51 protein-coding genes, 1 other RNA gene and 1 pseudogene are annotated in these 45,440 nt (G+C 27.7%); 46 read left to right on the top strand and 7 right to left on the bottom strand.

The genetic code is table 11. From position 1 onward, the window contains the following. Nucleotides 1-457: crossover junction endodeoxyribonuclease RuvC (ruvC, locus tag AVBRAN12640_RS06870; protein ID WP_336612978.1), on the bottom strand; the 457-nt coding region annotated here is incomplete at its 3' end. Between the two features lie 346 nt (nt 458-803). Here ruvC and dnaA point away from each other — a divergent pair. The 6 genes and pseudogenes from dnaA to AVBRAN12640_RS06840 all read left to right on the top strand — a co-directional run. Then, on the top strand, nt 804-2,120 hold the full coding sequence (dnaA, locus tag AVBRAN12640_RS06865) for a chromosomal replication initiator protein DnaA (protein ID WP_214116173.1): 1,317 nt from the start codon (nt 804-806) through the stop codon (nt 2,118-2,120). 26 nt (nt 2,121-2,146) lie between these two features. Then, entirely contained in the window at nt 2,147-3,229 is a 1,083-nt protein-coding gene (gene dnaN / locus AVBRAN12640_RS06860) for a DNA polymerase III subunit beta (protein ID WP_214116171.1), read from the top strand. A 9-nt stretch (nt 3,230-3,238) separates the two neighbouring features. After that, complete coding sequence (gene gyrB / locus AVBRAN12640_RS06855; RefSeq protein ID WP_214116169.1) at nt 3,239-5,551, top strand: DNA topoisomerase (ATP-hydrolyzing) subunit B; 2,313 nt, start codon at nt 3,239-3,241, stop codon at nt 5,549-5,551. After that, nucleotides 5,548-6,876 carry an EAL domain-containing protein gene (locus tag AVBRAN12640_RS06850; RefSeq protein WP_239803231.1) on the top strand — a complete coding sequence of 443 codons (1,329 nt, stop codon included), beginning with the start codon at nt 5,548-5,550 and terminating at the stop codon, nt 6,874-6,876. The genes gyrB and AVBRAN12640_RS06850 overlap by 4 nt, the downstream gene beginning before the upstream one ends. After that, entirely contained in the window at nt 6,873-7,295 is a 423-nt protein-coding gene (gene queF / locus AVBRAN12640_RS06845) for a preQ(1) synthase (RefSeq protein WP_214119961.1), read from the top strand. Before AVBRAN12640_RS06850 ends, queF begins: the two co-directional genes overlap by 4 nt. Further along, nucleotides 7,295-8,485 (top strand): annotated as a pseudogene (locus AVBRAN12640_RS06840) (HD domain-containing protein); the annotation flags it as partial. The gene queF and the pseudogene AVBRAN12640_RS06840, both read left to right, overlap by 1 nt. On the opposite strand, the gene ffs reads toward AVBRAN12640_RS06840, so the two are convergent. Then, an RNA gene (ffs, locus tag AVBRAN12640_RS10040) (signal recognition particle sRNA small type) lies at nt 8,486-8,583 on the bottom strand. It abuts the pseudogene before it with no gap. Between the two features lie 43 nt (nt 8,584-8,626). Between ffs and AVBRAN12640_RS06835 the strand changes: the two genes are divergently transcribed. Genes AVBRAN12640_RS06835 through AVBRAN12640_RS06820 form a run of 4 tightly spaced genes read left to right on the top strand, consistent with a single transcriptional unit; the run spans nt 8,627 to nt 15,663 of the window. Next, on the top strand, nt 8,627-9,058 hold the full coding sequence (locus AVBRAN12640_RS06835; RefSeq protein ID WP_214116160.1) for a hypothetical protein: 432 nt from the start codon (nt 8,627-8,629) through the stop codon (nt 9,056-9,058). A gap of 47 nt (nt 9,059-9,105) precedes the next feature. Beyond that, nucleotides 9,106-10,707: a CTP synthase gene (locus AVBRAN12640_RS06830; RefSeq protein WP_214116158.1), complete on the top strand. Its 1,602-nt coding sequence runs from the start codon at nt 9,106-9,108 to the stop codon at nt 10,705-10,707. Beyond that, a complete protein-coding gene (gene recJ / locus AVBRAN12640_RS06825; RefSeq protein WP_214119959.1) occupies nt 10,695-12,272 on the top strand; it encodes a single-stranded-DNA-specific exonuclease RecJ in 1,578 nt (525 codons plus the stop codon). Before AVBRAN12640_RS06830 ends, recJ begins: the two co-directional genes overlap by 13 nt. A gap of 49 nt (nt 12,273-12,321) precedes the next feature. After that, a complete protein-coding gene (locus AVBRAN12640_RS06820; RefSeq protein ID WP_336608785.1) occupies nt 12,322-15,663 on the top strand; it encodes an autotransporter outer membrane beta-barrel domain-containing protein in 3,342 nt (1,113 codons plus the stop codon). Between the two features lie 151 nt (nt 15,664-15,814). Here AVBRAN12640_RS06820 and AVBRAN12640_RS06815 read toward each other — a convergent pair whose 3' ends face one another. The 3 genes from AVBRAN12640_RS06815 to AVBRAN12640_RS06805 all read right to left on the bottom strand — a co-directional run bounded on the left by AVBRAN12640_RS06815 (nt 15,815) and on the right by AVBRAN12640_RS06805 (nt 18,697). Next, complete coding sequence (locus AVBRAN12640_RS06815) at nt 15,815-16,840, bottom strand: GGDEF domain-containing protein (protein WP_214116147.1); 1,026 nt, start codon at nt 16,838-16,840, stop codon at nt 15,815-15,817. Between the two features lie 109 nt (nt 16,841-16,949). Then, nucleotides 16,950-17,537 (bottom strand): hypothetical protein, encoded by a 588-nt coding sequence (locus AVBRAN12640_RS06810; RefSeq protein ID WP_214116145.1) that lies wholly within the window; start codon nt 17,535-17,537, stop codon nt 16,950-16,952. A gap of 278 nt (nt 17,538-17,815) precedes the next feature. Continuing rightward, nucleotides 17,816-18,697: an RluA family pseudouridine synthase gene (locus tag AVBRAN12640_RS06805; RefSeq protein WP_214150569.1), complete on the bottom strand. Its 882-nt coding sequence runs from the start codon at nt 18,695-18,697 to the stop codon at nt 17,816-17,818. Between the two features lie 137 nt (nt 18,698-18,834). Between AVBRAN12640_RS06805 and AVBRAN12640_RS06800 the strand changes: the two genes are divergently transcribed. The 30 genes from AVBRAN12640_RS06800 (at nt 18,835) to AVBRAN12640_RS06655 (ending at nt 37,103) form a co-directional block, all read left to right on the top strand. Beyond that, nucleotides 18,835-21,210 (top strand): ribonucleoside-diphosphate reductase subunit alpha, encoded by a 2,376-nt coding sequence (locus tag AVBRAN12640_RS06800; protein WP_336608783.1) that lies wholly within the window; start codon nt 18,835-18,837, stop codon nt 21,208-21,210. Then, nucleotides 21,207-22,760: a glycosyltransferase family 2 protein gene (locus tag AVBRAN12640_RS06795; protein WP_442862252.1), complete on the top strand. Its 1,554-nt coding sequence runs from the start codon at nt 21,207-21,209 to the stop codon at nt 22,758-22,760. The genes AVBRAN12640_RS06800 and AVBRAN12640_RS06795 overlap by 4 nt, the downstream gene beginning before the upstream one ends. A 98-nt stretch (nt 22,761-22,858) precedes the next feature. Beyond that, nucleotides 22,859-23,635: an RsiV family protein gene (locus tag AVBRAN12640_RS06790; protein ID WP_336608782.1), complete on the top strand. Its 777-nt coding sequence runs from the start codon at nt 22,859-22,861 to the stop codon at nt 23,633-23,635. 503 nt (nt 23,636-24,138) lie between these two features. Next, a complete protein-coding gene (rpsJ, locus tag AVBRAN12640_RS06785) occupies nt 24,139-24,450 on the top strand; it encodes a 30S ribosomal protein S10 (RefSeq protein ID WP_214116107.1) in 312 nt (103 codons plus the stop codon). A 9-nt stretch (nt 24,451-24,459) separates the two neighbouring features. After that, a complete protein-coding gene (rplC, locus tag AVBRAN12640_RS06780) occupies nt 24,460-25,035 on the top strand; it encodes a 50S ribosomal protein L3 (protein ID WP_214116105.1) in 576 nt (191 codons plus the stop codon). Further along, complete coding sequence (rplD, locus tag AVBRAN12640_RS06775; protein ID WP_214116103.1) at nt 25,032-25,643, top strand: 50S ribosomal protein L4; 612 nt, start codon at nt 25,032-25,034, stop codon at nt 25,641-25,643. The genes rplC and rplD overlap by 4 nt, the downstream gene beginning before the upstream one ends. A 1-nt stretch (nt 25,644) precedes the next feature. Next, nucleotides 25,645-25,926: a 50S ribosomal protein L23 gene (locus AVBRAN12640_RS06770; protein WP_214116101.1), complete on the top strand. Its 282-nt coding sequence runs from the start codon at nt 25,645-25,647 to the stop codon at nt 25,924-25,926. 1 nt (nt 25,927) lies between these two features. After that, entirely contained in the window at nt 25,928-26,758 is an 831-nt protein-coding gene (gene rplB / locus AVBRAN12640_RS06765) for a 50S ribosomal protein L2 (protein ID WP_214116098.1), read from the top strand. A 1-nt stretch (nt 26,759) separates the two neighbouring features. Further along, nucleotides 26,760-27,041 carry a 30S ribosomal protein S19 gene (gene rpsS, locus AVBRAN12640_RS06760; protein WP_214116097.1) on the top strand — a complete coding sequence of 94 codons (282 nt, stop codon included), beginning with the start codon at nt 26,760-26,762 and terminating at the stop codon, nt 27,039-27,041. Between the two features lie 10 nt (nt 27,042-27,051). Further along, a complete protein-coding gene (rplV, locus tag AVBRAN12640_RS06755) occupies nt 27,052-27,390 on the top strand; it encodes a 50S ribosomal protein L22 (RefSeq protein ID WP_214116095.1) in 339 nt (112 codons plus the stop codon). 1 nt (nt 27,391) lies between these two features. Next, the gene (gene rpsC, locus AVBRAN12640_RS06750; protein WP_214116093.1) at nt 27,392-28,090 is read left to right on the top strand and encodes a 30S ribosomal protein S3; all 699 of its coding nucleotides are present in this window, start codon (nt 27,392-27,394) and stop codon (nt 28,088-28,090) included. A 2-nt stretch (nt 28,091-28,092) separates the two neighbouring features. Then, nucleotides 28,093-28,518, top strand: a complete 426-nt coding sequence (gene rplP / locus AVBRAN12640_RS06745) for a 50S ribosomal protein L16 (RefSeq protein ID WP_214116091.1) — start codon at nt 28,093-28,095, stop codon at nt 28,516-28,518. Beyond that, nucleotides 28,505-28,690 (top strand): 50S ribosomal protein L29, encoded by a 186-nt coding sequence (rpmC, locus tag AVBRAN12640_RS06740; protein ID WP_214116089.1) that lies wholly within the window; start codon nt 28,505-28,507, stop codon nt 28,688-28,690. Before rplP ends, rpmC begins: the two co-directional genes overlap by 14 nt. A gap of 10 nt (nt 28,691-28,700) precedes the next feature. Continuing rightward, nucleotides 28,701-28,952 (top strand): 30S ribosomal protein S17, encoded by a 252-nt coding sequence (rpsQ, locus tag AVBRAN12640_RS06735; RefSeq protein ID WP_214116088.1) that lies wholly within the window; start codon nt 28,701-28,703, stop codon nt 28,950-28,952. Then, nucleotides 28,952-29,320 (top strand): 50S ribosomal protein L14, encoded by a 369-nt coding sequence (rplN, locus tag AVBRAN12640_RS06730; RefSeq protein WP_214116086.1) that lies wholly within the window; start codon nt 28,952-28,954, stop codon nt 29,318-29,320. The genes rpsQ and rplN overlap by 1 nt, the downstream gene beginning before the upstream one ends. Beyond that, nucleotides 29,320-29,553 carry a 50S ribosomal protein L24 gene (rplX, locus tag AVBRAN12640_RS06725; protein WP_214116077.1) on the top strand — a complete coding sequence of 78 codons (234 nt, stop codon included), beginning with the start codon at nt 29,320-29,322 and terminating at the stop codon, nt 29,551-29,553. Before rplN ends, rplX begins: the two co-directional genes overlap by 1 nt. Before the next feature lies 1 nt (nt 29,554). Continuing rightward, the gene (gene rplE / locus AVBRAN12640_RS06720) at nt 29,555-30,100 is read left to right on the top strand and encodes a 50S ribosomal protein L5 (protein ID WP_214116075.1); all 546 of its coding nucleotides are present in this window, start codon (nt 29,555-29,557) and stop codon (nt 30,098-30,100) included. Nucleotide 30,101: 1 nt separating this feature from the next. After that, nucleotides 30,102-30,287, top strand: a complete 186-nt coding sequence (locus AVBRAN12640_RS06715) for a type Z 30S ribosomal protein S14 (RefSeq protein ID WP_172234194.1) — start codon at nt 30,102-30,104, stop codon at nt 30,285-30,287. A 9-nt stretch (nt 30,288-30,296) separates the two neighbouring features. Then, nucleotides 30,297-30,692 (top strand): 30S ribosomal protein S8, encoded by a 396-nt coding sequence (gene rpsH, locus AVBRAN12640_RS06710; RefSeq protein WP_214116073.1) that lies wholly within the window; start codon nt 30,297-30,299, stop codon nt 30,690-30,692. A gap of 62 nt (nt 30,693-30,754) precedes the next feature. After that, nucleotides 30,755-31,291, top strand: a complete 537-nt coding sequence (gene rplF, locus AVBRAN12640_RS06705) for a 50S ribosomal protein L6 (RefSeq protein WP_214116071.1) — start codon at nt 30,755-30,757, stop codon at nt 31,289-31,291. Nucleotides 31,292-31,301: 10 nt separating this feature from the next. Then, nucleotides 31,302-31,658, top strand: coding sequence for a 50S ribosomal protein L18 (rplR, locus tag AVBRAN12640_RS06700; protein WP_214116069.1), 357 nt, complete (start codon nt 31,302-31,304; stop codon nt 31,656-31,658). 9 nt (nt 31,659-31,667) lie between these two features. Continuing rightward, nucleotides 31,668-32,111 carry a 30S ribosomal protein S5 gene (gene rpsE, locus AVBRAN12640_RS06695; RefSeq protein WP_214116067.1) on the top strand — a complete coding sequence of 148 codons (444 nt, stop codon included), beginning with the start codon at nt 31,668-31,670 and terminating at the stop codon, nt 32,109-32,111. Nucleotides 32,112-32,114: 3 nt separating this feature from the next. Then, nucleotides 32,115-32,516 (top strand): 50S ribosomal protein L15, encoded by a 402-nt coding sequence (rplO, locus tag AVBRAN12640_RS06690; RefSeq protein WP_214116065.1) that lies wholly within the window; start codon nt 32,115-32,117, stop codon nt 32,514-32,516. Then, the gene (gene secY, locus AVBRAN12640_RS06685; protein WP_214116056.1) at nt 32,516-33,778 is read left to right on the top strand and encodes a preprotein translocase subunit SecY; all 1,263 of its coding nucleotides are present in this window, start codon (nt 32,516-32,518) and stop codon (nt 33,776-33,778) included. Before rplO ends, secY begins: the two co-directional genes overlap by 1 nt. Further along, entirely contained in the window at nt 33,775-34,374 is a 600-nt protein-coding gene (locus tag AVBRAN12640_RS06680) for an NlpC/P60 family protein (protein ID WP_214150166.1), read from the top strand. The genes secY and AVBRAN12640_RS06680 overlap by 4 nt, the downstream gene beginning before the upstream one ends. Beyond that, nucleotides 34,364-35,083: a glutamate racemase gene (locus tag AVBRAN12640_RS06675; RefSeq protein WP_336608781.1), complete on the top strand. Its 720-nt coding sequence runs from the start codon at nt 34,364-34,366 to the stop codon at nt 35,081-35,083. The genes AVBRAN12640_RS06680 and AVBRAN12640_RS06675 overlap by 11 nt, the downstream gene beginning before the upstream one ends. Next, on the top strand, nt 35,076-35,678 hold the full coding sequence (locus tag AVBRAN12640_RS06670; protein WP_214116043.1) for an MBL fold metallo-hydrolase: 603 nt from the start codon (nt 35,076-35,078) through the stop codon (nt 35,676-35,678). Before AVBRAN12640_RS06675 ends, AVBRAN12640_RS06670 begins: the two co-directional genes overlap by 8 nt. Further along, nucleotides 35,672-35,971: a hypothetical protein gene (locus AVBRAN12640_RS06665; RefSeq protein WP_214120231.1), complete on the top strand. Its 300-nt coding sequence runs from the start codon at nt 35,672-35,674 to the stop codon at nt 35,969-35,971. The genes AVBRAN12640_RS06670 and AVBRAN12640_RS06665 overlap by 7 nt, the downstream gene beginning before the upstream one ends. Next, a complete protein-coding gene (gene map, locus AVBRAN12640_RS06660) occupies nt 35,958-36,719 on the top strand; it encodes a type I methionyl aminopeptidase (protein ID WP_214120232.1) in 762 nt (253 codons plus the stop codon). Before AVBRAN12640_RS06665 ends, map begins: the two co-directional genes overlap by 14 nt. A 3-nt stretch (nt 36,720-36,722) precedes the next feature. Beyond that, the gene (locus AVBRAN12640_RS06655; RefSeq protein WP_336608780.1) at nt 36,723-37,103 is read left to right on the top strand and encodes a hypothetical protein; all 381 of its coding nucleotides are present in this window, start codon (nt 36,723-36,725) and stop codon (nt 37,101-37,103) included. A gap of 43 nt (nt 37,104-37,146) precedes the next feature. Here the strand turns inward: AVBRAN12640_RS06655 and glmS are convergent, their stop codons facing one another. Then, nucleotides 37,147-38,925, bottom strand: a complete 1,779-nt coding sequence (glmS, locus tag AVBRAN12640_RS06650) for a glutamine--fructose-6-phosphate transaminase (isomerizing) (RefSeq protein ID WP_336608779.1) — start codon at nt 38,923-38,925, stop codon at nt 37,147-37,149. Nucleotides 38,926-39,017: 92 nt separating this feature from the next. On the opposite strand from glmS, the gene mqnE reads away from it, so the two are divergent. From mqnE to AVBRAN12640_RS06630, 4 genes are all read left to right on the top strand, one after another. Further along, entirely contained in the window at nt 39,018-40,082 is a 1,065-nt protein-coding gene (gene mqnE, locus AVBRAN12640_RS06645) for an aminofutalosine synthase MqnE (protein WP_214116032.1), read from the top strand. A gap of 214 nt (nt 40,083-40,296) precedes the next feature. Next, a complete protein-coding gene (locus tag AVBRAN12640_RS06640) occupies nt 40,297-41,646 on the top strand; it encodes an NCS2 family permease (protein ID WP_336608778.1) in 1,350 nt (449 codons plus the stop codon). A gap of 11 nt (nt 41,647-41,657) precedes the next feature. Further along, nucleotides 41,658-42,098: a phosphoribosyltransferase gene (locus AVBRAN12640_RS06635; protein WP_214116028.1), complete on the top strand. Its 441-nt coding sequence runs from the start codon at nt 41,658-41,660 to the stop codon at nt 42,096-42,098. Continuing rightward, entirely contained in the window at nt 42,095-42,460 is a 366-nt protein-coding gene (locus AVBRAN12640_RS06630) for an HIT family protein (protein WP_336608777.1), read from the top strand. The genes AVBRAN12640_RS06635 and AVBRAN12640_RS06630 overlap by 4 nt, the downstream gene beginning before the upstream one ends. Before the next feature lie 38 nt (nt 42,461-42,498). On the opposite strand, the gene AVBRAN12640_RS06625 is transcribed toward AVBRAN12640_RS06630, so the two are convergent. Continuing rightward, on the bottom strand, nt 42,499-43,158 hold the full coding sequence (locus AVBRAN12640_RS06625) for a DNA alkylation repair protein (protein ID WP_214116023.1): 660 nt from the start codon (nt 43,156-43,158) through the stop codon (nt 42,499-42,501). A gap of 260 nt (nt 43,159-43,418) precedes the next feature. On the opposite strand from AVBRAN12640_RS06625, the gene AVBRAN12640_RS06620 reads away from it, so the two are divergent. Beyond that, nucleotides 43,419-44,648 (top strand): major outer membrane protein, encoded by a 1,230-nt coding sequence (locus AVBRAN12640_RS06620; protein ID WP_336608776.1) that lies wholly within the window; start codon nt 43,419-43,421, stop codon nt 44,646-44,648. Between the two features lie 41 nt (nt 44,649-44,689). Next, nucleotides 44,690-45,109, top strand: a complete 420-nt coding sequence (locus tag AVBRAN12640_RS06615) for a c-type cytochrome (protein WP_336608775.1) — start codon at nt 44,690-44,692, stop codon at nt 45,107-45,109. The last annotated feature ends 331 nt before the right edge of the window (nt 45,110-45,440 follow it).

Here is a 45,440-nt window from a genome sequence, read left to right as displayed (position 1 = left end):
AAAAACTATGAGTTAATGCAACCGCCATTGCGTCGGTTATATCAAGTGGTTTTATTTCTTTATTGATTTTTAAAAGCTTTTTAACCATAAAAGCTACTTGTTCTTTTTCTGCTTTTGCTTTGCCTGTGATTGTTTTTTTAACTTGTAAAGCTGTATATTCACTAAAATTCCCATAAGTTTGTAAGATTTTAAGTAGCATTGCTCCACGAAATTGTGCGAGTTTTAAAACACTTTGCGGATTATAAGCAAAAAATATATTTTCAACTGCCACACTAGCATTTGGGACTTTTTTAAAAATCATTTCTAAAGCTTCGTTTAATTCTAAAATATTATCTATTAATTCTTTACTCTTAAATCTTATTAGACCTGCTTCTAAAAGAGTATTTGTGCTGCCATTTTTTTCTAAAAGGCAATATCCACAAAATCTAGTTCCTGGGTCAAATCCTAAAATTTTCATATGTGAAATCCTTGTGAAATTTAAAATTATTTTTTTATGAAATGCTTATTATTACGATAAATTTCTTAATGAAATAGAATTTCACATAAACTGATTTTTATAGAATTTCACGAAAATTTATAAGAATTTTAAAAATTACAATAAAAATTCATAAAAAAATTTCACTAAATTAAAGAATTTTTTAAAGAGCTTGTGAAATTTATGATGAAATATTGTAAATTGTTTGTATATTTTTGGTATATTTTTTCACTATTAAAAGCATTGATATATAGGTGTTTTAAATATTTTTAAACAAATATTACTAGATTTTCACATCATCAAAGGTAATAACAAAAAAGAGGAATAAATGTTAAATAAAATTCTAGAAGAATTAAAAGTATTAATTGGAGAAAATCAATATAAAAATTATTTTGAAATTTTACAAATTAATGAAAGCAAAAATAATGAAATAATTCTAAATGCACCTAATCAATTCATAGCTAAACATATTCAAACAAAATACCAAAGCATATTAGAAAAAATAGCAGAAAAAACAAATAGTAAAAAATATAAAATTACAATTCAAGTAAATAATGAAAAAATAAACAAACCACAAGAAACTCAACCAATAGTAGCTAAAAAACAAATTTCAATATTAAATCAAAGTCTTACTTTTGATAATTTCATAGTAGGACAAAGTAATGAGTTTGCTTATAGAATTTGTAAAGCAATAACAGATGAAAATAAATTTGGAAAAGACTTTAATCCAATTTTTATATATTCAAATACAGGTTTAGGAAAAACTCACTTATTACAAGCTAGTGGGCATGAATGTTTAGAACTTGGAAAAAAAGTAATATATAAAACTTCAAAAGGTTTTATGAAAGACTATCAAAATGCAATATTAGCAAATAAATTTGATAGTTTTAATAGTGAATATAAAGATTGTGATTTATTATTAATTGATGATATTCAGTTCTTAGGAACTACTGATAAAATACAAGAAGAATTCTTTCATATCTTTAATGATATAGTAGAAAGAAATGGTCAAATAATAATGACTTCAGATGTAGCTCCTATAAATTTAAATGGAATTGAAGATAGATTAAAATCAAGATTTAATAAAGGAGTTCTTGCAAATATTAGTGTCCCTGATATAGAAACCAAAAAAGCAATTATTAAGAAAAAAAGCCTTGTATATGATATAGAATTAAATGATGAAATGATTAATACTATTGCTAATTATATAGGTGAAAATGTAAGGGATTTAGAAGGAATTATAAATTATATTTACGCTTTTCAAAGTATAAGAAAACAAAAAATAACCTTAGATGATTTAAAAAATCAAATAAAAGAATACATTAAAGAAAATCAATCAAATATTGAAATTGAAGATATTTTTGATATAGTAAGTTCAGAATTAAATGTAAAAATAAGCGAAATAAAATCAAGTTCTAAAAAACAAGAAATAGTAAAAGCTAAAAGAATAGTTATATTTTTAACTAAAGAATTAATTTCAAATTCAGTAAGCCAAATAGCAACTCATTTTCAAATGAAAGACCATAGTGCTATTTCAAAACATATTAAAAAAATAAATGAAATGATATGTCTTGATGATGATTTTAGAAGCCTAGTAGAACATTTAAAAAATAAAATAATAAACTCAAAAAATAAAGATTATTAAATATAATAAAGCGAAAAAGGAAGAATATGGAAATACAAATAGACAAAAAGAGATTAGAAAATATAGCTTTAATAGTTAGCAATTATGTTGAGAAAAAAGATAATACAAGTTTAAATTCTAATATTTTATTATTAGCTTATAACAATGAATTAATTTTAAGAGCAAGTGATAGTGAAATAGGAATTGAATATAAAATCCAAGAATGTAATATCATAAATGAAGGGCAAATTTTTATCAATGCTAAAAAATTAATTGATATTTTAAAAAGCCTTGATAATAGCGATATTAAAATCAAAAAATTAGAAAAATCTATCAAAATTACCCAAAATAAAACTAATTTTTCATTGCCAATAAATAGTGAAAATAATTTTTCTTTCTTAGAAGATGAAAATAGCAAAACACCTATTTTAATAAGTGCAAAAGAACTAAATATCGGCTTTAAAATGATTTTACCTGCTGTTGATAATAATGGTATTTCTTTTCAATTTAATTGCTGTTATATAGATATTTTAAAGGATAGCATTGTTTTTGTAGGAAGCGATTCTAAAAGAATTCACAAATATTCATTCATAGCTCAAAATGAATACGAACAAAGATTAATAATTACAAAAAAATCAGCTCAAGAACTACAAAAATTATTAAATGAAGAAGTAAGAGTTTATAAAACAAATAATTATTTAATCATTGAAAATGATAATTTTAAATTCTTTACAAAATTAGCAACTATTGATTTTTTAAGATATGTTGAAGTAATGCCACATAAATTACCTACAAATGAAATTATCATTAAAAACGAAGACTTTTTAAATGAAATAAAAAAACTAAGTGCAGTTTGCACAAAATGTCAAATAGAATTTGAAACCGGTAAAATCACATTTAAAAATAATGCTTTAAGTGATGATTTTAACGAAACAAATGCTACAAGTGAGCTAGAAACAAATATTACTATAGAAGATAAATTTGAAATAAATCTTACAAACAAACATATGATGGATTTTTTACATTTAAATGAAAATGAATATTTCACATTTAAATTCTATTCATCAGCAGCTCCTGTTGTGTTAGAAAGTAAAAATTTCTTATCACTAATATCAGCAAATAAAAACTAAGGATAAATAATGCAAGAAAATTATGCAGAAAGTAAAATTAAAGTATTAAAAGGACTAGAAGCAGTTAGAAAACGCCCTGGAATGTATATTGGCGATACTAACTTTAATGGTCTTCATCATATGGTTTATGAAGTAGTTGATAACTCTATTGATGAAGCTATGGCTGGCTTTTGTAATACTATTGATATTGAAATTACCAAAGAAGGTTCTTGTATAGTTACTGATAATGGTCGTGGAATTCCTGTTGGAATTCACCCAACTGAAAATATCTCAACTCTAACCGTTGTTTTAACCGTTCTTCACGCTGGTGGAAAATTTGATAAAGATACTTATAAGGTTAGTGGTGGTTTGCACGGCGTTGGTGTATCGGTTGTAAATGCACTTTCATCTAAATTAATTGCAACTGTTAAAAGAGATGGAAATACTCATAGACAAGAATTTTCTAAAGGTATTCCAACAAGTGAGCTAGAAATAATCAAAACAACTAATCGCACAGGAACTAGCATAGAGTTTTTCCCTGACCCTGAGATATTTGAAGTAGTTGAATTTGATTATGATACTTTAGCTAAGAGATTTCGTGAATTAGCATATCTAAATCCACAAATTACTATTAATTTTAAAGACCAAAGAAATGGTAAAAGCGAAACTTATCATTATGATGGTGGTATTTCTCAATTTGTAACTGATTTAAATAAAAAAGAAGCTGTTACAAATGTAATTGCATTTAACGATGAAGCAGAAGATGTAGTTGTAGATATTGCACTAATGTATAATGATACTTATAGTGAGACTTTATTTTCATTCGTAAATAACATTAAAACTGCAGATGGTGGAACTCACGAAGCAGGCTTTAGAATGGGGCTTACAAAAGTAATTACAAGTTATATTGAAGCAAATGCAGCTGCTAGAGAAAAAGATATAAAAATAACAGGCGAAGATACTAAAGAAGGGCTTATTGCAATAGTTAGTGTAAAAGTTCCTGAACCACAATTTGAAGGACAAACTAAAGGTAAATTAGGTAGTTCTTATGTTCGTGGTATAGTAAATAAAATTACAAACGATGCTTTAACTAAATTCTTTGAAGAAAATCCAAACGATGCTCGTGCTATTATGAATAAAGCTTTAATGGCTGCAAGAGGTCGTGAAGCAGCAAAAAAAGCAAGAGAATTAACTCGTAAAAAAGAAAGCATAAGTGTAGGGACTTTACCTGGAAAATTAGCTGATTGTTCTTCAAAAGACCCTGAAATTAGAGAAATATATTTAGTAGAGGGCGATAGTGCTGGTGGTTCTGCTAAACAAGGAAGAAATAGGGAATTTCAAGCGATTTTACCTTTAAAAGGAAAAATCTTAAATGTTGAAAAATCACACCTTGATAAAATCTTAAAATCTGATGAAATTAAAAATATGATTACGGCATTTGGTTGTGGAATAGGCGATGATTTTGATATAGAAAAATTAAGATACCATAAAATTATCATTATGACAGATGCTGATGTTGATGGTTCTCATATTCAAACTCTAATTCTTACATTTTTCTTTAGATTTATGCAAGAATTAATTAGAAATGGACATGTATATTTAGCTCAACCACCATTATATCGCTATAAAAAAGGTCAAAGAAAAGAAATATATTTAAAAGATGAAAAAGCTTTAAATGATTATTTGATTGAAACTGGAGTTGAGAATTTAGAATTTAGTGGAATTGGGACAAATGATTTAAAAGATTTCTTAAAAGTTGTAGCAGCTTATAGAAGTATTTTAAATGAGCTTAAAAAACGCTTTAATGTGATTGAATTAATTAGACATTATGTTGAAAATCCTGATATTTTAGCTCTTAATATGCAAGAAATTTTTAAAGTATCAAAAGAATTTTTAGAAGCAAAAGGATTTAATATATTAAATCATTATCTTAGTGAAGATGAGATTAAAATCTATGTTCAAACTCAAAATGGTTTAGAAGAAATAGTTGTAAATAATGATTTATTTTATAGTCCATATTTTGAAGAAGCTTCTTATATTTATAAAAAAATTGAAGAAAGAAATATTTTTAATGATAAAGATTTCTTAGAAGTTCTTGATGAAGTTGAAAAAAATGCTAAAAAAGGAACTTATATTCAGCGTTATAAAGGTCTTGGTGAGATGAACCCAGAACAATTATGGGAAACTACAATGGACCCTGAAAATCGCCGTTTAATTCAAATTAGTGTTGATGATTTTGATAGGGCTAGTGGAGTGTTTAATTTATTTATGGGAGATGAAGTTGAGCCTCGCCGTGAATATATTCAAGCACACGCTAAAGATGTAAAACACTTAGATATATGACAATTAGTAAAAAAATTGAAAGAAAAAATAGGCAAGATGCAGCTATTAAGCTCATTATGCCTTTATTACTATTAGTTTTTGCTTTTGTATATTTGCAAGAATTTAACGAAATAGTTTTTAAACCATTAGATATATTAGTAATTTTATGTTTTATATTTTTGTATTTTTATTATTTTGTTTTTGTAATTTATAAATCAGTAAAGCATAATGTAATTGATGAAAAAACTGGGACTTTATTACAAAGTGAATTTACAAAATATCTAAATAATGATGATTTTATAGTGTTTTTTACAATTTCTAATATAAACGAAATTAAATTAATGCTAGGGTTTAATAAAAGTGATAGATTATTGAAAAAATTAATTGATAAATTCTATGCGTGGGATGAAAATCTAATAATAGGTAGGATTACTACTGCTGATTTTATGATTTTAAGTAGTTCAAAGCATAAAACCTTGCAACACGAAATTAAAAAAATATTTTTAGAAATTAAAAGAGAAAGAATAGATGGAGTTGATTTTAAGTGCTATTATTCTATTATAAAATCAAGTATTAATTTTAATAAACTTTATTTAGAAGCACAAAATAGATTAAAAGATGATGTAGATGTAGCTACTGAAAATATCATTACTAATAGTGTTGTAAGCTCTATAAATAAGAGTGATTTTTTCTTAAAAATCCAAAGGCTAGAAGGTGAAGAAGAAATATATTATTTAAATTATAGGATTAATTCAGATTATCCAGAGAAAATATCTCAAGCAAAATTAGAAGAAATAATTATTAAAAATAATTTAGAATTTAATTATTATAAAAATCTTTTAGAACTTTTAGCGAAAGAATATCATTTTGATAATAGGATTATTATTAAAATATCTCCTGATTTTTTAAGGAATTTAAATTTCTTATTTTATTTAGGAGAATATTTTATTAAGCACCCTAATACAAATGGGAAAATTATTTTTGAATTTTTTGAAAATGATGTTTATTATGATATGCCAAGATTTGAAGAAATAATAAAAGAATATAGAGAAATTAATATCAATTTTGCCCTAAATCGTATAGGTTCGCCTAGTTCTTTAGAATATTTAAAACGATTAGAATTTGAATTTGGTATTTTTGATATTGAGTTTAATAAAAATGTAAAAAATGAAAAATATTTTATAATTTATGAAAATTTATTTAATTTATGTAAAAGCCTAAATATCAAAACTATTATGAGATTTATTGATAATAAAAATCTACTTGATTTAACAAAAGATATTAAATTTGATTATTATCAAGGCTTTTTATTTTATAAGGACAAAAATCTTAAGGAGATGAAATGAAAGAAAAATTAAAATACGGACAAAAAGAAATAAAAAAAATTAAAGGTAAAAAATTAGAGCGTTGGGAAAATAAGCAAAAAAATGATTATGTTATTAAAATAACCCTACCTGAATTTGCTTGTCTTTGCCCAAGAAGTGGTTATCCTGATTTTGCAACATTATATTTAGAATATATACCTAATAAATGGGTAGTTGAACTTAAAGCAATTAAACTTTATGTTAATTCATTTTATAACAAAAACATAAGCCACGAAGATAGTATAAATAAGATTTATAATACTCTTAAAAAGCGTTTAAAACCAAAATATATTAAATTAGTTGGAGATTTTAATCCTCGTGGTAATGTTCATACGGTGATTGAGTGCTGCTCTGATACGGAAATTAAAAAAGAAAAGAAAAAAGATAAAAAGGATAAATAATGATTAGTCCAGAGCTTGTTTTACATATTTTTAAGGCTGCTTCAATTTCAAGATGGAATGATTTTCCTAGAATTTGTAATTTAGTTGAACTTGATAAACAAGCTCATAAGGCTATTATTGCTTATTTTTTAGCAAAAAGTGAAAAAGATATTGATATGAGATTTTTACTTGATGCTATTGTTGTTGAGTTTATTTCTCGTGTAATAGTTACTGATATTCGCCCTGATGTATTAAATGAAATCAAAAAAACAAAACAAAAAGAATTAGATGAATGGATACAAAAACAATTTAGTTTAATCAATAAAAACGATGATTTTTTAAAAATTTTTAATAATTATTATAATGATAAAACTCACGAAAAAGAAAAATTTATTTTAAAAGCAGCAGGGTATTTATCAACTAGATATGAGTTTTCATTCATATATCCAAATGTTAGTAATTATGAAGAAATTAAAGCTAAGTTAGATGAAGAATTAGAAGATTATTTAGAAATTTTAGCAGTTCAAAAAATATCATTAAATCAAAAATTAGCTAAGGTAATTGATTTAAGTGGTCGTTTAAGATTTCAAAAGCGTTGGGCTCAAACTCCTAGAATTCCTGAAACAAGTGTTTTAGGACATATGTTAGTAGTAGCTGTTTTAAGCTATTTTTATTGTCTTAAAATAAAAGCTTGTGATACTAGATTTATTAGCAACTTCTTTTGTGCGATTTTTCACGATTTACCAGAAAGTCTTACAAGAGATATTATTACACCTGTTAAATACGGAATTGATGGACTTAGTGAAATAATAAGTGATTATGAGCTTAAATTAATTGATGAAAAGATTTTACCTTTTGTGCCTAATAATATAAGAGCTGAATTTGCTTATCTTTTAGGAATTTATAATGAAGATGGTAAGATTAAAAAAGATGAATTTAAAAATAGAATAAATAAAGAAAATGTAAAAATTATTCAAAATCCTAACGATTATAATGAAGATTGTTTTAATACAATTGATGGAAAAATGCTTAAAGCTTGTGATAAAACTGGAGCTTTTTTAGAAGCAATTATTTCTAATTATTACGGCGTTAAATCTAAGGATTTAAAAAATGGTTATTCAAAGATTTTAAATGATTTTAAAGAAAATCCTAAAATTGGTGAAGTAAATTTTTATGAAATGTTAAAAGAATTTGAAGAGTTTTTTACAAACCCAAGCCAAGAGACTTGCGGCACACACTCATAAAAAGTGCTCTGCTATGTTCCCATCCTGAAGCTCTGCTTTTTACAAACATTGCACAAGGCTTGACTTGAGAAAACGCATTTTAAGATAAAATGACTTAATAGAGGGTAAATGAAATTAGATTTAATTTATATTTTTTTAGCGAATTTAAGAATTACTTTTATAGGAGTTAATAATTCTTTTGATTTAAGAGCTAAATTAATTTCTTGTATTGCAGGAGTTGTTAAAGATGAAAGACAAGATTTAAAGCGAAAAATAGAACAACTCTCAAAAGAAATCTATAAAAAAGAAATTAAAAGAAGAATATTTTTAGCGACCATTTATCAATATATAAAATATATTAAACAAGATACAATGGGAGTTGATAATATACTTAAAGGAATTAAAAAATTAACTAAACAAAATCCAAAACTAAAGCGAAAAATTAATTTCGTTCAACTTGATAGATTAGTATTGAAAAAATCAATCAAAGAAGGCGAAGAAGAAATTGAAGATTTCGCACAAATTAGGGTTTTAGAATTTTTAAAAAACGAAGTTATTTGATTGGTTATTAAAATTATATACAATAAAAAAAACTGATAGGAAAAAGTATGGCTAAATTTATATTTGTAACAGGTGGAGTTTTAAGCTCACTTGGTAAAGGAATTGCAGCAGCTAGCATTGCAAGTTTATTAAAACAAAGTGGATTAAAGGTAAGTATTTTAAAGGCTGACCCTTATATAAATATTGACCCAGGAACTATGAGCCCACTTGAGCATGGAGAAGTTTTTGTTACAAAAGATGGTGCAGAAACTGACCTTGATTTAGGACATTATGAAAGATTTTTAGATGAAGATTTAACTCATCTTAATAACTTTACTACAGGAAAAGTATATCAAAGCGTAATTGAAAAAGAACGCCGTGGAGAATATCTAGGTAAAACTATTCAAGTAATCCCACATATTGTAGGCGAAATTGCTAGTAGAATGGAAGCAGCGGCTTTAAATCAAGATGTTTTAGTAGTAGAAATTGGTGGAACGGTTGGGGATATTGAAGGCTTACCATTCCTTGAAGCAATTCGTTCTTTAGGACTTAAATACGGAAAAAATAATGTATTTTATGCACATTTAACTCTTGTTCCTTTTATAAAAGTAGCAGGAGAATTAAAAACTAAACCAACCCAACATTCAGTTGGAGAATTAAGAAGAATAGGTATTAGTCCTGATATGATAATAGCTCGTAGTGAAATCCCACTAGGCGATGAAATAAAAGAAAAAATTGCAAAGAGTTGTGGTGTAGAAATTGATTGTGTAATAGAAAGTATTGATGCAAAAAGCATATATCAAATTCCACTTAAATTTTTAGAGCAAAATATACTTTTACCTATTGCAAAACACTTAAATCTAAAGCTAAAAACTCCTAATTTAAAAGAGTATGAAGCATTAACAGAAAAAATAATTAATCCAAGCAAAAAAGTTAAAATTGCTTTCGTAGGAAAATATATAGATTTAAAAGAAAGTTATAAATCTTTAACAGAAGCACTAATTCACGCAGGTGCAAATCTTGATACAAAAGTAGAGATTAATTGGATAGATAGCGAAGAATTAAAAGATGAAAATGATTTAGCTGGAAATGATGGAATACTTGTAGCTGGTGGATTTGGACAGCGTGGTGTTGAAGGTAAAATCAAGGCTATTAAATACGCTCGTGAAAATAATATTCCATTTTTAGGAATTTGTCTTGGAATGCAGCTTAGTTTAATTGAATTTGCTAGAAATGTTATAAAACTTGATGATGCTAACTCAACTGAATTTGATGAGAATACTAAAAATCCTATTGTTTATTTAATTGATGAATTTATTAATCAATCAGGTTCAAAAGAAATCAGAACAATAAAAACTCCATTAGGTGGGACTTTAAGACTTGGCGAATATGTTTGTAATATAAAAGAAGGCACACTTTTAAGTAAATTATATAATTCTAAAGTAGCTTATGAAAGACATCGCCATCGCTATGAAGCTAACTCAAAATATCGTGATTTATACGAGCAAAATGGACTTATTATTAGTGGGGAATCAAATGGACTTATTGAAGCTATTGAAAATACAAATAATGATTTCTTCGTAGCCGTTCAATATCATCCTGAATTTACTTCAAGGCTAACTAAAGCAAATCCTGTCATCTTAGGCTTTATTAGACAATGCTTGCACTAAATAAAACTAAAATTAAGCAGGTTTTAGAAGATAGATTTAAAAACGATTTTCATAAAAGCCTTAGCACTATTCCAAAACCTCATACCTTTAAGGATATGAATAAAGCAGCAATTAGAATAGCTAAGGCAATAAAAAATAAAGAAAAAATAGCAGTAGTAGGAGATTATGATGTAGATGGCATAGTATCTTCTACTATTATGAGTGAATTTTTTGCTAATTTAGGTGTAGAAATAATTGTTAAAATTCCAAATCGTTTTAGCGATGGATACGGAATTAGCGAAGATATAGTGAGTAATTTAGACGCTAGTTTAATAATCACGGTTGATAATGGAATAGTAGCGTATGAAGCTGCAAATAAATGTAAAGAATTAGGTATAGATTTAATAATAAGCGATCATCACACCCCAGGAGATACTTTACCAAATGCTTATGCTGTAATTAATCCAAAAAGAGATGATTGTGATTTTTCTAAGCATATTAATTGTGAGATTTGCGGGGCACAAGTAGCTTGGTGGCTATGTGGGGCTATTAAAAAAGAATTAGATATAGAATACAATATGGCTAGTTTTTTAGATTTATTGTGTATTGCAATTGTTGCTGATATGATGAATTTAAATGATTTAAATCATATATTAGTTCGTTATGGCTTAAAAGAGTTAAATAAATTAAATCGTCCTGCTTTTGTAGTTTTAAAAGAAAAATATAAAAAGAAATTCTTTGATTATGAGAGTATTCCGTTTTTAATAGCACCATTATTAAATGCTAGTGGAAGAATGGATGATGCTAGTATTTCTTATAAATTTTTAAGAGCAAAAAGCCTTAATGAAGCTAAGAATTTATTAGAAATAATAGAAAAATTAAACCAAGATAGAAAAGAACAAGAAAAGCAAAGTTTTTTAGAAAGCATAGAATTTGCAAACGAAAATGATAAAGTAATCATAGCTTATTCTAAGAATTGGCATAAGGGTATTTTAGGCATAGTTGCAGGTCGTTTAGCTAAACAATTTAATAAACCTAGTTTTGTTTTTAATATTGAAGATGACTTAGCAAAAGGAAGTGCTAGAAGCGTAGCAGAGCTTGATATTTTAGAGCTTTTATCAAATGTTAGCGATATTTTGACTAATTACGGCGGACATAAAGGAGCTGCTGGACTTGCTTTAAAGGTTGAACATTTAAAAGAATTTAAAACAAGGCTAAATAATTTAGAACTTAATTATAATGATATTGATTTTTGTGATACTACTAATACTTTAGGCGAGTTAGAATTTAGCGAAATTGATATGGAATTATTAGATATTTTAAGTGATTTTGAGCCCTTTGGACAAGGTAATGAAAAGCCATTTTTTATAAGTAAAGGCGTAATTATTAAAAATCTAGTTTTATTAAACGAAAAGCACTTAAAATGCACTTTTACTCAAAATAATTTAACTTTTGAAGCGATTTGTTTTAATTGTGATTTTATCCCATTTGAAAATGAATGTGTCAATATTCATTATAGTTTGCAAAAAAATTATTTCAAACCTAGCCCTACAATTCAGCTAAATATTTCTAATATTTATATTTAATATTTTAAAATAACTAAATTTTATTTTATTGTTTTAAAAAAGGTTTAAAATGAAAAAATCAATAATTTTAATAAATATATTATTTTTACCAGCTTTTGCTGATGGTTTTATAAACTTACCAAAAGGAGAAGATATTAGTAATAATAATGCTGATATTACAGGAACTAGTGAAGCTTTAAATAAGTCTAGAGCTTTAATAATTAATAATAATTTAAATATAACATTGAAAAATAATGCAAAAAATAATGCAATTGTTTATACCCCAATTACTTTTAATAATGCTACATTTATAACAAATAGTTTCTTAAATAAAGATTATCACTTACATTTTTATGACAAAATAACTTTAAATAGTGGTAATTTTATAGATTATGGTTCTACTTTTATTGGAAAAGGTGGAATAATCATTAAACCTTTTCAAGAGATTGATAACGAATATGCTATTGAATTACAAGGTGGAAAAGCAAAATTATATAATTCATATTTAGAAAATGGTCAAGCAACTCCAGGTGGTTATGGAGGATATAAAGCAGCTTCGGCTATTAATATTAAAAAAGGAGAATTACATTTAATTAGTAGTACTATTAAGGCTAATAAACAAGGAGATAGTTTTTCTGCTCCACTTACTAGTGTTACTTTTGGATATGATAAGTCAAAAATTACTCTTACTTCAACAAATATAATCAGCAATTCTAGTGCAGGTGCGATTTCATCAAATGATGAAGTTATAATTGATGATACTATTTTTGATACGGAATGGGCTAATATTTCTAATAAACCAATTAATAATGGAACACATATTATAGGGACAATTAATTCAAAAAATTTAACAATTAAAGGAATTACTAATAAAGATTTTATAGCCTTAAATAATATAAATTTATTAAAAAATACTTATAATGATCCAAATACTAAAAATGATACACCTTTTAAAACTTGGATATATACTACTGCTTCAAATATTGAAAATAGTGAAAATATTAATATAGATAAAGTTTATTTAATAGGTAATTTATCTTCAAATATAAAAGCTTTAGGAAATAAGAAATTTGATATAAATAATTCTTTTATTACAGGTAATATTATAAATGGTAAAGAAATTGATATATTAAATTCTAAAGGTGTTACAGATATTAAAATAAATAATTCTTTAATAGGTGGAAAAGTTACTAATGAGTATGGTGGTATATATACTACTAAGTCATATTTGAATAATTATTTAGAAGCAAAAGGTTTAAATAATAATTTAACTGATTTTGATTCATCAGTATTTAAAAATGGTTTTAAAGCTAAAGATATCAATTTAACTAATTCAACTTTGTTAAATTCTATAAATAATTATGAAGGTAATTCATTTGTTTTAAATGGAGCTAAATTAGGTGAAAAATATGATAATAAGGCAAATGTAATTATTAATAATGGTTATTTAAAAGCTACAAATTCTTTAATAAATATGGGTATTAAAAGTTCAAATAATATTAATATTGAATTAGTAGGGACTACTTTAATAGGTAATACTTATGATTTAAATAATAATAAAAAAATTATTAATAATCTTACAGCTAATAATTCAAGAATATTAGGTGCATTTAGTGTAAATAATTTAAATGTTAGTAATTCTACTTTTTATTTAAGTAACAATAATTATGATGGAGCAATTATTTCAAAAATTAGTACAAGTGGGATTGATAATAATTTTGGTATCTTAACAGCTTTAACTAAAGATAGTAATGGAACTTATAAAGTTAATAATTTAAATTCTAATTTACCTTTAGCTATTTTAAAAGTTGGAAATGGTAATGCGAATATTAATAGCTTTATTAAAGATTTGAAATTTTATTCAGGTATTAGTGAATTTGCTTTAGCTAATAGTTATTTGAGTAAAAAGGAAATAATAAATGGTAATGATAGGTATTTAGTATATGCTTTAACAAATAATAAAAATATGAATTTTGATGATTTAGAATTTAATTCAAAGAAATTAGATATATCAGCTATTAATAATTTAATTACTGATACATCTAAAATTAATGAATATGCAGATATTAAAGATACTATAAAAACTAGTGTAGAAGCTAATCAATTATCAAATGAAATAACTAATAAAGATAAAAGTCAAAATAATATTGGAATTTTAGTAGCTAATTTTGATAATAAAAGCATTCCTTGGATAGATTTAAAACCTGCAAATCCTATTAAGCCAACAACCCCACCAAATATTGAAGATACTAAACCAAGTGAGCCAGAAATAAAACCTGATATTAAGCCAGAAGTTACACCAGAAACTCCTATAAATCCTAATGAAAATATTAAACCTAATCCTAACGAAGAAGCAAAACCTGAAATCAAACCAAGCATTCCTTGGATAGATTTAAAACCTGCAAATCCTATTAAACCAAGTGAGCCTAAGACTGATGAAGAAAAATTTGAAATAGCATTAGAAGAACAAAAAGAAGCTATAAAATTAATGGTAACAGGTAAAAATGAAAAAGCTTTAGAATCAGCTAAATTAATGACTTCGCAATTTTATTTTTCTCAAGTGTTTGAATATAATAATCTTAATAAGCGTTTAGGAGAATTAAGAAGTTTTACTAATAATAATGCAGGAATTTGGATTCGTGGATATATAAATAAAGGTAGTATCAAAAATACTTCTATAAAAGCCAATGAAATACAATTAGGTGCTGACAAAATTATAAATAATAATGATTTTGATACTTATGCAGGAATTATGCTAAATATCGGTAAAACAACTACTGATAATACTACTAATTCAAAAATTAATAATTATGGTTTTGGAGTGTATTTTAGTAATGTTTATAATAATGGATTTTTCTTAGATGCTACTCTTAAAACAAATCATTATAAAAGCGAGTTTAGAAACGATACATTTTTAGGAAATTCTACTAGTAAAGGAACAGGTATAATAGCAAGTGCTGAATTAGGTTATAGATTTGGTGATGAATTTTATTTAGAGCCTAGTTTAGAATTGATTGCAAATTATATCCCGAAGACTGATATTAAAGGTGAAAAAGTAATTCAATTTGGCAATTTATCTCAAGTATCAAATGTCAATATTACATCTTCTTCAAAAGTTTTAATGGTATCAAAAGCAGCAGTTTATACTGGAGTAGATATTAATAATACAACATTAAGAGCTGGAATTGGTGGAATATTTGATTTAACTAATAATCCTGATTTTTTAGTTAGTGATGGGATTAGCTCTTTTGCTTTTAGTGGAGCGAAGAAAGATAAAAGAGGTTTTGCAAGTATAGGACTTAATAAAAATATTAGTAAAAAATTAGGATTAAATATAGAAGCTGAAAAGACTTTTAGTGGGAATTTAAATATTGATTATAATATTAATGCAAGTATTAGATTTGAGTTTTAAACATTGAATTTTCTTATTTTAAATTCTAATTTATAGGATTTAAAATAAGGTTTTCAAATATTATTAGCTTTTAAGTAATTTCATAAAAATAAATATACTCACAAACTTAGTATAAATAATAAATTTATTAAAGAATTTAATATGACTTTGGTTATTCAAATATAGTTTTATTTCTTCCTGTTTGTTTAGCTTTATAAAGTCTATTATCAGCAGTTTCAAACGCTCCAAATTTAGAGTTTGTAACCAAACTAACACCTATACTAATAGTTAGTTTTATTTCGTGATTTTTAGCCTTAAAAGTATGATTTTGCACTTCGTTTCTAAGGTTTTCAAGTAAGCTAACACATTTATAAAAATCATATTCTTTAAAAATTAAAACAAATTCTTCTCCACCATAACGATAAGCTTTTGAATATTGTTTCAAAATACTTGCAAGACTTCTTAAAATAATATCTCCTACATCATGCCCGTAAGTATCATTAATCTTTTTAAAAAAATCTATATCAACTACAGCAATTACATCTTTATTTTTTACTTCAGTAGTGTCATAAGCTCTTCTGTTATAAACATTAGTTAGTGAATCATAAAACGCTAATTTATATCCTTGATAACCAATAGCAGCTAAGAATATAAATGAGCCTAATTCAAAATAACTTAAATTATAAAATTGAAGGCTATTGTAGAATATAAATTGAAAATAGGCTGCAATATATGCACCTTGCAAGAAACATTCAAAATTTTTAATTTTTCTAAGAATTACAACATAAATCATTAAAACTAAAAATAAGCAAAAAGAAAAATCTGAATAAGCATAAGTAAGATTTATAAAGTTTAAATTATGCAAATATGATATGAATTGGTAATCTTTAATAAATATACCAATTAAGATATAAAACAATACTACTAAATAAGCAGGAATTAATCTTTTTGTAGAAAGATAATCTTTTTTAAGCGTTAATAATATTGCAAATACAATCGGTGAAAATAGTGAAATATATGCGTGGGCTTGTTGAAAATCCATAAAAATAAATAAAATCCTACTAGCTAAAAATAACAATGTTATAAAAGTGATATTTAGTTTTTTAAAATATATTGAACCTAAAAATACTAAAAGTTCAAAACCAAGTGTTGCCGCAGGAAGTGGATAGATTAATTCTAATAGAAGTGATTGCTTCATAATTTACCTTTATATTTAGTTACTGATTATACTAATATATCGGTAATTAAATTTATATTTTAATATGTTTTTAAAGTTTAACCCTATTTATAAAATAGGGTTTGTGAATTTATAAAGAAAGTTCTTTTAAAAATTCATCTTTTAAATAAATTTTCATATCTTCAAAATTAATAATAATTTGATTTTTAAAATCCTTTGATAAGAATACAAAACCATTACTACTAATATAGAATTTGTCTAATTCTATATTTTTATCAAGATTTTTTGAATTAAAATACACCTTAAAAGTATCAAAATCTTTTATAATATCTTTTAATAAATATTCCTTTTTTGTGTTTTCGTTATATGTTTTTATTTCTATTTTTGAATTGGTTTTATTATCTATATTTTGTGAAGTTTGTTTCATATAAGATATGATATTGTTGATTTGAAAATAACTTGAGTAATTAGAATTTGATTTGTAGTTTTTAAAATCATCTTCCATTGATTTTTTGATTTCATTTAAAGCTTTTATATGTTGTTTATTGATTGCATCAAAACTTTTAAAAAAATCATCAAACGGGTCATAGAATTTATTTTCTAAAGCATCAATTCTTTGTTTTAGAATTTCATTTTCTTGTTTTAATTTTTCAATTTCACTGATTGAACTAGCATTTAATGCACCTATACAAAATAAAGAAATTAATATCTTTTTCATATTTTCTCCTTCAATAAAATTTATAAAATATTTTATATTTATATTTATAACAAAGTTTTAGAATAAAATTTTTGTTTAATGAATTTATTTTGTATGTAAATAATTTTAATTTTATTATAAGTTTTTTGTTTCACGTGAAACATTAAAATAATCTAATGATAAAAAGTTTCACGTGAAACATTATTTTTTCTTTTCATTGATTATGATAAAAATCATTCCAATAATTCCACCAATGCAAACAACACCCATAAATAAATATTGAAATATATCTAATCCATTCATTTAATTGCTCCTAAAAATTCATTTTCTATATCATCATTAAAAAAATCATAATCTTGATTTTTATAAGTAAATTTTAATCTTGCAGAATGAAGACAAAGCCTACTTGCACCACAAAGTTCTTTTATATTTGATATTTTCTTATCTAAAATATCTCTTGCTTGTTTGTTAGTAAGCCCATACAAATTATCCCCTGCGATTTTATTTCCTACATAATGCAAATGCACTCTTAATTGATGTTGTCTTCCTGTTAGTGGAATTGCTTTTAAAAGTGTATATTTAGGATAATTTTTGATAACTATAAATTCAGATTGTGAAATCTTGCCATCTACACAAACTTGCATTTTATTTTTTAAATCATCATCATTTTTAAGTCTTGCACTAACACAAAAATCATTTTTAATATTACCACATACTAATGCTAAATATTCTTTGTGTATTTTTTGTTTTGCAAAAAGTTCTTTTAATTCTTTATTGGCAGTTTTTGTTTTAGCTACCATTATAAGACCACTTGTAGCAGCGTCAAGTCTATGAGCTACACTTGCATTTTCTCCATATTTTTGCCAAATTTCATCATTTAAAGAATATTCACAATTTCTTCCATTAGGATGTGATAAAACTCCGCTTGGTTTATTAAAAATTGCAAAATATTCATTTTCAAAAATTGGTTTTAAATTATTACTAACGCATTCATAAATTAGTAAATAATATTCTCCACAAATAATAGAATTCTTTTTACATATTTCAATATCAGTTAAATTTATTTCTTCTATATTTAAAGTATTTTCTAGCTTTTTACTAACATTATTTTTAAAAATAATAACACGATTTTTATCACAAAATCTTTGTGCTTTTTTTAAATCGTAATTTAAATTTTGCATAACTAATTGATAAGCTTTTTTATTTTCTGTAGTAAAAAATTTTTTATATAAATATCCCACTCTTTTTAACCTTTATTATATATCTACTTATTATAATACATTCTTTTTTAAAATTCACAAAGGAAAAATAATCAATCATGAAGGTAGTAAAAAGAACAGGTAGAGTAGAAGAATTAGACATATCTAAAATTAAAAAATATACAACTTTAGCAACTGAAGGGCTTGATAATGTAAGCCAAAGTGAGCTAGAAGTTGATGCTAAAATACAATTTAGAGATATGATAACTTCTGAAGAAATACAAAACACTTTAATAAAAACAGCAGTTGATAAAATAGATATAGATAGACCTAATTGGACTTTTGTAGCTGCGAGATTATTTTTATATGATTTATATCACAAAGTTAATCCACAAAAAGAATATGTGCATTTAAGAGAATATTTTGAGCGTGGAGAAAAAGCAGGAAGATTATTTTTAGGTCTTAAAGAAAAATATGACTTAGATGATTTAAATTCTTATATCAAACCTGAAAGAGATTTACAATTTACTTACTTAGGTATTAAAACCCTTTATGATAGATATTTAATTAAAGATAGTAAAGGTAATCCTATTGAATTACCACAACATATGTTTATGGCAATATCTATGTTTTTAGCTCAAAACGAATTAAATAGGCAAGAATGGGCTAAGAAATTCTATGATTTAATAAGCAAGTTTGAAGTTATGTGTGCAACTCCAACTTTAAGTAACGCAAGAACAACAAGACACCAATTAAGCTCGTGTTATATCGGCTCAACCCCTGATAATATAGAAGGTATTTTTGATTCTTATAAAGAAATGGCTTTATTATCTAAATTTGGTGGTGGAATAGGCTGGGATTGGAGTAAGGTTCGTGCTATGGGTGGTAGTATAGACGGACATAAAAATGCAGCTGGTGGAATTATTCCATTTTTAAAAATCACAAATGACATTGCTGTAGCAGTTGATCAATTAGGCACAAGAAAAGGTGCAATATCTGTTTATATTGAGCCTTGGCATATGGATGTTTGTGATTTTATTGACCTTAGAAAAAATAGCGGAGAAGAAAGAAGAAGAGCTCACGAATTATTTCCTGCTTTATGGATAAATGATTTATTTATGAAAAGAATTGCTGAAAATGGAAAATGGACTTTATTTGACCCATTTGATACTCCACAACTTTGTGATTTATACGGAAAAGAATTTGAATTAGAGTATGAAAGACTTGAAAAAGATGAAAATATAGTAAAAGAAGTAATGGATGCAAAAGAGCTTTGGAAAAAGATTTTAACAAATTATTTTGAAAGTGGAATGCCGTTTTTATGCTTTAAAGATAATGCTAATAAAGCTAATCCAAATTCTCATTCAGGTCTTATTAGAAGTTCTAATTTATGCACAGAAATTTTTCAAAATACAGACCCAAATCATTATAAAATAAAAGCTACTTTTGAAGATGGTAGTATAAAGATTTATGAAGAAAATGATATTTTTACTCTTGATAATTCACAAGTAAAAACTGCAAAAAAATTAAGTAGCCTTGATACTTTAAATGGTAAAAAAGTTTATATAGTAGAAAAAGAATATGATGAAGGAAGAACCGCAGTTTGTAATCTAGCTAGTATAAATTTAAGTAAAATTAATAGTATAGAAGATATTAAAAGAGTAGTTCCAATAGCAATTAGAATGCTTGATAATGTAATTGAACTTAATTTTTATCCACACGCAAAAGTAAAAAACACTAACCTTAAATCTCGTGCAATAGGTTTAGGTGTTATGGGTGAAGCACAAATGTTAGCAGAAAAAGGAATAATGTTTGGGACTAACGACCACTTTGAATTAATTGATAAAATTATGGAAAATATATCTTATGAAGCTATAAGTGCAAGTAGTGATTTAGCAGTTGAAAAAGGTGTATATCCTGAATATGAAGGAAGTAATTGGAGTAAGGGAATTTTCCCTATTGATGTCGCTAACGATAATGCAAAAATGCTAACACTAGGAGATAATTTATTTAATCAATCAAATTGTGATTGGAATGATTTAAGAAAAAAAGTTAGCAAACAAGGTATGAGAAATGGCTATTTAATGGCAATAGCTCCAACTTCTAGTATATCAATTCTAGTTGGAACTACTCAAACAATTGAACCTGTATATAAAAGAAAATGGTTTGAACAAAACTTAAGTGGAATGATACCTAATGTTGTACCAAATCTAAGTCTTGATACCTGGCAATATTATGTTACAGCTTATGAGCTTGACCAAAGAGATTTAGTTCGTGCTGCTGCAATTCGCCAAAAATGGATAGACCAAGGACAAAGCTTAAATATATTTGTTAGTCTTGACAAAGCAAGTGGCGGGTATTTAAATAGTATTTATACATTAGCTCACTCGCTAGGACTTAAATCTTGTTATTATCTAAGAAGTGAAAGTCCAGCAAGCGAACATCTAGATAATAAACCTGTCGATAGAAGCATTGAATGCGAAGGTTGTCAATGAAAATAAGTGTTTGCATTATCGCTAAAAATGAAGAAAAAAATTTAAAGCGTTGTTTAAATGCTTTAGCAGAATTTGATGAAATTGTGTTAGTAGATAATGAAAGCACTGATAACAGCGTTAGTATTGCAAAAGAATTTAAAAATGTAAAAGTTTTTAGCTCACCTTTTATAGGATTTGGCAAATTAAAACAATTTGCTGTAAATTTAGCTAGTAATGACTGGGTCTTTTGTATTGATGCTGATGAAGTAATAGATTTTAATAGTTTAGAGCTTTTAAAAAATCTTGATTTTAGCGATATTACAAAAATCTATGCAATAAATAGAAAAAATTATTATAAAAATGAATGGATAAAAACTTGTGGGTTTTATCCTGATTATATAGTTAGGATTTTTAATAAAACTCATACTAATTATGATGACGCTAATGTTCATGAAAATATTATCATTAAAAATAATTCACAATTAATAAAAACCAATATCCATCTTCACCATTTTGCTTTCAATTCAATTTATGATTTAATAACAAAATTACAAAGATATACAGAAATTTATGCACAAAATAATAAAAATAAAAAAACTAGCACTTTTAAAGCTATAAGCCACGGATTTTTTACATTTTTTAAATTCTATTTTTTAAAATTAGGAATAAAAGATGGTTTTAATGGATTTATAATAAGTTTATGCAATGCTTTAGGTTCTTTTTTTAAATATGCAAAATTAAAAGATGCAAAAATTCCAACTTGTTCTTTAATAATCACAACTTACAACGATAAAGTAGCACTAACAAGATGCCTTGAATATGTCTTTAAAATGACTACATTACCAGATGAAATAATTATAGCTGATGATGGTGGAGATAACTGGGATATAATTGAAAAGTTTAGTAAATATCCTGTTATATTAAAACATGCGTATCAAGAAGATTTAGGATTTAGATTAGCAAGATCTCGTAATAATGCTATAAAAATATCAAGTGGAGATTTTTTGGTTATTATTGATTCAGATATGCTTGTAGATAATGATTTTATAAAAAATTATAAAAATAATGCTGAAAAAGGGGTATTTTTACAAGGTAGTAGAATTTGTTTAAAGGAAAATATTTCAAAAGATATTAGAGAAGATAATATAGAATTAAATATAAGAACATTTAAAGCAAACAAAATTAATGTTCTATCAAAAATAATTAAGTACTTCTCAAAAATTGATAAAAGTATTTGTAAAAAATTAAAATCAATAGCACAAAAAACACCGAATGATAAAAAAATATACATAAAAGGTATTCGTGGTTGCAATATGGGTTTTTACAAAGAAGATGCTATTTCAATTAATGGATTTAATAATGATTTTGAAGGTTGGGGAAGAGAAGATAGTGAATTTGTAATAAGGTTCTTAAATAAGGGCTATAAATTAAAAAGACTAAAACATCAAGCAATAGCATATCATATATATCATAAAGAAAATGAAAGAAATTTAGAACAGAACCATAAAATTTATTTAAATACTTTATTAAATGATAAAAGTTATTGTGAAAACGGGTTAGAACAAATTTAGATTATTATAAAATATGTTCCACGTGAAACAAAATTAATTAAAATTTTTAAGTGTTATTAACTTAGGATAAAATACTATTTTTATTTAAGGAGTATAAAATGAAAAAAGTATTAATTTCAAGTATTTTGGCACTTAGTTTAAATTCTGCTGGGTTTTTAATGATAGATAAAGATAAAACCGCATATTTTACAATTAACGACCATAAAGATAAAGTTGAGTTTGTTAGTGGTATGAATATAATGCAAGATAATGTATGTTTTGCATGTAACGATACGATAATAAATAATATAGATTATGAGGCTTCAAAATCAATTGGGGTTAAATATGATAGTATTAGTATCAGTACAAGTGATGGTAATTTTAAGATTAGATATTTATCTGGAAATAATAAAGAAGAACTTAATTTAAATGAATTTTTTGCTCAAAGCTTAACTCATTTTGGAACTTTAGAAATATTAGAAGATGTAATATTTGCTAAGAATGATTTAACGAGTATAAGTTTTAGTTTAGTAGAAGACAATAAAGGTGCCCATCCTTTACATTTTAAAAAATATGCAATTTTAGATAAAACAGGCAAAATTATTTCATCAAACGAAGCTTTTAAAGATACAGATAGGTTAAAAGAAAAAATATCTAAAAAAATAAGAGATTTTCAAAATACAACTAAACATCCAGAAAAAGATAATAAATTTTTTAGTCCTTTAGAATTAAATAATTTTTATTTTGATAATTTAGGAATAGTATTTTCATATAGTCCTTATGAATTATTTTCATACGCTAGTGGATATATAAAAGTTCGTTTAACATATAAAGAAATAGAACCATTTTTAAAAGAAGAATTTAAAAAACTATTACAAGATAATAAAGTATTGTAAAAATTTATGATTTAATTTTTTCCGAATTTAAAATAAAAATTCGGAAAAAATTATTATTCAATAAATTATATATAGTTTTAACAAGTATTAAAATTTTTATTAATTTTTTGAGATTTAATACTTGTTGCTTATATCAGCAAATAGATTTTATACAAAATACTATTTTATTGATTATTAATTTTTATTAGTGATTTTGTTTCATACTAAGTATTATTAATAATTTTCTAATTTTTGCTTTTTTAGATATATTTTTGTATATATCTTATCATAATGAGTAAAAATTTATATTAGTATATTTTAAAATAAATTTAGTATTTTATAGTTTATAATTTTTATTTTTATCTTTTTAAAAAAGACAAAAAATATGAAAAAATTTATTTTTTCTTGACAAATAAACTTATATTAAATACACTTGCGAACCTATTTTAGTTTTTGTGATACTTATCACATGTTCTTTAATGGGTTGGCTTAAATGCCAACGAGTTCTTTTAAAAGGAAAAATTATGGAAAGAATTAGGTTAAAGTTAAAAGCTTATGACCATAGGGTTCTAGATCGTACAGTTGCGGCAATTGTTGAAGCCGTTAAGAGAACTGGTGCTGAAATTAGAGGTCCAGTGCCAATGCCTACAAAAATAAAGCGTTATACCGTTTTAAGATCTCCGCACATCAATAAAGATTCAAGAGAACAATTTGAAATGAGAATTCACGCTCGTATGATTGATATTTTGGCTGCTACTACTGACACCGTTGATAGCTTAACAAAGCTTGATTTGGCACCAGAAGTTAATGTTGAAGTTCGTGCAATGGGCAAGTAAGGATAGAGTATGGAATATATTGTTGAAAAAATCGGAATGAGTAGAACAATTAACACATCTAGCACTCCTGTAACATTACTTAAGTTAGTAAAAACAAAAGTTTGCGAACTTAAAGATGGTAAAGCTATCGTTGCTTACGCACAAGGTAAACATCAAAACAAGTGCATAGCAGGTCAGCAAAAAAAATACAGCCTAAGTGCAGAGTTTAACAAATTTGCTAGTTTAGAAGTAGCAAATAAAGAAGCAGGTGACATTGACACTACACCTTTAGCTGAAGCAAAGGTTTTAAAAGTAAGCTTTAATTCAAAAGGTAGAGGTTTTGCAGGTGTTATTAAAAGACACGGATTTGCAGGTGGTCCAGCAAGTCATGGTAGCCGTTTTCACAGACGCTCAGGTTCTATAGGTAACCGCGAGTGGCCAGGTCGTGTTCAAAAAGGACGCAAAATGGCGGGTCATTTTGGTAATGAATTAGTTACTGTTAAAAATGAAGTTGTTTCATTTGACGCTGAAAATGGTGTTTTAGTATTAAAAGGTAGCGTTGCAGGTTATAATGGTGCAATGGGTAAAGTAAGGATTGTAAAATGAAAGTATGCGTATTAAACGATAAATTTGAAAAAGCTAGCGAGCTTGATTTACCAGCAAGATACGCTGAAGTAAATCCTCATAACCTTTATTTATATGTAAAATCATATCAAGCTAGCATGAGAGCAAATACAGCTCATACTAAAGGTAGAAGTGATGTTAGCGGTGGTGGTAAAAAACCATGGAGACAAAAAGGTCGTGGCGGTGCTCGTGCAGGTTCAACTAGAACTAACGTATGGGTAGGTGGTGCAGTTGCATTTGGTCCAACAAATAATAGAAACTATTTTCAAAAAGTAAATAAAAAGCAAAAGAGATTAGCATTTGAAAGAGCTTTAGCTGATAAAGCAAATGCAAACGCAATATTTGCAGTAGATAATATAGTTATTGAAAGTGGTAAAACAAAAGATGCAAGAGCTATGATTAATAAAATAGGTGTTAAAGATGCTTTAATAGTTAAATCATTATTAGATGAAAAAACATTATTAGCATTTAGAAATCTTGCAAATTGTTATGTTGTTGATATTACTGAAGTAAATGCTTATTTATTAAGTATATTTAACTCAGTTATTATTGAAAAAGATGCTTTAGCATCAATTACGAAAGAGGGCTAAGATGGCTGATATCACAGATATAAAAAATATAGTTTATACAGAAAAAACTTTAGGCCTTCAAGAAAGTGGCGTAGTAGTTATTCAAGCTAGCCCTAAAATGACAAAAAATGGTCTAAAGCAAGTGTTAAGAGAATATTTTGGTATCGTTCCTTTAAAAATAAATTCATTAAGAATGGATGGAAAAGTTAAAAGATTTAGAGGAATTGAAGGCCAAAGAAGTGACTTTAAAAAGTTTTATGTAAAGCTACCTGAGGGTGCTAGTTTAGAGAATAAGGAAGGCTAAGATGGCTATTAAAACTTATAAACCATATACCCCAAGCAGAAGATATATTACAGGTGTAAGTAGCGATGATATTACAGCAAAAGCTAGTGTTCGCTCATTACTTGTAAAACTTCCAGCTGCAGCAGGTAGAAATAACAACGGAAGAATAACAAGTCGCCATAAAGAAGCAGGTGCTAAAAAACTATATCGTATCATTGATTTCAAAAGAAATAAATTTGGAATTGAAGGTCGTGTAGAAGCTATTGAGTATGACCCATACAGAAATTGCCGTATTGCATTAATTGCTTATAAAGATGGTGAAAAAAGATATATTATCCAACCTCGTGGTTTAGCAGTAAATGACATTGTTTGTTCAGCTGCTGAAGGTTTAGATATTAAACCAGGAAATGCTATGAAATTAAAATCAATTCCTGTAGGTACAATTATCCATAACCTTGAGTTAAAACCAGGTAAAGGTGGACAAATGATTCGTTCAGCAGGTTCTTTTGCTCAATTAATGGGTAAAGAAGAAAAATATGTAATCGTTCGCTTACAATCAGGTGAAATGAGAAGAGTATTAGCTGAATGTATGGCTAGTATTGGTGAAGTTGGTAATGAAGATTGGGCTAACGTTACAATCGGTAAAGCAGGACGCAATAGACATAGAGGTATTCGCCCACAAACTCGTGGTAGTGCAATGAACCCAGTAGATCACCCACATGGTGGTGGTGAGGGTAAAAAGAACTCAGGTCGTCACCCAGTTACACCTTGGGGTAAACCAACTAAAGGTGCTAAGACTCGCCGTAAAAAGGCTAGCGATAAGCTAATAATATCAAGAAGAAAAGGAAAATAAGATGGCTAGATCATTAAAAAAAGGTCCTTTTGTTGATTCTCATGTTATGAAAAAAGTTATCGCAGCAAAAAAAGCTAACGATAATAAACCAATTAAAACTTGGTCAAGAAGAAGCACTATAACTCCTGATATGATCGGTCTTACTTTTAACGTTCATAATGGTAAAAGCTTTATTCCAGTATATGTAACTGAAAATCACATAGGTTATAAATTAGGTGAATTTGCACCAACTCGCACATTTAAAGGCCACAAAGGTTCTGTGCAGAAGAAAATTGGAAAATAAGGGGTAGTAGATGAGTAAAGCATTAATTAAATTCATAAGACTATCACCAACTAAGGCAAGATTGTTAGCAAGAGAAGTTCAAGGAATGAATGCTGAATTAGCAATGGCTAGTTTAAAATTTATGCCAAATAAAGCAGCAAAATACATTTCTAATGCAATTTCAAGTGCTGTTGCAAATGGTGGATATGAGCCAAGTGAAGTTGTAGTAAGTTCATGCCGTGTTGATGCAGGTGCAGTTTTAAAAAGAATTAGACCAAGAGCAAGAGGTAGTGCAAGTCGCATTAGAAAACCAACTGCTCATATTATGGTTGAAGTAAGCAGAGCAAAAACTGAAAGTAAGGAAAGCTAAAATGGGACAAAAAGTAAATCCGATCGGTCTTAGACTAGGAATTAATAGAAATTGGGAATCAAGATGGTTTCCAGCTAAAGCTAGTTTAGCACAAAGCATAGGCGAAGATTATAAAATCCGTGCTTTTCTTAAAAAAGAGCTATACTATGCAGGCGTTAGTCAAATAATAATAGAAAGAACTGCTAAGAAATTAAGAGTTACTGTAGTTGCAGCTCGTCCTGGAATTATCATTGGTAAAAAAGGTAGTGATGTTGAAGTAATTAAAACAAAACTACAAAAAATTATCAATAAAGAAGTAAATCTTAATATTAAAGAAGAGCGTCGTGCTAATGCATCAGCTCAATTAGCAGCAGAAAGTGTTGCAACTCAACTTGAAAAGCGTGTTGCTTTCCGCCGTGCTATGAAAAAAGTTATTCAAAATGCACAAAAAGCAGGAGCAAAAGGTATTAAAGTTAGCGTTGCAGGTCGTTTAGGTGGTGCTGAAATGGCTAGAACAGAGTGGTATCTTGAAGGTCGTGTGCCTTTACATACTTTAAGAGCAAAAATTGATTATGGTTTTGCTGAAGCTCATACAACTTATGGAAACATAGGTATTAAAGTATGGATATTCAAAGGTGAGGTATTACATAAAGGTGTTCAAGCTGATAAAACTGAAGAGCCAGCAGCAAAGAAGACAAGAAGAACCAGAAGAGGTAAATAATTATGTTGATGCCAAAAAGAACAAAATTTAGAAAAATGATGAAAGGCCGCAATCGTGGCTATGCTTGCCGTGGCACAAAACTTGCTCTAGGTGATTATGCTTTAAAAGCTACTGAGGGTGGTAGAGTTAATTCACGCCAAATTGAAGCAGCTCGTATTGCTCTAACTCGTCATGTTAAAAGACAAGGTAAATCATGGATAAGAGTATTCCCAGATAAACCTTTAACTAAAAAACCACTTGAAACAAGGATGGGTAAAGGTAAAGGTAGTGTTGAAGAATGGGTAATGAATATTCAACCAGGCAGAATTCTTTTTGAAATGACAGGCGTTAGTGAAGATATGGCTAGAGAAGCTCTTGCACTTGCTATGAGTAAATTACCATTTAAAACTAAGTTCGTTACAAGAGAGAGTGAAAATGAAATATACTGAGCTAAAAGATAAAACAGCAGAAGAATTAAATGCTATGTTAAAAGAGAAAAAGGTGCTTTTATTTACACTAAAACAAAAGCTTAAAACGATGCAGCTTACAAATACAAATGAGCTTCGCGTAGTAAGAAAAGATATTGCTAAAATCAATACTGCAATATCAGCTATGAAATAAGGGGCTAATTATGAGTTTTAAAAGAGAAATACAAGGCGTAATCGTTGCAAAATCAGGTGATAAAACAGTTAGCGTTCTAGTTGAGCGTAAAGTTGTTCACCCAAGATATAGAAAGATTGTAAAACGCTTTAAAAAATATTTAGTTCATGATGAAAAAAATACTGCTAATGTTGGCGATACAGTTGTGGCAATTGAATGCAGACCATTGTCAAAACGCAAATCTTTTCGTCTTAAAACAATCTTAGCAGCAGGAGTTGAGTAATGATTCAAAGTTTTACAAGGCTTGTAGTTGCTGATAATAGCGGCGCAAAAGAAATTATGTGTATAAAAGTATTAGGTGGTAGCAAGAGAAGATATGCTACTGTAGGTGATGTTATAGTTGCATCTGTTAAAAAAGCTTTACCAAATGGTAAAATTAAAAAAGGTCAAGTAGTTAAAGCTGTAATCGTAAGAACTAAAAAAGAAGTTCAAAGAGAAAATGGCTCATTAATTCGTTTTGACGAAAATGCAGCAGTTATTTTAGATGCTAAAAGAGAGCCAGTTGGAACTCGTATTTTCGGGCCAGTTGGTAGAGAAGTAAGATATGGTGGCTTTATGAAAATTGTTTCACTAGCTCCGGAGGTTTTATAATGGCTGTTAAATTTAAAATTAAAAAAGGTGATAATGTAAAAATTATCGCAGGTGATGATAAAGGTAAAACAGGTGTTGTAAAGGCAGTTTTTCCTAAGAAAAATCAAGTAATCGTTGAAGGTTGCAAAATTGCTAAGAAAGCAGTTAAACCAAGCGAGCAAAATCCACAAGGTGGTTTTGTAAATAAGGAAATGCCTATGGATATTTCAAATGTAGCAAAGGTGGAGGCATAATATGAGATTAAAAGAAAAATATGTTAATAGCATTAAGCCTGCTATTGCTAAAGAATTTGATATTAAAAATCCTATGTTAATTCCTGCTATTGAAAAAATTGTAATTAGCGTTGGTTTAGGTGCTGAATTTACTAAAGATCAAAAAGTATTACAAAGCATTGTTGATACAATTAGTTTAATTTCAGGACAAAAAGCAGTTGTAACTAAAGCTAAAAAATCAGTTGCTGGTTTTAAAGTAAGAGATGGTTTCCCTGTTGGTGTAATGGTAACTTTAAGAAAAGACAATATGTATGCGTTTTTAGATAAGTTAATTTCTATTGCATTACCAAGAGTTAAAGACTTTAGAGGCCTAAGTAGAGATGGTTTTGATGGTCGTGGAAATTATAGCTTCGGTTTAAATGAACAATTAATGTTCCCTGAAGTTGTATATGACCAAATTTTAAGAACCCATGGTATGAATATAAATGTTGTAACAACAGCAAATAGCGATAAAGAGGCATTAAGATTATTAGAATTATTCGGTGTGCCTTTCACAAAAGGAAAGTAATATGGCAAAAAAATCAATGATAGCAAAAGCTGCTCGTCCAGCTAAGTTTAAAGTTAGAGCTTATACAAGATGCCAAATTTGTGGTCGTCCACACTCAGTATATAGAGATTTTGGAATTTGCCGTGTGTGCCTAAGAAAAATGGCTAATGAAGGATTAATTCCTGGTCTTAAGAAAGCTAGCTGGTAAGGAGAAGTTATGATTAACGATTTAATTTCAGATTCACTAACTCGTATTAGAAATGCAGCACTTCGTAAATTAGATACAACAAAATTACTACATTCAAAAGTTGTAGAATCTATTGTTGATATTTTTAAAGCGAAAGGTTATATTGAAGATTATAGCGTTGTTGAAGAAGATAAAAAGAAATTCATCAATGTAGTTTTAAAATATGATGAAAAAGGCAAAAGCGTTATTAATGAAATAAAGCGTGTTAGCAAACCTGGTCGTAGAGTTTACCGTGGTAAAGATGAAATCAAAAGATTTAAAAACGGTTATGGAACAATAGTTGTAAGTACAAGCAAAGGTGTTATTAGCAATGAAGTTGCTTATAAAGAAGGCATCGGTGGCGAAGTACTTTGCACTATTTGGTAATTAATGCTTTTTATGGCATTCGGAAAGCTTAAGCTTTCCCTAGACAAATAAAAAGGAAAAATATGTCAAGAATAGGAAAACAACCAATTGAAATTCCAGCTGGAATTTCAGCTAAAGTAGATGGTAATGTTCTTAGTTTTACTAAAGGAAATGTAAAAAAAGAACTTGATTTTAAAGGCCATGTAAATGTAGAAGTTAAAGACAATCAAGTAGTATTCACTCCAAAAAGTGATGATAGAAGTTCAAGAGCTTATTGGGGAACTTACAGAGCTTTAGCTAATAATATAGTAATAGGTCTTACTCAAGGATTTAAAAAAGTATTAGAAATAAATGGTGTTGGATATAAAGCTGCAATGAAAGGTAAAACTTTAGAAATGGCTTTAGGTTACTCACATCCAGTAATTTTTGATGCTCCAGAAGGCATTGAAATAGCAGTTGAGAAAAATACTATCGTAATTACAGGTGCTGATAAGCAAGTAGTAGGTCAAGTTGCAGCTAAAATTCGTGAATTTAGACCACCTGAGCCATATAAAGGTAAAGGTATTAAGTATTCAGATGAGCGTATTATTCGCAAAGCTGGTAAAACATCTAAGAAGTAAGGGATAAATAATGAGAGCAAATATCTTAAAAAGAAAATTATCTCTTAGAATTAAGAGAAAAAAGAGAATTCGTGCAAAAATTAGCGGTTGTGCAACTTTACCAAGAGTATCTATTTTTAAATCAAATAGAACACTTTATGTTCAAGCAATTGATGATGTAAAAGCTCACACAATAGCTAGCGTAAATGGTAAAAAATTAGGCATTAAAGCAAATATTGAAGGTGCTAAGAAATTAGCAGCTGAATTTGCAAAAAGCTTAAAAGCAGCAAAAATTGAAGAAGCAGTTTTTGATAGAAATGGTTATTTATACCATGGTGTTGTAGCAGCTTTTGCTGATGCTTTAAGAGAAAACGGTATCAAACTATAAGGATAAATTATGGAAAAATATAATAGAGAAGAATTTGAAGAAGTAATTGTTGATATCGGTAGAGTTACAAAGGTTGTTAAAGGTGGTCGCCGCTTTAGATTTACAGCACTTGTAATTGTAGGTAATAAAAATGGCCTTGTAGGTGTTGGTTATGGTAAAGCTAAAGAAGTTCCTGATGCTATTAAAAAAGCAGTAGATGATGCGTTCAAAAATATCATTTCAGTTAAACTTCGTGGCCAAACAATCCCACACGATATTGAAGTAAAATACAATGCAAGCCGTATTTTATTAAAACCTGCTAGCGAAGGTACTGGAGTTATCGCAGGTGGTTCAAGCCGTCCAATTATTGAACTTGCAGGTATTAAAGATATTCTTACAAAATCACTTGGTTCATCAAATCCAGGCAACGTTGTAAGAGCTACAATCAAAGCTTTAAGTATGTTGAAAGGATAAAAAATGGGACTTGAAAATTTACAAAAAGCAGCAGGCTCTACTCATAAAACAAAAAGAATAGGCCGTGGTCAAGGTTCTGGCTGGGGAAAAACTGCTACAAAAGGTGGCAAAGGTCAAACAGCTAGAAAAGGTTATAATGAAAAAAGAGGTTTTGAAGGTGGTCAGCAACCACTTCAAAGAAGATTACCTAAAGTTGGTTTTACTTCTAAGTTTGAAAAACCTTATGTAATTAATGTTGAAAAAGTTACAGCTATTAAAGAATTAAAAGAAATTACTTTTGAAAGCTTAAAAAGTGTTCATAAATTTTCTTCAAGCGTTAAGAAAATAAAATTAATTGGCGCAAGTGCTAGTTCATTAGTAGCAAAAATCAAAGACGAAAACATTAAAACTAGCGGAAGTAAATAATGAATAAAAATCTTGCCAATAAAATTTTTATAACATTGGCGCTTTTATTTGCTTACAGGATACTGGCTTACGTGCCAGTTCCTGGCGTAAATGTAGATGTAATTAAAGAATTTTTTGAATCAAACACAAATAATGCTTTAGGTATGTTTAATATGTTTAGTGGAAAAGCTGCTGAGCGTTTATCAATCATATCTTTAGGTATAATGCCTTATATTACTTCATCAATTATTATGGAATTACTTGCAGCAACATTTCCAAATATCGGTCGTATGAAAAAAGAACGCGATGGAATGGTTAAATATATGCAAATTATTCGTGTAGCAACTATTGTAATTACTTTAATTCAAAGTGTTGGAGTTTCAGTAGGGCTTCAAAGCTTACACTCAAGAACAGGTGAAGCTGCTATTATGATTGATTTTAATACATTTATAGCTTTAAGCGCTGCTAGTATGTTAGCTGGAACTATGTTGCTTATGTGGTTAGGCGAGCAAATTACTCAAAGAGGTATTGGCAATGGTATTTCATTAATTATTTTTGCTGGTATCGTTTCGGGAATTCCTAGTGCGATTTCTAGCACAATTAACCTTGTAAATACTGGTGAATTAAATTTCTTAGTAGTAATTGGTATTGCCTTAGTTATTATTGCAGCTATTGGTGCTATTATTTATGTAGAATTGGGAGAAAGAAGAATTCCAATTTCTTATAGTAGAAAAGTTTTAATGCAAAATCAAAATAAAAGAATTATGAATTATATTCCTATTAAATTAAATTTAAGTGGTGTAATTCCTCCAATTTTTGCTAGTGCAATTTTGACATTTCCTGCTACTGTTTTACAATCAAGTACAAATGAATACATTATGAAAATTAATGATATTTTCAATCCAAATGGTTATGTATTTCATATTTTTACATTCTTTTTTGTAATCTTTTTTGCATATTTTTACGCATCAATTGCATTTAATGCAAAAGATATTTCAGAAAACCTAAAAAAACAAGGTGGTTTTATTCCAGGTATTCGTCCAGGAGAAGGAACAGCTTTATATTTAAATGAAATTGCAAGTCGCTTGACATTAAGTGGCTCAATATATTTAGCAATTATTGCAACTCTTCCTTGGCTTTTAGCTAAATTTATGGGAGTTCCATTTTATTTTGGTGGAACATCAGTTTTAATTGTTGTTCAGGTAGCACTTGATACAATGAGAAAAATTGAAGCTCAAATGTATGTGAATAAATATCAAACCTTAAGTGCAGTAGGCTTATGATTATAAATAGGCAAATATTTTTGCCGATTATTTTGGCTATATTTTTTGTGGCTTGTTCGCAAAATATAGCCAACAATAACTATGAAAACTATCAAAATAAAATCAATGGTGTAGTATTAATTGATGATGTTTATTCTAATTATCCAGCACAAATGTTTACTCCTAATGCTATTTTTGATACTAAATTGGATATAGAAAAAGTACAACAAACAAATAAAATTGTAGAGCGTATTTTAAATTCTTCAAGTGAGTGGAGATATACTCCTTATAGACTTGGCGGCACTAATAAAAACAAAGGTGCGGATTGTTCTTTTTTTACTCAAGAGATTTATAAACAAGTATATGGATTTAATCTAAGTAGAAGTACAAAAGAGCAAAGATTAGGTGGTAAAAAAGTTTCAAAATCTAAGCTTAAAGCAGGAGATTTAGTTTTCTTTAGAACAGATGGACCTTTTGGCTTACATGTTGGAATTTATCTTGAAAATAACAATTTTATACATTTATCTTCAAAAGGTGGAACAAGAATTCAAAGCCTTAATGTAAGATATTGGAATACAAGATATTTAGATGCAAGAAGGTATATAAATGCTAAATAAAATAGCAATTTTTGATAGTGGTGTAGGTGGGCTTGGAACTTTAAAATTATTAGTAAAAAGCCGTGTAGCAAAAGAAATAATTTATTATGCTGATAATAAAAATGTCCCATTTGGAACTAAAAGCAAAGAAGAAATTTTAAAAATCGGTCAAAATGCAATTGATTATTTAACAAGTTTAAATGTAGATTTGATTATTTTAGCTTGTAACACGGTCAGCTCAATTTTAAGCGAGCTAAATGTAGCTATTAAAGTTCTTCCTATAAGTGATTATGGTATTTTAGGGCTTAGCCAAATTGCTAATAATCAAAATTCTTTAGTAGTAGCTACAAAAGCAACTCTTAGCTCAGGGCTTTATCAAAATTCTTGTAAAAAATATAATATAAAAGCTGACTTTATAAGTCCTATTTCTTTTGTTCCTATTGTTGAGAGTATGGATTATTCTAAAGCGAGTGAAGATTTTGCAAATTATTTTAATAAAAATAATTATGATTATATTCTTTATGCTTGTACTCATTATCCATTTTTAGAGCAAGAATTTAAAACTTATTTTCCTAAAGCCACATTGATTGACCCAGCAAAAATTTTAGCACAAACTATGCAAGATGAATTTTTTAATAAAGATTTTAAATCAGAAATTATAATTGATTTTAGAGCTAGTAAAGATACTAAGATATTAAAAGATTTTTATGAAAGGATTAAAAATGTATGAGATTTTAGTAAGACCTTGTGGAGATTACGCTACAAATTGTTATATTGTAAAGCACGAATTAGGAGATATTGTAATAGACCCAGGCAAAGGTGCTTTAAGTTTTATTAAAGAAAACTCAAGCAAAGTCCTAGCGATTTTAAACACTCACGGACACCACGACCACATATGGGACAATAAATTAGTAGCACAAGAATTTAACGCTCCTTTATACACCCCAAAAGATGATATATTTATGTTAAAAAATCCTTTTTATGGTTTTTTACCAAGCGATGATATAGCAATAGCTGTTGAAGACAAAGAAGAATTAGTATTTAATGGTTTAAAATTTACTTTTCATCATTTTGCAGGTCATACTCCAGGTTGTTCTATGATTGAATTTGATGATGTTTATTTTAGTGGGGATTTTTTATTTGAAAGAAGTATAGGCAGATGGGATTTTGAGTTCTCAAATGCTGATGATATGGTAAATAGTCTTGAAAAAGCAAAGAATTTAAAAGATGATTTTTATTTACTACCAGGTCATGGAAATCAAACAAAAGTTAGTTTAGAAAAACCACATTTTGATTCTTGGATAAGATACATTAAGCAATGTTAATAATAGAATTAATTTTAGTATTTTTTGGTTTGATGGCTTGGTTTTTTCAAAAAGCATCACCAAAAAATGAAAAAATAGAAAGACTTAGTAGGAAATGTCCTTGCACAAGAATGGCTAATACTGGGCTTTTAACTAAAATATTTCTTTATTCAGCCATTGGTATAATTATAATTAATGCTTCAATGTTAGACTATGTGGGTTTTAATAAAGATAATATCTCTCAATTTATAATAGCCTTAGTGCTTGTATTTTTGGGGTATAAAGTAAGAAAGGATGAATATGATAGAAATTAAAAAACCAGCAGAAATAGAAAAATTAAGAGTAGCTAATAAAATGGTTGCAAAAACGCTAGATTATCTTGAAACTTTAATAAAACCAGGAATTTCTTTAAAAGAATTAGATAAAGCTGCAGAAGATTATATTTTAAGTCTTGGTGCAAAACCAGCTTTTAAAGGGCTTTATGGTTTTCCGGGTGCAATTTGTGTTAGTCTTAATGAAACTTGCATTCATGGAATTCCTGATGATAGAGTTTTAAAAGAAGGCGATATTGTAAGCTGTGATGTTGGAACTTTCATAGATGGATATTACGGAGACGCTGCTAGGACTTATGGTGTTGGCAAAATCTCTAAAAAAGATGAAGAATTAATTGCTTGTAGTAAGGATTGTTTGCTAAATGCAATAAGTCATATTAAAGATGGTATGAGATTTAAAGAGCTTAGTAAGATTTTAGAAGACTTTATTCGCTCTCGTGGTTTTGTTCCACTAGAAGGATTTTGCGGACACGGCATTGGTAGAAAACCACACGCAGAGCCTGAAATACCAAACTATCTACACCCAAATGATAGTATTAAAAATGGTCCAAAGATTAAAAATGGAATGGTATTTTGTATAGAGCCTATGATTTGCCAAAAAGATGGAAGACCTAAAAATCTAAAAGGTATGTGGGAAACTGCTTCAGCAGATGGGTTAAATACTGCTCATTATGAACACTGCGTAGCTATTGTAAATGGAAGAGCCGAGATTTTATCAATTAATGAGTAAATTATGGATACGAAAATAATTAAATCTAAATTAGATTTTAGCAGTGTTTTGTATTTTGTATTTATTTATTTGATTATTGCAATAACACAAGGAGCTTTTAAAGCAGGTTTTGTTTATTTAGGCATATTTTTCTCAATTTTGCTTGTGATTTATATTTATGATATGCCTATAATTAAAGTGATTTTGTATAAAGATAGAATTGGAGTTAGATTTATATTTTTTACAAAATACATAAAACTAAGCGATATTAAAAGCTATAAAAGAAAAAAGAGATTTTTAAAAATCAAAACCAATGGCTTATTTTATTCAAATATAAAATTAAGAAATTTTCATACAAATAGCCTTGATGACATAGAGCAATACTTAAATGCTATAAATGAATAAAATTATGGAATTTAAATTAGGAAATTATCCTAATTTAAATTCTTTATTCAACCGTTACGCTTTTTGCTAGATTTCTTGGCATATCTACATTTGCACCAACACGATTTGTGATTTCTAGTGCAAATAATTGCATAATTACCATCATTTCAAAAAACTCGCTTAGATAATGTTCTTGTTCGCTTGTTTTTATAAAATCATCAGCTTCGCTAAACTCAATAGGAGAAATTGCTAAAATATTTGCATCTCTTGCACTTAATTCTAAGACATTTGAGCGAGTTTTATCATATAAAATATTTTTCGGCATAAATGCAATTGTAAATAATTCGCTATCAGCAAGTGCGATAGGACCATGCTTCATCTCTCCTGCTGCATAGCCTTCTGCGTGCATATAGCTTATTTCTTTTAATTTTAATGCTGCTTCAAGTGCAAGTGGATAAAATAAATCTCTACCTATAAAGAAAAATCCGTGTCCGTGTAAGTATCGCTTGCTTAGGCGTTTTAATTTATCGTGAGTATTTTTATTTACTTTTAATACATTAGATAAATCCTTAATAGCAAGTAATTCTTTTTTAATATCTAAATTAGGATTTTTATTCAAATACAATGCTAGTAGCCATAGATTTAGCATTTGAGCGCAAAACGCTTTAGTGCTTGCTACACTTTTTTCAATCCCTGCACGAATTAAAATACAATAATCAGCTTCTCTTGCTATGCTTGAATTATCAACATTGCATAATGCTAAAGTTTTAAGCCCAGCATTTTTTGCTATTTTTAAAGCTTCAAGAGTATCAGCTGTCTCGCCGCTTTGAGATATACAAACGAATAAAGCATTTTTATCTAAAAAGCCATTTTTATATCTAAACTCACTTGCTATTTCTACACGGCATTCAATATTAGCACTTCTTTCATAAATATAGCTAGATGCTAATGCTGCGTGATAGCTAGTGCCACAAGCGCAAATTATGATTTTACTAAAGTCTTGATTTAAATTCTTTAGCTCATCAAAACATACTTTATCATTAATAATTCTTCCTATTAATATATTTTGAACGATTTGGCTTTGCTCGTAGATTTCTTTTTCCATAAAAGTATCAAACCCATCTTTTAAAGCACTTTCTTTATCACAATTTAATTCTTTAAACTCAACAACGCCATTTAATAAATGGATTCCATTTTTATCTAAAAAGCCAAAATCCCCATCGTTTAAATAAGCAACTTGTTTGCAAATTCCAACCAACGGAGCATCACAAGATGCCATATAAAACTCACTATTATTTGAGCCTTTTCCTATTATTAGTGGTGCGTTTTTCTTAGCAAAAAATATAGTATTCGGAGCTTTTTTTGTGATTAATAATATTGCATAAGCTCCATCAATTTTTTTAATAACTTCACTAAAAGCTTTTTCAGGGCTTAAAGTATTTGCGTATTTTTCAAATAAATGAACAATTACTTCTGTATCTGTTTGCGAATTAAAATGTGTGGTTTTTAGTTCTTCTTTTATTTCTTTATAATTTTCTATAATTCCATTATGTATTACGCAAGAATATTCGCCGTAATGTGGATGAGAATTTGTATCATCAGGTTTTCCGTGAGTTGCCCAGCGAGTATGACCTATAGCTACACCTTCATCATGAAAGTTTAGATTTTTCATAAAATTTGCTAGGTTCTCTAATTTTCCCGCCTTTTTAAAAAAGCTTAATTCATTATTTTCTAACACAGCCATACCTGCACTATCATATCCACGATATTCAAGCTCTTTTAATCCTTTTAATATAATTTCTTTTTTTTCTAATTGTCCTAAATACCCAACAATTCCGCACATTTTTAATCCTTTAATAATAAAAATTACGCTAATTTATAGTAAGTTGTTAAACAAAGATAAATATAATCACTTTTCTTTTTTAAGGATGGTAAATGGATATTTTAGAAGCGTTAGATGAAGGCAAAAGATTAAGCGAAGAAGATTGTTATAAGTTATACGATTTAGATTTGCAAGTCTTAGGATTTTACGCTAATAAAAAGAGATTAAAACTTCACGGAAAAAAAGTTTATTTTAATTGTAATCGTCACATAAATCCTACAAATATGTGCGTTGATACTTGTGCTTTTTGTGCATTTTCAGCCCATAGGCACAATCCAAATCCATATCATCTAACACACGAAGAAATCTTAAAAATAGTTGATGATACCGTTACTCGTGGGACAAAAGAAATACACATTGTTTCAGCTCACAATAAAAAAGGTGGTTGGGAATGGTATTTTGAGATTTTTAGAAAAATTAAAGATAAATACCCACATTTACATATTAAAGCAATGACAGCTGCTGAAATTAATTTTATTGCAAAGAGTTTTTTTGATGGAGATTATTCTGCAGTAATTGACAAAATGCTTGAATATGGAGTTGATTCTATGCCGGGTGGCGGTGCTGAAATTTTTGATGAAAAAGTTAGAAATGAGCTTTGTGCTAGCAAAGTTAGTTCTGATAATTGGCTTAAGATTCATGGGCTATGGCATCAAAAAGGAAAACAAAGTAATGCAACTATGCTTTTTGGACACATTGAAAGTCGTGAGAACAGAATTGACCATATGCTAAGACTAAGAAAACAACAAGATATTAGCAAAGGATTTAATGCTTTTATTCCGTTAGTATGGCAAAAAGACAATTCATTCTTAAAGGATTTAAAACCGCTTGGAAGTATAGAAATTCTAAAAACTATTGCAATAGCAAGGCTTGTTTTAGACAATATCTCTCATATTAAAGCTTATTGGGCGACTTTAGGGTTAAACCTTGCAATGGTGGCTCAAGAATACGGAGCAAATGACCTTGATGGAACAATAGAAAAAGAAAATATCCAAAGTGCAGGTGGTGCAAAAAGTGCGAATGGCATTACGCTACAAGACTTCATAGACAATATCAAAACATCAAATTTAATTCCAATAGAAAGAGATAGTTTATATAATGAGATTAAGGAATATTGATTGAATTCTTTATATGTTTTTAGCTCCATTTTAAAAACATCATTCAAACTCATTATGCAATTAATATATGATTGCAAAAAATATACTTTCAAACAATTTAATCTAATAATTTCTTACTACAAACAAAAGGATACTGCTATGAGCTAGAATTTTTAATCTTATTGTGTTTAATCTTAGGTGCTTTACGCTAAATATTTTTTTATAAGGGAAAAAAATGGACTTTTTTAAGTTAAAAGAAAACAATACAAGTGTTAAAAATGAGTTTAATGGTGCTTTAGCAACATTTTTATCAATGCTTTATATTATTCCAACTAATGCTTTTATAGTAAGCAATACAGGGCTTAGTGTAGAAGCTTTAATGCTAGCAACTGCTTTAGTAACTATAATAGCAACTGCATTTACAGGACTTTTTGCAAATTCTCCAATAGCAATGAGTACAGGTATGGGGCTTAATGTATTTTTTACATTTTCAATGTGCAAAGGTCAAGGAATTCCTGTTGAAACTGCTTTAGGTGCTGTTTTTATAAGTGGTTTTATATTTTTAGTTCTTTCTTTTACAAATTTTCGTATTTTTATTTTAAAAAGCATTCCTGAAGATTTTCGCCGTGCTATAAGTGCTGGTATTGGGTGCTTTCTAGCGTTTATGGGGATGAATCAGGCTCATATTGTTACGGCTGATCCTGTAACTCTTTTAAAAATAGGTAATTTTGCAGATCCGAATGTGTTATTTTGTTTATTTGTATTATTTTTAATTGTTTGTTTTTGGGCTTGGAAGATTAAAGCAGGTTTTATTTTAGCGGTTTTAATAGGTAGTATTATCGCTTGGACTTTTGGAATAGGTGGAGCAAAATTACCAAGTGAATTTGTGGCAATTCCAAATTTTAGTGAAAAAGATGGGCTTATGAGTATTTTTGCAAAACTTGATATTATGAGTGCTTTAAGTTTATCGGTATTACCTGCAGTAATGACACTTTTTGTAACTCAATTATTTGATAGTATAGGCACGATTACTAGTGCTGGAATTAGGGGCGGAATATTTAAAAATAAAACAAAATCAGACGGAACTCTTGATGATAGTGGAGATAAAAAATTAGGTAAAACTATGATAGCAGACGCAGCAGGAACTTGTATCGGAGCAGTTATTGGCACATCAACTGCAACTGCATTTGTAGAAAGTAGTGCTGGTATAGAAAGTGGTGCTAGAACAGGACTTAGCAATATATTTTTAGCTGGAATGTTTTGTCTTTGCATATTCTTTTTACCATTTTTCCAAGCAATTCCTGTTAATGCTATTTATCCTATCTTGATAATGGTTGGAATTTTAATGTTTATGGAAGTTAGCAATATTGATTTTAAAGACCCTGCAAATAGTGTTGCTACATTTTTTACGGTAATTATGATGCCATTTACTTACTCAATTACTACAGGTATTGCTTTTGGATTTATTTCTTATGTATTAGTTAGATTATTAAGAAAAGAATTTAATAAGCTAAGTAGTGGTATAATCGTTATCTCTATTATTTGTATGGCAGTGTTCTTGCTACAATTTATGAAATTTAATTAAAAGGTAAAACTATGTATAAATATACTTACGATGAATTTAAAAATGACTTTGAGCCGTTTGCAAAACGCATTCAAGATGAGTTCAACCCAGACGCTTTTGTAGGTGTTGCTCGTGGTGGTCTTACACTTACTCACGCATTATCAACTGCGCTTAAAAGCAGAAATGCTTTTGTATTAAATAGTATTCATTATGATGGGCAAAAAAAATTAGACACTATTGAAATTACTAATATTCCTGATTTAAGTAAAGCTAAAAAAGTTTTAATCATTGATGATATCGTAGATAGTGGTGAAAGTCTTGATGCAATTCGTAAAAAAATATTAGAAATTTACCCACATTTAGAAGTTAAACTTGCTGTTATTTTTTATAAGCCAAGTGCTATTATAAAACCTGAATTTTGTGTAAAAGAAGCTAAAGAATGGATTAGTTTCTTTTGGGATTTTGAAGTATGATTTATGAAAATAGTTTTTGCTATATTAAACGCCACGAGAGTTCTATCCCGTGGCTAGAAATCCATGCAAAAGATGAATACAAAGAACTTAGTAATGATGAAGAAACAAGCCTAAAAATTTTTAAAATTGCTATGCTTATAGAAAAAGAAATGATTAATTTTTATAAGCCAACTAAGATTAATCACGCTTCATTTGCTAACTACTTGCCTAAAGCCCATTGGCATATAATGGCTAGATTTAGTGATGATGGATTTTATCCTGAATGTATGTGGGGTAAGCAATTAGGGGATTTAAAAGATTATAGAGCTAATTTTGATGAATTTTGCGATATTTTAGTAGCTAAGTTAAAGAATTTTAAATAAGTAGAAATCGTATTTAATTTTTACTTATTTAAAACATATTATTTTCTTAAATCTTTTAATAAAATCTTATTCTCTGCTGATATTTTTGCACTATAACTTATTTTTTGAAACATCATTGATAAAGTTTCATTATCTAATTTTTTAATTTTTAAAAAATTAAAAGTTTCATCAAAATTATTACTTAAAAGTTCGGTAAAATACCAAGCTCTAGCCATATTTACATAATATTCTTGACTTTTTATATTAAATATTTTTTCTAATTTTGTGGTATCACTGCTAAAATATCTTATAAAACATAAAATCCCAAATCTTTTTTCATATATTGCGCTAGATTCAATCCATTCGCATATGATTTGCTCTACCTTATCAAGATTATTATCAAAGCACTTAGGTCTTATAGTATCGCAACTACACCAATTATCTATGATTTTTAATATTATTTTTAAATTCTTAACTACTAAATCATAATCATCTAACTCATTTAGCACATGTATATAAAGTTGCATTTCATCAAAACTATTAAAATTAGTATTTGATAAATAATCATTTAAATCATACTTTTTAATTATAGTTTTTGCATACCTTTTAAGCTTATTGTTTCTAACTCCTATTATTTTATAGTTAGTAAATACTGATTTTTTGCAATAACTTTTATATATTTTATCTATATGTTTTTGTAAATATTCTTTAATTTTCATTATAGCTCTTTCGTTTTGTTTAAAAAAATAATCTTACTATAAATACTTTTACTAAGTATTAACCTAGCTTCTTTAAAATCATCACAACTTAGACTAGTTTTTTACTCCTTGAGAGACTTAAACCCCTTGAGAAATCAAGGGGTTTTCTTTTTTTAAGAATAATTCAAATTACATTTTTTTAAAAATTTATATAACTTTAAGCTTAATTTTCAAAATTTATGCTACTATTCCCTTACATTTTTACAAAAAAAGGAGAAAAAATGAAATTAGTTAAATTAAGTTTAGCAGCAGTTGTTGCTGCAGGTTCGTTCTCATTCGCGAACGCAGTTGCTTTAGATGAAGCTATTCAAAATGTAGACCTATCAGGAATGTTAAGATATAGATACGATACAAATTCTGAAAAAATAAAAAACAATTCAGTTACTACGAAAATAGATAGATCAGAAGATAACGGACATTTATATAAAGTTCAATTAAAATTTGGTGCTGATATCGCTGATAATTTCAAAGCTACAGCATTATTCCAATATTCAAACACTGATGGTTCTTTTGGTAATTCAGCATATTTAAATGATAAAAAAACTTTTAATGTAAGAGATGCTTATTTAACTTATACAAATTATGATACTTCATTCATATTCGGTAGAATGGAAATTGGCTCAATTTGGACTGATGATTTACTAGGAACAGGATTAAAAATAGTAAATAACAGCATTGAAAATGTAACTTTAGCAGCTTATGCATTTGATAACTATAACAATGATGGAGATTTAAGTAGCGTTTTATTTGTTAAAGATGAAGAAGGTAATAAATATGCTACAAGTAAGAACCTTTATGGTATAGCAGCTATTGCTAATTTTGACCCAGTAGCAGCTCAACTATGGGTTTCAAATATGGCTAGTTGGGGCACATTCTATGCAGTAGATTTCAATGTTGCTCTAGGTGACAAAGATGACTTTGCATATAATGTACATGCTCAATACGCAGGCAATAGCCTTAAAAAAGATAGAAAAGGATTAGCAGCTAATGGTAACTTCTATGCAGCAGAAGCTGGCTTTGACGCATTCGGCTTAGACTTCAATGTAGGTTATGCTGGTTATGGTAAAAAAGATAAAATAACTCTTAATACTGTAGAAGATGAAGGTCAATTAATCAACTACGGCGAAATCGTAATGAAAGACTACCAAGGTGGTTTTGGTAAAAAAGATTTCGTATTCGGAACAATTGGCTATACATTTGAAGATGTAAGATTTGGTGTTGATATTATTAGTGGAACAAATAAAGTTTTTGCTGAAAAAGAAAAATTATTTGAAGTTAAACCACAACTATCTTATAAATACAGCGACAAGCTAAGCTTCTCAGCATTCTATGCTTACGCAGAAACTAAAGATTCTGTTAAAGTAGATGTTAAAGATGATAGCGCAACACCTAGCAAATCTGATAAGAAAAAAGAAAGTTTAATCAGATTCCAAGCTAAATATACATTTTAATTAATTGCTAGGCTTTAAGCCTAGCTTTTTAAAGACTTAGAATGAAAAAAATTTTATTATTTTTATGTATTACAAATTCTATAAGTGCAGTTACTACAGATGATTTATTAAATTATACTTTTAGTGATAATTTAGATATTAATTTAGGTAAAGAACTTTTTATAAATATTCATAAATGCAATTCTTGTCATGGAGATTTAGGAGATAAATCAAGCACTACATTTAAATCCTTAAACACTTATTCAGCATCTACTTTAAAATCAATGTTAAAATCTTACAAAAACGATAAAGATTTTGGAGGCAAAACAAGATTTGTTATGCAAAGATATGCAAATAAATTGTCAAATAAGGATATTGATAATATTATAGCTTATATAAAAGGCAAAGATAATTTAGAATTACCTAATTCAAAAAATATTGAACCTGCTAAAAAAACTAAAGATAATTTATATTTGGAATAAAATCTAAATATAAATTCCTATTTTAAAACTTAGATATTTTATTATAATTTAGCTATATAACTTAATAATCTTATAAAATATGTAATTCCATTAGATTATATTAAACATATAAAATTAACTTAATCTAAAATATTTTATACAAATAATTCAAATAATGTTTTTTATATTATGCAAAATTATTATTTATTTGCTTACTAAATTTCAAATTTCTCAAACCTAACTCTCACCACATAACCATCACAACTACAAACTATCTTCACTAATTTTAGTTTTTAATGTTTTTAAATTGTATTTTTTAAATTCTCCCAACTTTCCCTACTTTTCCAAATAA

The organism is Campylobacter sp. RM12640, assembly GCF_020137595.1.
Lineage (GTDB): Bacteria > Campylobacterota > Campylobacteria > Campylobacterales > Campylobacteraceae > Campylobacter_E.
The sequence above is the reverse complement of the archived record's forward strand: the minus strand, read 5'-3'. Positions and strand labels throughout refer to the sequence as shown.

Excerpts from the sequence above, each read along its gene's own strand:
- AVBRAN12640_RS06675 (WP_336608781.1), top strand. The coding sequence starts at position 34,364 with ATGCTAAATAAAATAGCAATTTTTGATAGTGGTGTAGGTGGGCTTGGA.
- rpsJ (WP_214116107.1), top strand. The coding sequence starts at position 24,139 with ATGGAAAGAATTAGGTTAAAGTTAAAAGCTTATGACCATAGGGTTCTA.
- AVBRAN12640_RS06805 (WP_214150569.1), bottom strand. The coding sequence starts at position 18,697 with ATGCAAAATTTAAATTACGATTTAAAAAAAGCACAAAGATTTTGTGAT.
- AVBRAN12640_RS06770 (WP_214116101.1), top strand. The coding sequence starts at position 25,645 with ATGGCTGATATCACAGATATAAAAAATATAGTTTATACAGAAAAAACT.
- AVBRAN12640_RS06680 (WP_214150166.1), top strand. The coding sequence starts at position 33,775 with ATGATTATAAATAGGCAAATATTTTTGCCGATTATTTTGGCTATATTT.
- rplV (WP_214116095.1), top strand. The coding sequence starts at position 27,052 with ATGAGTAAAGCATTAATTAAATTCATAAGACTATCACCAACTAAGGCA.
- map (WP_214120232.1), top strand. The coding sequence starts at position 35,958 with ATGATAGAAATTAAAAAACCAGCAGAAATAGAAAAATTAAGAGTAGCT.
- AVBRAN12640_RS06835 (WP_214116160.1), top strand. The coding sequence starts at position 8,627 with ATGAAATTAGATTTAATTTATATTTTTTTAGCGAATTTAAGAATTACT.
- dnaA (WP_214116173.1), top strand. The coding sequence starts at position 804 with ATGTTAAATAAAATTCTAGAAGAATTAAAAGTATTAATTGGAGAAAAT.
- rplX (WP_214116077.1), top strand. The coding sequence starts at position 29,320 with ATGGCTGTTAAATTTAAAATTAAAAAAGGTGATAATGTAAAAATTATC.
- rpsH (WP_214116073.1), top strand. The coding sequence starts at position 30,297 with ATGATTAACGATTTAATTTCAGATTCACTAACTCGTATTAGAAATGCA.
- AVBRAN12640_RS06665 (WP_214120231.1), top strand. The coding sequence starts at position 35,672 with ATGTTAATAATAGAATTAATTTTAGTATTTTTTGGTTTGATGGCTTGG.
- AVBRAN12640_RS06620 (WP_336608776.1), top strand. The coding sequence starts at position 43,419 with ATGAAATTAGTTAAATTAAGTTTAGCAGCAGTTGTTGCTGCAGGTTCG.
- rplN (WP_214116086.1), top strand. The coding sequence starts at position 28,952 with ATGATTCAAAGTTTTACAAGGCTTGTAGTTGCTGATAATAGCGGCGCA.
- AVBRAN12640_RS06640 (WP_336608778.1), top strand. The coding sequence starts at position 40,297 with ATGGACTTTTTTAAGTTAAAAGAAAACAATACAAGTGTTAAAAATGAG.
- AVBRAN12640_RS06850 (WP_239803231.1), top strand. The coding sequence starts at position 5,548 with ATGACAATTAGTAAAAAAATTGAAAGAAAAAATAGGCAAGATGCAGCT.
- AVBRAN12640_RS06635 (WP_214116028.1), top strand. The coding sequence starts at position 41,658 with ATGTATAAATATACTTACGATGAATTTAAAAATGACTTTGAGCCGTTT.
- AVBRAN12640_RS06820 (WP_336608785.1), top strand. The coding sequence starts at position 12,322 with ATGAAAAAATCAATAATTTTAATAAATATATTATTTTTACCAGCTTTT.
- rplC (WP_214116105.1), top strand. The coding sequence starts at position 24,460 with ATGGAATATATTGTTGAAAAAATCGGAATGAGTAGAACAATTAACACA.
- queF (WP_214119961.1), top strand. The coding sequence starts at position 6,873 with ATGAAAGAAAAATTAAAATACGGACAAAAAGAAATAAAAAAAATTAAA.
- AVBRAN12640_RS06715 (WP_172234194.1), top strand. The coding sequence starts at position 30,102 with ATGGCAAAAAAATCAATGATAGCAAAAGCTGCTCGTCCAGCTAAGTTT.
- glmS (WP_336608779.1), bottom strand. The coding sequence starts at position 38,925 with ATGTGCGGAATTGTTGGGTATTTAGGACAATTAGAAAAAAAAGAAATT.
- rplP (WP_214116091.1), top strand. The coding sequence starts at position 28,093 with ATGTTGATGCCAAAAAGAACAAAATTTAGAAAAATGATGAAAGGCCGC.
- rplB (WP_214116098.1), top strand. The coding sequence starts at position 25,928 with ATGGCTATTAAAACTTATAAACCATATACCCCAAGCAGAAGATATATT.
- rpsC (WP_214116093.1), top strand. The coding sequence starts at position 27,392 with ATGGGACAAAAAGTAAATCCGATCGGTCTTAGACTAGGAATTAATAGA.
- rplO (WP_214116065.1), top strand. The coding sequence starts at position 32,115 with ATGGGACTTGAAAATTTACAAAAAGCAGCAGGCTCTACTCATAAAACA.
- rpmC (WP_214116089.1), top strand. The coding sequence starts at position 28,505 with ATGAAATATACTGAGCTAAAAGATAAAACAGCAGAAGAATTAAATGCT.
- rplR (WP_214116069.1), top strand. The coding sequence starts at position 31,302 with ATGAGAGCAAATATCTTAAAAAGAAAATTATCTCTTAGAATTAAGAGA.
- rpsQ (WP_214116088.1), top strand. The coding sequence starts at position 28,701 with ATGAGTTTTAAAAGAGAAATACAAGGCGTAATCGTTGCAAAATCAGGT.
- rplD (WP_214116103.1), top strand. The coding sequence starts at position 25,032 with ATGAAAGTATGCGTATTAAACGATAAATTTGAAAAAGCTAGCGAGCTT.
- rplF (WP_214116071.1), top strand. The coding sequence starts at position 30,755 with ATGTCAAGAATAGGAAAACAACCAATTGAAATTCCAGCTGGAATTTCA.
- AVBRAN12640_RS06830 (WP_214116158.1), top strand. The coding sequence starts at position 9,106 with ATGGCTAAATTTATATTTGTAACAGGTGGAGTTTTAAGCTCACTTGGT.
- rpsS (WP_214116097.1), top strand. The coding sequence starts at position 26,760 with ATGGCTAGATCATTAAAAAAAGGTCCTTTTGTTGATTCTCATGTTATG.
- AVBRAN12640_RS06790 (WP_336608782.1), top strand. The coding sequence starts at position 22,859 with ATGAAAAAAGTATTAATTTCAAGTATTTTGGCACTTAGTTTAAATTCT.
- AVBRAN12640_RS06670 (WP_214116043.1), top strand. The coding sequence starts at position 35,076 with ATGTATGAGATTTTAGTAAGACCTTGTGGAGATTACGCTACAAATTGT.
- AVBRAN12640_RS06630 (WP_336608777.1), top strand. The coding sequence starts at position 42,095 with ATGATTTATGAAAATAGTTTTTGCTATATTAAACGCCACGAGAGTTCT.
- gyrB (WP_214116169.1), top strand. The coding sequence starts at position 3,239 with ATGCAAGAAAATTATGCAGAAAGTAAAATTAAAGTATTAAAAGGACTA.
- dnaN (WP_214116171.1), top strand. The coding sequence starts at position 2,147 with ATGGAAATACAAATAGACAAAAAGAGATTAGAAAATATAGCTTTAATA.
- AVBRAN12640_RS06655 (WP_336608780.1), top strand. The coding sequence starts at position 36,723 with ATGGATACGAAAATAATTAAATCTAAATTAGATTTTAGCAGTGTTTTG.
- AVBRAN12640_RS06795 (WP_442862252.1), top strand. The coding sequence starts at position 21,207 with ATGAAAATAAGTGTTTGCATTATCGCTAAAAATGAAGAAAAAAATTTA.
- secY (WP_214116056.1), top strand. The coding sequence starts at position 32,516 with ATGAATAAAAATCTTGCCAATAAAATTTTTATAACATTGGCGCTTTTA.
- AVBRAN12640_RS06815 (WP_214116147.1), bottom strand. The coding sequence starts at position 16,840 with ATGAAGCAATCACTTCTATTAGAATTAATCTATCCACTTCCTGCGGCA.
- mqnE (WP_214116032.1), top strand. The coding sequence starts at position 39,018 with ATGGATATTTTAGAAGCGTTAGATGAAGGCAAAAGATTAAGCGAAGAA.
- AVBRAN12640_RS06800 (WP_336608783.1), top strand. The coding sequence starts at position 18,835 with ATGAAGGTAGTAAAAAGAACAGGTAGAGTAGAAGAATTAGACATATCT.
- rpsE (WP_214116067.1), top strand. The coding sequence starts at position 31,668 with ATGGAAAAATATAATAGAGAAGAATTTGAAGAAGTAATTGTTGATATC.
- AVBRAN12640_RS06810 (WP_214116145.1), bottom strand. The coding sequence starts at position 17,537 with ATGAAAAAGATATTAATTTCTTTATTTTGTATAGGTGCATTAAATGCT.
- rplE (WP_214116075.1), top strand. The coding sequence starts at position 29,555 with ATGAGATTAAAAGAAAAATATGTTAATAGCATTAAGCCTGCTATTGCT.
- recJ (WP_214119959.1), top strand. The coding sequence starts at position 10,695 with ATGCTTGCACTAAATAAAACTAAAATTAAGCAGGTTTTAGAAGATAGA.
- AVBRAN12640_RS06625 (WP_214116023.1), bottom strand. The coding sequence starts at position 43,158 with ATGAAAATTAAAGAATATTTACAAAAACATATAGATAAAATATATAAA.
- AVBRAN12640_RS06615 (WP_336608775.1), top strand. The coding sequence starts at position 44,690 with ATGAAAAAAATTTTATTATTTTTATGTATTACAAATTCTATAAGTGCA.